The sequence below is a fragment of the Lacinutrix venerupis genome (genome assembly GCF_003663945.1).
Taxonomy (GTDB): Bacteria; Bacteroidota; Bacteroidia; order Flavobacteriales; family Flavobacteriaceae; genus Lacinutrix; species Lacinutrix venerupis.
The window spans coordinates 115343-173013 of record NZ_RCCH01000002.1 but is presented as its reverse complement, the minus strand read 5'-3'; the positions used below and the strand labels follow the sequence as shown (position 1 = coordinate 173013).

The 57671-nt window shown below is 31.3% G+C and carries 50 protein-coding genes, 1 tRNA gene, 1 pseudogene and 1 riboswitch (2 of these 53 running past the window's edge); of the genes and pseudogenes, 35 read left to right on the top strand and 17 right to left on the bottom strand.

All coding sequences use genetic code 11. The features are described from left to right. The 4 genes from porL to CLV86_RS03530 all read left to right on the top strand — a co-directional run. Positions 1-372, top strand: the 3' portion of a protein-coding gene (porL, locus tag CLV86_RS03545) for a type IX secretion system motor protein PorL/GldL (protein WP_076733973.1). The gene continues 267 nt to the left of window position 1, outside the view; 372 of the gene's 639 nt are visible here — the last part of the coding sequence; its start codon lies off the left edge, out of view; it ends in the stop codon at positions 370-372. Positions 373-420: 48 nt separating this feature from the next. Next, positions 421-1983, top strand: coding sequence for a type IX secretion system motor protein PorM/GldM (porM, locus tag CLV86_RS03540; RefSeq protein WP_076733972.1), 1563 nt, complete (start codon positions 421-423; stop codon positions 1981-1983). A gap of 39 nt (positions 1984-2022) precedes the next feature. Next, entirely contained in the window at positions 2023-2919 is an 897-nt protein-coding gene (gene porN / locus CLV86_RS03535) for a type IX secretion system ring subunit PorN/GldN (protein WP_121049719.1), read from the top strand. A 137-nt stretch (positions 2920-3056) separates the two neighbouring features. Further along, positions 3057-4100, top strand: coding sequence for an NAD(P)/FAD-dependent oxidoreductase (locus tag CLV86_RS03530; protein WP_121049716.1), 1044 nt, complete (start codon positions 3057-3059; stop codon positions 4098-4100). A 5-nt stretch (positions 4101-4105) separates the two neighbouring features. On the opposite strand, the gene CLV86_RS03525 is transcribed toward CLV86_RS03530, so the two are convergent. Then, positions 4106-4492: a DUF983 domain-containing protein gene (locus tag CLV86_RS03525; RefSeq protein WP_076733969.1), complete on the bottom strand. Its 387-nt coding sequence runs from the start codon at positions 4490-4492 to the stop codon at positions 4106-4108. Between the two features lie 86 nt (positions 4493-4578). On the opposite strand from CLV86_RS03525, the gene CLV86_RS03520 reads away from it, so the two are divergent. The 8 genes from CLV86_RS03520 (at position 4579) to CLV86_RS03485 (ending at position 15001) form a co-directional block, all read left to right on the top strand. Beyond that, entirely contained in the window at positions 4579-6486 is a 1908-nt protein-coding gene (locus CLV86_RS03520) for an ABC-F family ATP-binding cassette domain-containing protein (protein ID WP_121049713.1), read from the top strand. An 81-nt stretch (positions 6487-6567) separates the two neighbouring features. After that, positions 6568-7698, top strand: a complete 1131-nt coding sequence (locus tag CLV86_RS03515; RefSeq protein ID WP_121049710.1) for an efflux RND transporter periplasmic adaptor subunit — start codon at positions 6568-6570, stop codon at positions 7696-7698. Positions 7699-7703: 5 nt separating this feature from the next. Then, entirely contained in the window at positions 7704-10901 is a 3198-nt protein-coding gene (locus tag CLV86_RS03510) for an efflux RND transporter permease subunit (RefSeq protein WP_121049707.1), read from the top strand. Then, positions 10891-12207: a TolC family protein gene (locus CLV86_RS03505; RefSeq protein ID WP_076733965.1), complete on the top strand. Its 1317-nt coding sequence runs from the start codon at positions 10891-10893 to the stop codon at positions 12205-12207. Before CLV86_RS03510 ends, CLV86_RS03505 begins: the two co-directional genes overlap by 11 nt. 133 nt (positions 12208-12340) lie before the next feature. Beyond that, a complete protein-coding gene (locus CLV86_RS03500) occupies positions 12341-13159 on the top strand; it encodes a leucine-rich repeat domain-containing protein (protein ID WP_121049704.1) in 819 nt (272 codons plus the stop codon). Positions 13160-13240: 81 nt separating this feature from the next. Next, a complete protein-coding gene (locus tag CLV86_RS03495) occupies positions 13241-13423 on the top strand; it encodes a CPXCG motif-containing cysteine-rich protein (RefSeq protein ID WP_076733963.1) in 183 nt (60 codons plus the stop codon). A gap of 118 nt (positions 13424-13541) precedes the next feature. Next, positions 13542-13614: transfer RNA gene (locus CLV86_RS03490), tRNA-Met, on the top strand. Between the two features lie 175 nt (positions 13615-13789). Next, a complete protein-coding gene (locus CLV86_RS03485; protein ID WP_121049701.1) occupies positions 13790-15001 on the top strand; it encodes a site-specific integrase in 1212 nt (403 codons plus the stop codon). Positions 15002-15086: 85 nt separating this feature from the next. Here CLV86_RS03485 and CLV86_RS03480 read toward each other — a convergent pair whose 3' ends face one another. Continuing rightward, complete coding sequence (locus CLV86_RS03480; RefSeq protein ID WP_121049698.1) at positions 15087-15470, bottom strand: DUF983 domain-containing protein; 384 nt, start codon at positions 15468-15470, stop codon at positions 15087-15089. A 127-nt stretch (positions 15471-15597) separates the two neighbouring features. Here CLV86_RS03480 and CLV86_RS03475 point away from each other — a divergent pair, with 127 nt between their 5' ends. Beyond that, complete coding sequence (locus CLV86_RS03475; RefSeq protein WP_121049695.1) at positions 15598-16476, top strand: AraC family transcriptional regulator; 879 nt, start codon at positions 15598-15600, stop codon at positions 16474-16476. On the opposite strand, the gene CLV86_RS03470 is transcribed toward CLV86_RS03475, so the two are convergent. The 7 genes from CLV86_RS03470 to CLV86_RS03440 all read right to left on the bottom strand — a co-directional run bounded on the left by CLV86_RS03470 (position 16473) and on the right by CLV86_RS03440 (position 22267). Then, positions 16473-17210 carry a hypothetical protein gene (locus tag CLV86_RS03470; protein WP_076733954.1) on the bottom strand — a complete coding sequence of 246 codons (738 nt, stop codon included), beginning with the start codon at positions 17208-17210 and terminating at the stop codon, positions 16473-16475. The two genes, CLV86_RS03475 and CLV86_RS03470, sit on opposite strands and share 4 nt — an antisense overlap. 156 nt (positions 17211-17366) lie before the next feature. Further along, entirely contained in the window at positions 17367-18173 is an 807-nt protein-coding gene (locus CLV86_RS03465; RefSeq protein ID WP_211330589.1) for a type 1 glutamine amidotransferase domain-containing protein, read from the bottom strand. Between the two features lie 16 nt (positions 18174-18189). Further along, the gene (locus CLV86_RS03460) at positions 18190-19350 is read right to left on the bottom strand and encodes an iron-containing alcohol dehydrogenase (protein WP_121049692.1); all 1161 of its coding nucleotides are present in this window, start codon (positions 19348-19350) and stop codon (positions 18190-18192) included. A 21-nt stretch (positions 19351-19371) separates the two neighbouring features. Next, entirely contained in the window at positions 19372-20367 is a 996-nt protein-coding gene (locus CLV86_RS03455) for an NADP-dependent oxidoreductase (protein WP_121049689.1), read from the bottom strand. Positions 20368-20375: 8 nt separating this feature from the next. Next, complete coding sequence (locus CLV86_RS03450) at positions 20376-21008, bottom strand: nitroreductase family protein (protein ID WP_121049686.1); 633 nt, start codon at positions 21006-21008, stop codon at positions 20376-20378. 7 nt (positions 21009-21015) lie between these two features. Beyond that, the gene (locus tag CLV86_RS03445; RefSeq protein ID WP_121049684.1) at positions 21016-21681 is read right to left on the bottom strand and encodes an NAD(P)H-binding protein; all 666 of its coding nucleotides are present in this window, start codon (positions 21679-21681) and stop codon (positions 21016-21018) included. 1 nt (position 21682) lies between these two features. Continuing rightward, positions 21683-22267, bottom strand: a complete 585-nt coding sequence (locus CLV86_RS03440; RefSeq protein ID WP_121049681.1) for a TetR/AcrR family transcriptional regulator — start codon at positions 22265-22267, stop codon at positions 21683-21685. Between the two features lie 162 nt (positions 22268-22429). Here CLV86_RS03440 and CLV86_RS03435 point away from each other — a divergent pair, with 162 nt between their 5' ends. After that, positions 22430-23518: an alkene reductase gene (locus CLV86_RS03435; RefSeq protein ID WP_121049678.1), complete on the top strand. Its 1089-nt coding sequence runs from the start codon at positions 22430-22432 to the stop codon at positions 23516-23518. A gap of 81 nt (positions 23519-23599) precedes the next feature. Here CLV86_RS03435 and CLV86_RS03430 read toward each other — a convergent pair whose 3' ends face one another. Beyond that, the gene (locus CLV86_RS03430) at positions 23600-24913 is read right to left on the bottom strand and encodes a Na+/H+ antiporter NhaC family protein (protein WP_121049675.1); all 1314 of its coding nucleotides are present in this window, start codon (positions 24911-24913) and stop codon (positions 23600-23602) included. A gap of 51 nt (positions 24914-24964) precedes the next feature. Next, positions 24965-25061, bottom strand: a riboswitch (SAM-I-IV-variant riboswitch). 134 nt (positions 25062-25195) lie between these two features. Between CLV86_RS03430 and CLV86_RS03425 the strand changes: the two genes are divergently transcribed. From CLV86_RS03425 to CLV86_RS03415, 3 genes are all read left to right on the top strand, one after another. Continuing rightward, positions 25196-25819, top strand: coding sequence for a TetR/AcrR family transcriptional regulator (locus CLV86_RS03425; protein ID WP_121049673.1), 624 nt, complete (start codon positions 25196-25198; stop codon positions 25817-25819). Between the two features lie 12 nt (positions 25820-25831). Further along, positions 25832-26317, top strand: coding sequence for an Mpo1 family 2-hydroxy fatty acid dioxygenase (locus CLV86_RS03420; protein WP_121049671.1), 486 nt, complete (start codon positions 25832-25834; stop codon positions 26315-26317). Between the two features lie 172 nt (positions 26318-26489). Then, positions 26490-27494 carry an LLM class flavin-dependent oxidoreductase gene (locus CLV86_RS03415; RefSeq protein ID WP_121049669.1) on the top strand — a complete coding sequence of 335 codons (1005 nt, stop codon included), beginning with the start codon at positions 26490-26492 and terminating at the stop codon, positions 27492-27494. On the opposite strand, the gene CLV86_RS03410 is transcribed toward CLV86_RS03415, so the two are convergent. The 6 genes from CLV86_RS03410 to CLV86_RS03385 form a co-directional block, all read right to left on the bottom strand. Continuing rightward, the gene (locus tag CLV86_RS03410) at positions 27491-28492 is read right to left on the bottom strand and encodes a PorP/SprF family type IX secretion system membrane protein (RefSeq protein ID WP_121049667.1); all 1002 of its coding nucleotides are present in this window, start codon (positions 28490-28492) and stop codon (positions 27491-27493) included. The two genes, CLV86_RS03415 and CLV86_RS03410, sit on opposite strands and share 4 nt — an antisense overlap. 21 nt (positions 28493-28513) lie before the next feature. Next, positions 28514-36724, bottom strand: a complete 8211-nt coding sequence (locus CLV86_RS03405) for a T9SS type B sorting domain-containing protein (RefSeq protein ID WP_121049665.1) — start codon at positions 36722-36724, stop codon at positions 28514-28516. 67 nt (positions 36725-36791) lie between these two features. Beyond that, positions 36792-39299: a PorP/SprF family type IX secretion system membrane protein gene (locus CLV86_RS03400; RefSeq protein WP_121049663.1), complete on the bottom strand. Its 2508-nt coding sequence runs from the start codon at positions 39297-39299 to the stop codon at positions 36792-36794. 1 nt (position 39300) lies between these two features. After that, positions 39301-40764 carry a T9SS type B sorting domain-containing protein gene (locus CLV86_RS03395; protein ID WP_121049658.1) on the bottom strand — a complete coding sequence of 488 codons (1464 nt, stop codon included), beginning with the start codon at positions 40762-40764 and terminating at the stop codon, positions 39301-39303. 73 nt (positions 40765-40837) lie between these two features. Then, positions 40838-42136, bottom strand: a complete 1299-nt coding sequence (locus CLV86_RS03390) for a hypothetical protein (protein ID WP_121049655.1) — start codon at positions 42134-42136, stop codon at positions 40838-40840. 185 nt (positions 42137-42321) lie between these two features. After that, positions 42322-42774 (bottom strand): hypothetical protein, encoded by a 453-nt coding sequence (locus CLV86_RS03385; RefSeq protein ID WP_076734430.1) that lies wholly within the window; start codon positions 42772-42774, stop codon positions 42322-42324. A gap of 430 nt (positions 42775-43204) precedes the next feature. Here CLV86_RS03385 and CLV86_RS14405 point away from each other — a divergent pair, with 430 nt between their 5' ends. From CLV86_RS14405 to CLV86_RS14345, 3 genes are all read left to right on the top strand, one after another. Continuing rightward, a complete protein-coding gene (locus CLV86_RS14405) occupies positions 43205-43330 on the top strand; it encodes a hypothetical protein (RefSeq protein WP_282956975.1) in 126 nt (41 codons plus the stop codon). A 112-nt stretch (positions 43331-43442) separates the two neighbouring features. Then, positions 43443-43877, top strand: coding sequence for an aspartate/glutamate racemase family protein (locus CLV86_RS14350; protein WP_249037446.1), 435 nt, complete (start codon positions 43443-43445; stop codon positions 43875-43877). Positions 43878-44022: 145 nt separating this feature from the next. Further along, entirely contained in the window at positions 44023-44187 is a 165-nt protein-coding gene (locus tag CLV86_RS14345; protein WP_249037445.1) for a hypothetical protein, read from the top strand. On the opposite strand, the gene CLV86_RS03375 is transcribed toward CLV86_RS14345, so the two are convergent. After that, positions 44184-44525, bottom strand: a complete 342-nt coding sequence (locus tag CLV86_RS03375; RefSeq protein WP_121049650.1) for a winged helix-turn-helix transcriptional regulator — start codon at positions 44523-44525, stop codon at positions 44184-44186. The genes CLV86_RS14345 and CLV86_RS03375 overlap by 4 nt on opposite strands. Positions 44526-44765: 240 nt before the next feature. Here CLV86_RS03375 and nfsB point away from each other — a divergent pair, with 240 nt between their 5' ends. The 15 genes and pseudogenes from nfsB to CLV86_RS03310 form a co-directional block, all read left to right on the top strand. Next, complete coding sequence (nfsB, locus tag CLV86_RS03370; protein WP_121050234.1) at positions 44766-45425, top strand: oxygen-insensitive NAD(P)H nitroreductase; 660 nt, start codon at positions 44766-44768, stop codon at positions 45423-45425. A gap of 26 nt (positions 45426-45451) precedes the next feature. Next, on the top strand, positions 45452-46294 hold the full coding sequence (locus CLV86_RS03365; RefSeq protein WP_121049647.1) for a DUF4437 domain-containing protein: 843 nt from the start codon (positions 45452-45454) through the stop codon (positions 46292-46294). Positions 46295-46395: 101 nt separating this feature from the next. Beyond that, positions 46396-47259: an AraC family transcriptional regulator gene (locus CLV86_RS03360; protein ID WP_121049644.1), complete on the top strand. Its 864-nt coding sequence runs from the start codon at positions 46396-46398 to the stop codon at positions 47257-47259. A gap of 128 nt (positions 47260-47387) precedes the next feature. After that, on the top strand, positions 47388-47525 hold the full coding sequence (locus CLV86_RS14340) for a hypothetical protein (protein WP_249037444.1): 138 nt from the start codon (positions 47388-47390) through the stop codon (positions 47523-47525). 51 nt (positions 47526-47576) lie between these two features. Further along, the gene (locus tag CLV86_RS03355; protein WP_249037443.1) at positions 47577-48353 is read left to right on the top strand and encodes a 2OG-Fe(II) oxygenase; all 777 of its coding nucleotides are present in this window, start codon (positions 47577-47579) and stop codon (positions 48351-48353) included. 317 nt (positions 48354-48670) lie between these two features. Next, positions 48671-49171 (top strand): GbsR/MarR family transcriptional regulator, encoded by a 501-nt coding sequence (locus tag CLV86_RS03345; RefSeq protein ID WP_394333221.1) that lies wholly within the window; start codon positions 48671-48673, stop codon positions 49169-49171. A gap of 11 nt (positions 49172-49182) precedes the next feature. Beyond that, positions 49183-50316: an efflux RND transporter periplasmic adaptor subunit gene (locus tag CLV86_RS03340; RefSeq protein WP_121049641.1), complete on the top strand. Its 1134-nt coding sequence runs from the start codon at positions 49183-49185 to the stop codon at positions 50314-50316. Positions 50317-50338: 22 nt separating this feature from the next. Continuing rightward, positions 50339-53476 (top strand): efflux RND transporter permease subunit, encoded by a 3138-nt coding sequence (locus CLV86_RS03335; RefSeq protein WP_121049638.1) that lies wholly within the window; start codon positions 50339-50341, stop codon positions 53474-53476. Positions 53477-53480: 4 nt separating this feature from the next. Then, on the top strand, positions 53481-54899 hold the full coding sequence (locus CLV86_RS03330) for an efflux transporter outer membrane subunit (protein ID WP_121050231.1): 1419 nt from the start codon (positions 53481-53483) through the stop codon (positions 54897-54899). Positions 54900-54975: 76 nt separating this feature from the next. Beyond that, positions 54976-55596, top strand: a complete 621-nt coding sequence (locus CLV86_RS03325) for a MarC family protein (protein WP_076733925.1) — start codon at positions 54976-54978, stop codon at positions 55594-55596. Positions 55597-55672: 76 nt separating this feature from the next. Then, positions 55673-56089, top strand: coding sequence for an NAD(P)H-dependent oxidoreductase (locus CLV86_RS03320; RefSeq protein ID WP_346226613.1), 417 nt, complete (start codon positions 55673-55675; stop codon positions 56087-56089). A 3-nt stretch (positions 56090-56092) separates the two neighbouring features. Further along, complete coding sequence (locus CLV86_RS14435; protein ID WP_346226611.1) at positions 56093-56269, top strand: hypothetical protein; 177 nt, start codon at positions 56093-56095, stop codon at positions 56267-56269. A gap of 3 nt (positions 56270-56272) precedes the next feature. Further along, positions 56273-57126 (top strand): annotated as a pseudogene (locus CLV86_RS03315) (monovalent cation:proton antiporter-2 (CPA2) family protein); the annotation flags it as partial. Between the two features lie 60 nt (positions 57127-57186). Continuing rightward, positions 57187-57528, top strand: a complete 342-nt coding sequence (locus CLV86_RS14335; RefSeq protein ID WP_249037449.1) for a helix-turn-helix domain-containing protein — start codon at positions 57187-57189, stop codon at positions 57526-57528. Between the two features lie 99 nt (positions 57529-57627). Beyond that, positions 57628-57671, top strand: partial view of a hypothetical protein gene (locus tag CLV86_RS03310; protein ID WP_121049635.1) — the start only. 154 nt of this gene lie beyond the right edge of the window; 44 of the gene's 198 nt are visible here — the first part of the coding sequence; it begins with the start codon at positions 57628-57630; its stop codon lies beyond the right edge, outside the window.

Sequence of the window (57671 nt, the reverse complement as noted above, 5' to 3'; positions counted from 1 at the left end):
GCTGAAGGTTTATTATCTAAAAAATTAGATAACTTATTAAAAGATGCAAAAATTGATGGAGAATTAATGGCTAGTTTAGGAAACAGCATTAAAAACTTCGAAGGAGCTGCTAAAGGAATTTCTCCAACTGTAGACGCTATGGCTGCACAAAAGAAATATGGAGAAGAAATGACTCTAGCTGCTGCACAGATGGAATCTTTAAACAGTTTATATAAAGTACAAATGGAGGCTGCAAGTCGTCAAGCTACAATTAACGAAGAGTCTGTAGAAAATGCTGCTAAATTAAAAGAGCAAATGCAATCTTTAGCATCTAACTTATCTTCTTTAAATGGAGTATATGGAGGAATGTTAACGGCAATGAACAAAAACTAATTAGTAATTAGTATAACTAATATTAATAATTAAAAAAACTAATTAGACATGGCAGGAGGAAAAGCATCTGCAAGGCAGAAAATGATTAACTTGATGTATTTAGTATTCATCGCAATGATGGCAATGAATATGTCAAAAGAAGTACTATCGGCATTTGGATTAATGGACGCTAAGTTCGAAGAATCTAACGAAGTAGCTACTGAGAAAAATACTGCTTTATTAGCAGATTTAGAAACTAAAGCTGAAGAAAAGAAAGAGGAATTTGCAGTACCTTATAATAAGGCAACTCAAGTAAATACAGTTTCAGATAAGTTTTTTAAATACATTGGTACTTTAAAAGCAGATATCCTTAGAGAAGGAAACTATTCTGTAGATCCAGAAACTGGAAAGTTACCATTTGAGGCAATGGATAAAACAGATATCCTTGACGAAATGTGGTTTACTGGAGACCGTGAAACTAAAAAAGGTCAAGAAGTTATTGCAAAAATTGAGCAATATAAAACTGATATTAAAAACATTCTTGGTACAGACGTTAAGTATCAAAAGGCTATTGAGCGTTTAGAGAAGCGTTTTTCTACAGCAGAGGTGAAAACAAAAGAAGGAGTAACTAAAAGTTGGTTAAACTATAACTTTCAAGGTTTCCCAGCAATTGCATCTTACACAAAGTTAACAGCAATGCAAAACGATGTTAAGATGACAGAGGCTAACATGTTTAACTTATTCTTAGGGAATAGTTTAGATGAAGCTGTTTCTTTAAAAAAATATCAAGCAATTGTATTAGCTGATAAGTCTGCATTCTTTGCAGGAGAAAAGTTTCAAGGTAAAGTTGTTTTAGGAAAATATGCAAACGTAACACCTACAAAATTAACCGTACAAGGAAAAGAAATAGATGTTTCTCAAGCTATTGACTCTACAGGAGCTGCTAAGTTAGATTTTAACGTAGGTAATGTTGGAGAACAAGAGATTAAAGGAACATTTACATTCTTAGAAGATGGTAAACCTTTAGAAATTCCTATCGTTGGTAACTATGTTGTTGTTCCAAGACCAAATTCAGCAACAATTTCAGCAGATAAAATGAATGTTGTTTATAGAGGTGTAACTAACCCAATGACAATTTCTTTTGCTGGAGTTCCAGATAATAAAGTTTCTGCAAGTGCACCAGGTTTATCTAAAGCTGGTAAAGCAGGTAAATATACAATGGTACCAACATCAGGAAGAGAAGTTACTATTAATGTTAGTGCAACTTTAGATGATGGTTCAAGAGCAAGCGATAAAGCTACATTTAGAATTAAAGATATTCCTAAGCCAACAGGAAAAATGGCTGGTATGTCTTCAGGAAAATTACCTAGAGCAAACGTTGCTGCAGGTACTGTAAAAGCAGAATTAGAAGATTTTGATTTTGATTTACCATTAACTGTAACTGGATTTAAAGTTAAAGTTCCAGGACAGCCAAGTATTACTGTAAGTGGTAGCAAAATGAATGGTCAAGCAAAAGCTGCAATTAACAAAGCAAGAAGAGGTGATGCTGTTACTATTTTTGAAATTAAATCTAGATCATCTGGACCAAAAATGAAGCCTGCATCTCCAATAGTTATAGAGTTAGCAAACTAATCAACTTTATAATTAAATTAATATAAAAAGAAGAAACAAATGAATTATAAATCTTTATTAGCAGTTGTATTTGGAGCATTAATCTCTACTAGTGCATTTGCTCAAGCTAACATTTTAAATGCTAAATCTCCAGCAGAGATTGGTGTGAGAACTGAAGAACAAAAAGCTTTAGACAACGATAAGCCTTTAGAATACGGTTATGTTGACGATAGAGATATTATGTTCGCAAAAATGACTTGGGAAAAAATTGTTTTAGACGAGCGTGTAAACTTTCCATTATACTATCCTGTAGATACAAATAATATTGGAAGTAACAGACGTTCTCTTTACGATGTTTTAACAAAGGCTATTGCTGAAGGTGAAATAGAAAACGTGTATAACGATTCTTATTTTTCAGCTAAGCGTACAGCTAAAGAAATGCGAGATATAACTACTAAAATTGATACTTTAGATTACGGTTACGATCAATTTAATGCAGAAGGTCGAGTAGATCCAGAGTATATTACAAAAACTGAGATTTCTTCTTATCATATTAGCGCATATCTTATAAAAGGATTATGGTATTTTGACAAGCGACAAGGTGAATTAAAATATCGTTTACTTGGTATAGCACCAGCAGCACCAGACGTAAATTTCTTGGATGCTGAGAATGCTAACAGCGAACCAAATCCATTGTTTTGGGTATTCTATCCAGATGCTAGAGATGTATTGCATGAAGCAAAATCTTTTAATGCTAAAAATAGTGCTGTACCATTTTCTTTCGATCACATTTTAAATGCACGTCGTTTTAATGGAGTAATCACTAGAGAAGAAAATGTATTTGGAGATCGTAAGGTCGTAGAGTATGTGCCTGAAAACGCATTAATGCAACTTTTAGAATCTGAAAGAATTAAAGAAAAAATTAGAAATTTCGAATTAGATATGTGGTCATACTAATTAGAAAAAGATAATATATTTTAAACGCTCACTTTTTTAAGTGAGCGTTTTTTATTGCACAAGATTTAATTTTGTTAAACGTGTTTATTGTGTTTGTTTCTATATAATTATAATACACTTTATTATATCTTCGTATTATGAAAGTAGATTATATTATAGTTGGTTGTGGATTAGCAGGGATTTCATTTTGTGAGCAATTATTAGCAAATAATAAAACATTTGTAGTATTTGATAATAACTCACAGCAATCATCTACTGTTGCAGGAGGTTTATATAATCCAGTAACATTGAAACGATTTACACCTGTTTGGCAAAGTAAAAAACAATTAGCTTTAGCTATACCAATGTATAATAGTATAGAAAAAAGACTAAATGTTAAATTAGATTATAAAGTTTCTGTAAGAAAACGTTTTACATCTTTAGAAGAGCAAAATAATTGGTTTGCAAAATCCGATCAAGAAGGATTGTCGGATTATATGTCTTTAAACATTTATAAAAATGAAAATAAATCTATAACGTCACAATATAATTTTGGAGAAGTACTAGAAACAGGAAGAATAGATACTTCACTTTTAATTTCAGAATATAAAAAGCAATTAAAAAATAAAGGACAATTATTTTGTGAAAGTATAGATTATAATGTTATTCAATTTAATAATAATTCAATATCATATAAAGATATATTAACAACTCACATTGTATTTGCAGAAGGCTTTGGTTTAAAACAAAATCCTTTTTTTAATAGCTTGCCATTACAAGGTAGTAAAGGAGAATTAATAACAATTAAGGCGCCAGAATTAAAACTTGATTTTGTGTTAAAATCTAGTGTTTTTATTATTCCTTTAGGAGGTAGTATCTACAGAATAGGTTCCACTTACGACCATACAGATAAAACTAATGCTATTACATCCCAAGCTAGAGAAGAGCTTTTAACCAAGTTAAAAACACTTATTAATTGCGATTTTGAAGTTATCAATCAAGTTGCAGGAATAAGACCTACTGTAAAAGATAGAAGACCATTGGTTGGAACGCATCCTAAATATAAAAATTTGCATGTTTTAAATGGTTTAGGGACAAGAGGAGTAATGATTGGGCCTTACGCAGCACAACAACTCTATAATCACATAGAGCAAAACTCTACTTTGGATAAAGACTTAGATATTGCTAGATTTAATTTGTAATCGAATTAATCTTTTTTAGCTAACGACTTATTGTATTTTATAAAGATATTAATCCAAATATTTCTAGACAATCTTACAATAATAGGATAAAATACTATTTGCGATGCTACAATTGAAATTATGGCAACATTAAGAGAGCAATTTAAAATAAGATAACTAATTACAAAAGCAGCAACAGCAAACGCAATACCAACTCCATAGCTAACATACATAGAACCATAAAAAAATGAAGGTTCAATTTTATATTTTGTGTTACAATTGCTACATTTTTCATGCATGCTAAAAAGTTGAGTTATAGCATAAGGATTTTTATTTGTGTACATAGATTCTTCATGGCATTTTGGACAAACACCAGTTATAATTGCGTAAATTTTAGATCCTTTATTAAACATATAATTTATGTATTTTTGCAAACATTAATTAGATATACAAAGTTAAACTATAGTGTTTAATTTAATGTAACATAAGTCACAAATCAATGCTAAATATCCATAATTTATCTATTTCATTTCAAGGAGAATACCTTTTTGAAGATATTACCTTTAAACTAGGTAACGGAGACCGTGTCGGGCTTATAGGGAAAAATGGTGCTGGTAAATCTACTATGCTAAAAATTTTAGCAAAAGAGTTAGAGCCAGATTCTGGGCAAATAGCTTGTGACAAGGAATTAAAAATTGGGTTTTTAAAACAAGATATAGATTTTGTTTTAGGACGTACAGTTTTAGAAGAGTCTTATCAAGCCTTTGTAGAGATTAAAGCTATTGAATCTCAAATGCAAGAGATTAATACTCAATTGGCAGAGCGCACAGATTATGAAAGTGATGGATATAATCAATTAATGATTGATTTAAATGAAATACAACACCAATATGAGATTCTTGGAGGTTATAGCTATCAAGGAGAAACAGAAAAAATTCTACAAGGTTTAGGTTTTAAACGAGAAGATTTTAATAAACTTACAGATACATTTTCTGGAGGTTGGAGAATGCGAATAGAATTAGCAAAATTATTACTTCAAAATAACGATGTATTATTACTCGATGAGCCAACAAACCACTTAGATATAGAATCTATTATTTGGTTAGAAGGTTTCTTAAAAAATTACACTGGTGCTGTAGCAATTGTTTCTCACGATAAAATGTTTTTAGATAATGTTACTAATAGAACAATAGAAATTTCTTTAGGACGTATTTATGATTATCCAAAACCATATACAAAATATTTAGTATTGCGTGAAGAGCTAAGAACTCAACAATTGGCATCTCAAAAAAATCAACAAAAACAGATTGAGCAAACCGAAAAATTAATCGAGAAATTTAGAGCTAAAGCATCTAAAGCAACCATGGCGCAATCTCTTATTAAAAAACTTGATAAAATAGATAGAATAGAAGTAGATGAAGATGATAATAGTGTAATGACTTTAAATTTTCCAGTATCAATAACACCTGGAAAAGTGGTAGTAGAAACAGAAGATATTTCTAAAAATTATGGAGAGAATCAGGTACTATCAAGCATCAATTTATTAATCGAGAGAGATGCAAAAACAGCATTTGTTGGGCAAAATGGACAAGGAAAATCTACATTAGCAAAAATTCTAGTAGGCGATATTAAGCATGAAGGTAAGCTAAAACTAGGTCATAATGTTCAAATTGGTTATTTCGCACAAAACCAAGCCGAATATCTTGATGGTAGCAAAACTGTTTTAGATACCATGATTGATGCAGCTAATGAAACTAATAGAAGTAAAGTTCGAGACATTTTAGGTTCGTTTTTATTTAGAGGAGACGAAGTAGAAAAATATGTGCGTGTATTATCTGGTGGAGAACGTAATAGATTAGCACTTGCAAAATTAATGCTTCAGCCATTTAATGTGCTTATAATGGATGAGCCTACAAATCACTTAGATATTAAATCTAAAAACGTATTAAAAGAAGCACTTCAACGATTTGAAGGAACATTAATTTTAGTATCACACGATAGAGACTTTCTTCAAGGCCTAACCTCTACTGTCTATGAGTTTAAAGATGAAAAAATAAAAAAGTATTTAGGAGATATTGATTATTATTTAGAAAAGAGACAAGTTGATAATTTAAGAGAAGTAGAAAAACGAACCGTTTCTAAAGATGCTCCAAAAGAAAAGAACAATCAATCTTACGAAGAGCAGAAAAAAGTAAAGTCACTTAATAATAAATTAAGTAATACCGAGTCTAAAATTAGCCAATTAGAAAAAGAAATAAAAGAAGCCGATGTCGAGTTAGCAGTTAATTACGATGAAACAGTTTCTAAACCTAACTTTTTTGAAAACTACCAGGCTAAAAAAGATGAGCTTAATAAACTCATGGAAAAATGGGAAGATATCACGCTTCAGTTAGAAGATTATAATTAATTCTTTTTAGGTTTTTTTTAACATTTGAGGTTTAAACTATAGTTTAATTTTGCAGTCTTACTTAAATTAAAACTATACCAAATGCGTAAAATTATATTATCGGTTATTGGCGTTTTGCTAATAATTGCTTCATTTTTATTTGCTCAAAAATTAATTGCCGATAAAAACAAACCAAAACCAGTTCAAGCTAAAGTCGTAAAAACAGTATTTACAGATACTGTACAAAATACAACCATACCAATTGTTATTGCTGCAAATGGTAATCTTGAAGCTAAACGTAGATTAGAACTTTACTCAGAAGTTCAAGGTATATTTAAAAGAGGTAACAAACTTTTTAAACCTGGGCAAGAATATAGAGCAGGACAAACTCTAATAAAAATTGATGCTGCAGAATATTATGCAAGCGTGCAATCGTCAAAAAGTAATTTGTACAATTCTATTTCTGCAATTATGCCAGACTTACGTTTAGATTTTCCAGATATTTATGATAAATGGCAAAATTATTTAAACGGATTCGATTTAAATAAAACTACTCCAAAGTTACCAGAAATGACTTCCGATAAAGAAAATTATTTCATAACAGGACAAAGTATAGTTTCAAATTACTATAACGTTAAAAATTTAGAACAGCGTTTGGCTAAGTATTCTATTACTGCTCCTTTTTCTGGAACTTTAACAGAGGCTTTAGTAACCGAAGGAACCTTAATTAGAAGTGGTCAAAAACTAGGAGAATTTATAGATACTTCTATATACGAAATGGAAGTAGCTATTAGTAAAACTTATGCCAGTTTATTAAAAGTTGGAGAATCTGTAACATTAAATAATTTAGATAAAACTGAAACATATACTGGTACAGTATCTCGTGTAAATGCGAGTATAGATCCTACAACACAAACCATTACTACATATATTGAAGTTAAGCATGAAAACTTAAAAGAAGGTATGTATTTAGAAGCTAATTTAAATGCAAAAAAAGAAAGTGATGCTATAGAAATTGATAGAAACTTGTTATTAGAAAGCGAGCAGATATTTGTTGTAAAAGATAGCTTGTTAGATGTAATAGATGTAAAGCCTGTATATTTTTCAGATACAAAAGTGGTTTTAAAAAATGTGCCTAATGGTACTGTAATTCTTAAAAAAGCTGTACCTGGTGCATACTCAGGAATGTTGGTAAAGCCTTTTAAAGAAACAAGTAATACAAACAATAAGTAGTAAACATGAGAAATCTTATAGCATACTTTATAAAGTATCATGTAGCTGTTAATATTTTTATTCTCGCTTTCGGAATTTTTGGTTACTTAGGTGTAACCTCTATAAAATCATCTTTTTTTCCTTTAACAGAATCTAAAATTATTAATGTTAATGTAACTTATCCAGGAGCTTCACCTCAAGAGATAGAAGAAGGTGTTGTGCTTAAAATAGAAGACAATTTAAAAGGATTAAAAGGTATAGATAGAGTTACATCTGTATCAAAAGAAAATAGTGGAACTATAACTGTTGAGATAGAAAAAGGAGAAAACATCGACTTTATGCTGTTGGAAGTTAAAAATGCAGTAGATAGAGTTCCATCTTTTCCTACAGGTATGGAGCCATTAATTGTTGCTAAACAAGAGGCTGTAAGAGAAACTATTTCATTTGCTTTAAGTGGAGATAATGTGCATTTAGCAACCTTAAAACAAATTGGAAGACAGATAGAGAACGATTTAAGAGCAATTGATGGTATTTCTCAAATAGCCATATCTGGCTATCCAGAAGAAGAAATTGAAATTGCTGTAAACGAAACAAGTCTATTAGCTTATAATTTAACGTTTTCAGAGGTGTCTCAAGCAGTTAGTACAGCAAATATTTTAACTACGGGAGGTACTATAAAAACAGATGCTGAAGAGTATTTAATTCGTGCAAATAACCGTTCTTATTATGGAGACGAACTGTCAAATATTGTTGTAAGAGCATCTGCAGATGGAAAAGTAGTAAGGTTAAAAGATGTTGCTATAATTCGTGATCGTTTTTCCGAAACTCCAAATGCAACCTATTTCAATCAAAAATTATCTGTAAATATTTCAATAACAAGTACAAATAATGAAGATTTAATTTCTTCTGCCGATAATGTAAAAGATTACATAGAAACATATAATCAAAAACATAATAATGTACAGTTAAGTGTTGTTAGAGATTTATCAACAACCTTAAACCAGCGTACAGATTTACTAACAGAAAATGCTATTGTCGGTATGCTATTAGTTTTGTTGTTTTTATCTATCTTCTTAAATACGCGTTTAGCGTTTTGGGTTGCTTTTGGCTTGCCAATCTCATTCTTAGGGATGTTTATTTTTGCAGCTCAGTTTGATGTAACTATTAATGTGTTATCGCTTTTTGGTATGATTATAGTCATCGGTATTTTAGTTGATGATGGTATAGTAATAGCCGAAAATATTTACCAACATTACGAAAAAGGAAAAACACCAATTAAAGCAGCTATAGATGGAACAATGGAAGTAATTCCACCAGTAGTTTCTGCAATTATTACAACACTTTTAGCCTTTTCACTATTTTTGTTTTTAGATAGTAGAATTGGAGAGTTTTTTAGTGAGGTAGCAGTAATTGTAATACTAACCTTAGTAGTTTCTTTAGTAGAAGCTTTAATTATATTACCAGCACATTTAGCACACTCTAAGGCATTAAAACCAAAAGTTGTAGAAGAAAATCCTTCAAAAATAAAGCAGTTTTTCTCTAAAATGCGTGTTATTAATAAGGCAGGAGATAACTTCATGAACTTTTTAAGAGATAAATTTTATACACCTACAATTACATTTGTATTAAATTTTAAATTACTCTCTTTAGGTATCTTTTTAGCCTTACTAATTTTAACTTTTGGAGCTATTGGAGGAGGAATAATTGGAGTAACAATGTTTCCATCTATTGCAAGTGATCGTGTTTCTATTGAATTAGACATGCCAAACGGAACAAATGAAAAAGTTACCGACTCTATTATTTCAATGATTGAAGAAAAATCTTTTATAGTAAATCAAGAACTAACAGAAAAGTATTTAAAAGGAACAGGTAAGCAACTTTTTGAAAACACAATTTTAACAATAAATAGTAGCTCTAGTGCTAGTTTACGTATTAATATGTTGCCAGGAGAAGAGCGTCCAGACGCTATAAAATCTTCATTAGTAGCAAATAGATTAAGAGAACTGGTTGGTCCAGTAATAGGTACAGAACGATTAATTTTTGGTTCGGGAGGTAATTTTGGAGGTAGTCCAGTTTCAGTATCACTTTTAGGTAATAATATAGAAGAACTAAAAGCGGCAAAGGTTGAGTTAAAACAAGTTTTATCTACAAATCCTTTATTAAAAGATATTGAAGATAATGATCCAGCCGGAATTAAAGAAATACGTATAGAATTAAAAGAAAGTGCTTACTTGTTAGGTTTAAATTTAAGTACAGTTATGGCTCAAGTGCGATCTGGTTTCTTTGGTACTCAAGCACAACGTTTTCAAAGAGGACAAGACGAAATTAGAGTTTGGGTACGATACGACAGAAGTAATAGAGCATCTATAAACGATTTAGACGATATGCGTATTGTAACACCAAACGGAGAGCGCGTAACATTAAAAGATATTGCGACTTATACAATAGAAAGAGGTGATGTAGCAATTAATCATTTAGAAGGACAACGAGAAATACAAGTCTCTGCCGATTTAAAAGACCCTAATACAAGTACAACTGATATTTTAGCAGATTTAAAAAACATAACAATGGTGGATTTAAAATCTAAATACCCAACCATTTCTGCTTCTTTTGAAGGGCAAAATAGAGAAAAAGAGAAATTAAACAGTTCTTTAGCAAAAGCAGGAATTCCTATTTTATTTCTTATTTATGTTGTAATTGCATTTACGTTTAGAAGCTATAGCCAACCATTATTACTTATGCTTTTAGTGCCATTTAGTTTAACTGCGGTTGCTTGGGGACATTGGCTTCTAGGCTTCTCAGTAAACATTTTATCACTTTTAGGAATTATAGCCTTAATTGGTATTATGGTTAACGATGGTTTAGTATTTATAGGAAAATTTAATACCAATTTGCGAGAAGGCTTGGAGTTTGATAAAGCACTTTTAGATGCTGGAAAATCTCGTTTTAGAGCTATTTTCTTAACATCATTAACCACTGTTGCAGGTTTAGCTCCATTATTATTAGAAAAAAGTAGGCAAGCACAATTTTTAAAACCAATGGCAATTTCAATATCATTTGGTATTGCATATGCTACAGTGCTAACACTTTTAGTATTACCATTATTTCTTTCGTTTAGTAACTCAATTAAACAAAAAGGAAAATGGTTAATAACTGGAAAAAATGTAACAAAAGAAGAAGTAGAAAGAGCTATTAAAGAACAAAAAGAAGAGAATGAACATTAAAAATATTTGGTTTTTAGTAATTTTAAGTTGTGTTTCTTTAACTAAGGCACAAACCATATTAACGCAAAACGAAGCCGTTAAATTAGCTTTAGAAAATAATTATGATATTCAAATAGCTAATAACGCAGTTGAAGTTGCAGAGAATAATTCTAATATTTTAAATACTGGTTTCTTGCCAACTGTTGTTGGTAATGCCGGAGCAACATATAATTTAGATAATAATGAATCTACTTTTTCAGACGGTAGAGTAACTACTTTAAATGGAGCAGAAAGTTCTCGTTATAATGCTTCTATAGACTTAAATTATACCATTTTTGATGGCTTAGGCAGACGCTATAATTATAAAAGTTTAAAAGAAGAATATCAATTATCCGAGTTACAGGCTAGAGAAACAATAGAGAGTACAATAATTCAATTGTTCTCAGTGTATTATAATGTAGCACAATTATCAGAAAATGTTTCAGCATTAGAAGAAACTTTAAAAGTTTCAAAAGACCGTTTAGTTAGAGCAGAATATCAATTTGAATATGGGCAAAATACCAAACTAGGTGTCCTAAACGCAGAGGTAGATATTGTAAACGATAGTATTAATATTATTAATGCTGTTCAAGATTTAAAAAACGGAAAGCGAGATTTAAATGTTGTCTTAGGTAATGTACTTCAAAATGAATTTAAAGTAGAAACCGAAATTAATTTTGCATTAGAATTCCAAAAGGATAGTTTGTTTGAAAAAGCAAAAACAAGAAATATAGCATTGCTTCAAACGGAAAAGAATATAGCTATAAGTCAATTAGGTATAAAATCTGGTCAATCTGCTTATCTTCCAACAATTGGTTTAGTAGGAAGTTACGGCTGGAATAAAAGTGAAAATAACGCAGTATCTTTTGTTGCTGGATCTGTAAATACAGGTCTCTCTGCTGGCCTAAATTTAACTTGGAATATTTTTGATGGAGGCAGTACAATTACACGTGTTAGAAATGCAAAAGTAAATTTAGAAACACAAAAACTTCAAAAAGAAAATATCTTAATTAGTATTACGCGCGATTTTAATAATGTTTGGGCTGAATATAAAAATAAACTTGAAATTTATAATTTACAAGAGAACAATATAAATACAGCTCAAAGTAATTTCGATCGTACTCAAGAAAAATTTAAAATAGGACAAGTAAATTCTATAGAGTTTAGGCAGGCTCAGCTTAATTTATTAAATGCGGAATTAAGCAGAAACCAAGCAAAATATGCTGCAAAATTGGCAGAATTAGATTTGTTACAATTAAGCGGAGAATTACTTAATACAGAGTTTTAAAAGAGTAAAATGGTATTTGGTCGTGAATTTTTATTTTTAAATTAATTAAAGATTACCGTTTATCGAAAAAATTTGCAATTAATGGTGATTTAGTTTAAATTTGGTATATATTAATCCCAATAGACTAACCACCATGAAAAATCTTCAACTTACTTTAATTTTTCTGTTTGCTTCATTATTAAGTTTTGCTGGAATTTCAAATAAAGAAAAGGAAGCTTTAATTGCTTTGCATACTTCAACAAATGGAGAGCAATGGACTAAGAAATGGGATTTAAATGCAGATGTTAGTACTTGGTATGGTGTAAAAATAGAGTCAGATAAAGTTGTTGGTTTATATTTACAATTCAATAATTTAAATGGTACTATTCCTCAAGAAATTGGTAATCTTACAGCATTACAGAGTATAAATTTTGGTCTAAATAAACTTTCAGGAGAATTACCAAATTCTCTATCAAATTTAAAAAACTTAAAGTCTCTAGAGTTATTTTTAAATAATTTTAAAGGAAACATTCCTTCTTTTTTAGGAGCTTTAAATAATTTAGAAGTTTTAGCATTATATAGCAATAGTTTTACAGGAGAAATTCCTTCAGAATTAGCCAAACTAGTTAATTTAAAAACATTGCAATTAGGAAGTAATTTTTTAACAGGAATAATTCCTAGCCAATTAGGTCAATTACATGAACTTGAAACATTAAGTTTAATAGACAATAATTTAGAAGGCGATATTCCTTTAGAATTAACCGATTTAAAAAACCTAAAAGAGCTAATACTTTCAGATAATAAATTAACAGGAAACTTACCATTACAATTTAGCAAATTAAATAAGTTAGGAACATTAATGGTTAGCGATAATAATATGAATGTAGAGTATGCTACGGTTGTAGAAGATAGAGCTAGTGTTAAAAGCGCTATTATTACGTTTAATGATACTTACGTAGTAGAAAGAGACTAATTTCCTTATATAGATAAAAATCTTAATTTAAAGAGCTAACATAATTGTTAGCTCTTTTTTATTTTTGTAATAAATTTTAAAATGATTGAGCATTATTTTCAATGTCCTTATTGTTGGGAAACCATCTCAATGCTTTTAGATAGTAGTGTTAGAACACAAACTTATGTAGAAGATTGCGAGGTATGCTGTAATCCAATTCAATTAACACCACACTTTGAAGAGTCGCAACTTGTTGGTTTTGAAGCAATAAATATTGAACAATAAATTTTATTAAATAAATGCTTGTTATATATAAAAATGGTTGTATATTTGCAGTCCTAAATAATTGGTCGGCATTATGAACCGAAAGTTAAAAGCTAAGAAATTATTTAAGATATTAAATCGCGGGATAGAGCAGTAGGTAGCTCGTCGGGCTCATAACCCGAAGGTCACTGGTTCGAGTCCAGTTCCCGCTACTAAGTAAGAGTAATCAGAAATGGTTACTCTTTTTTTATGCAGTAAACTCAGCTGTTTGGCAATTATTTTAGATTCTTACTAAGGTACAGATTACCTTCATTTAACTAAAAAAAGGCACACAAAAAGGCACACCCTTATTTAAAAAAAGTACCCCAAAATTTAAAACAGAACATTATGAAATATAATAAGTTAAGTGTTTTGTTTTTAATTGACAAAACCAAAATAAATAAACAGGAGAAGTGTCCTATAAAGTGTAGGATTACTTATTTGAAAAAACGAAGAGTATTCTCTACAGGCTTATTTACTGTTGTAGATTGTTGGAACAGTAAAAAACAAAAAGCAATACCTCTCAATAAAGAAAATGAAAACATTAATACTCAAATGAGCCTGATTAAGCAAAAAGTTAATCAGGCTTTTTTGTTGCTACAAGTTAACAATGAGAGTTTTGATGTAGAGGACATCTATTTGCAGTATGTAGGAAAGAATGTAAAGGCTAATAAAACGCTTTTAGAGGTGTTTGAATTGCATAACAATAGAATGAAGAAACTAATAGGTGTTGAGTACTCAAAGTCTACTTATAACAAGTTTACAGAGGCTAGAAACCATGTTTCAAATTTTATAAGGTTTCAATACAAGAAAGGAGATATACTTCTAGAATCTATCAATCAAAACTTTTTAGATGATTTTGATTTCTACTTAAAATCTGAAAAGAAACAAAAGCAAATTACTATTAATAAGAGTATTCAACGTGTTAGAAAGATTATTAAACTAGCACTAGCAAAAGGCTATTTGAAGAAAGACCCATTTATACTTTACAAACCTAAAAAATATGAAAGTAAAGTAGTTTACCTAAATCAAAAAGAATTAGATAAACTTGAAAATCACACTTTTAGACAAGCTAGATTGAATCAAGTTAAAGATATGTTCATTTTCTGTTGTTATACTGGATTGGCATATCAAGAAATGTTAACTTTAAAGGAAGAACATTTAATAAAAGGGTTTGATGGAGGAATCTGGATTGAAATGATGAGACAAAAAACTAAATCTAAAGTTTCAATCCCTTTGTTACCTACAGCTTCTAAAATACTAGATAAGTATAGACCTGAAGGAAGATTACTTCCTGTGATTAGCAATCAAAAGTTTAATTCTTACCTAAAAGAAATAGCTGAGTTGGTTGAGATTGATAAAAGATTAACTCATCACATAGCTAGGAAGACTTTTGCTACTACAGTTTTGCTTTATAATGATATTCCTATTGAAACAGTTTCTGAGTTATTAGGGCATTCAAGTATCTCTATAACACAAAGGCACTATGCTAAAGTAGTTCAGCACAAAGTAAGTAGTCAAATGAGTAAGTTAAGTAAGAAATTGAAGAAAAAAGGATAATAAATTAACTGTGTTGTAATACATTTATGGCACAGTTAAATATTATACATGGATTTTGATAACAGCCTTTTTTATGTTTTAAATATTAAAGTGCTTTAGTTTTATCAAAATGCATAAATATGTTAATCCAAACATTTCTAGATAGCCTTAAAATAATTGGTAAACAGAGTATCATAAATATAATTAAAACAACATAAGATGTATATAAAGAGAGTTTTAAAAGTATATAAGTAATAAATAAACACACTGCCCCAAAAATAAGGCCAATAGGGTAGCTAACATACATGGCTCCAAAAAAGAATGAAGGTTCAATTTTATATTTTGTATTGCAATGGCTACAACGCTCTTGCATTGTTAAGGTGCTAGTAACATTATAGGGATTTTTTACTGTATACATACTTTCATTTTGACAAACAGGACAACTTCCTGTAAAAATGCTGTTAATTTTTGTGCCTTTTAAAAACTTCATAATCAATAAATTTAAAAGTAAAATGCTTTATTAGTAAATTTTATTTTACAAAATTAAGATTATTTGCTTTTTGTAATGTTGTTTAAATGATGCGACTATTTGTATATTTAAGACATATTTTTGAGTTATGAAAAATTTACCAGTTTTAAGTATAAACCAGTTCGAGCAACAAGAGAGCTTAGTCGATTTTTATAGTAACGATTTAAGTATGCATTTAAAAAAAAATGCAAAAATTGTACATAAACCACATAGTCATGATTTTTATTTATGCGTGTGTTTTACTGCTGGAGAAGGAACTCACGAAATAGATTTTAATAGTTATAATATAGCAAAAGGAAGTGTGTTTTTTTTACGTCCAGGACAAACGCATCGTTGGCATTTTTCAAGTCCCGCAAAAGGATTTATTTTTTTTCATACTGCCGATTTTTTTCATTTTCAATTTACCAATACTAATTTAAGTCAGTTTCCTTTTTACTTTTCATTAGAAAATATGCCTAAATTGCAACTTGATGATTTTCAGCTGAATAATGTGGTAAAACATTTTGATGTTATTAATAAAGAATATTACGGTCAATTAGCCTTTAAAAAGCAAAAATTAGCGAGCTTAATCAACTTAACTTATATAGATTTATCAAGATATTATACAGCAAACGTTTCAAAAAAAGATGTAGCTTCATCATCTTATTTAAGTATTTTAAATGCCTTAGAGAGAGAAATAGAATTACATTATAAAACAGAAAAAACAGTTAAATTTTATGCAGATGCATTAAATATTACAACTAAGCATTTAAATAGAGTTACAAGAGCGACAATAAATAAAACCACTTCAGAATTTATTTTAGACCGTGTAATTTTAGAAGCAAAACGATTAATAGTTCATTCTAATAATTCTTTGTCTTTAACTGCAGAAGTATTAGGTTATTTTGATTATGCTCATTTTTCAAAACTATTTAAGACTAAAGTTGGGATTACAGCTATAGCATTTAAAAAAAAACACACATATTAAAAGTATTTTTTGTCAATAATTTTTTTGTCTTCAGCATTTGTTTCTGAAATAAATTTCATGAATAAATAAATAGATAAATAATGACAAATAAGAATAAGTACTGTAAATGTTTTGCTATAGAAAAAATACTCGTTAATAGGAGATAAACTAATACTAAATAAAGATGCTATGCCAGACGCAAAAATTAAACCAGTATTTTCATAGTTGTTATTTAGGAATATTCTTGCAAATATTATAACATATATAAACAGACAAGTAGCACAAATTAGAACATAAATTATATTATGATTTGGGATGTAGCTTATTATTAAACTTACTACAGAATAAATTACATATCCAACTAATAAGCAGCCTATTATTACTGATAAAGTAATTAATTTTTTTAAATCAATTTTATGTAAATACTTCCTTAATATTATACAGTATAGTAATAAATAAAATCCTGTTAGTGAACTTATTACTGTAAAATAATCTTGAAATGAGTAAAACGAGAGATAATTAGCAATAATTTGCGAGAGTAAAGTAATTATAAAAAGCACATTTGCGTTTTTTTTAGTTAAGCTAATGTATTTTAATAAAATAGTTACAACTACTATTGGAGAGATGTATATAAGTTCTGCTCTCTCCTTTAAAATACTAAAAACAATGCATGTTATAAATGTTGCAAAAAACAATACATCAAAAATGTTTGCTTTTTTTAAAATTGATAAAGCGTTTATGTTTTTGTCAGTCATTTATGTAATTTTATTCCATATACCTTATTCCGTTTTCCGTACATTAAATTTAATAAATTTAATAACAACACGTTTAATTATAAATGATTTATTACTGCAAAAAAAAAGTTGCTCGCATACGAACAACTTTTTTATTAAAATTAAGTTTTTAAAATACTACTTTAAACGCTCTAATAATTTTTCTGCAACTAACTCAGACGATGCTGGATTTTGACCAGTAATTAAATTACCATCTTGAACAGCGTAAGCTGCCCAATCTTCTTTTTTAGAGTAGATTCCACCATTTTCATTTAACATGTCTTCTACTAAAAAAGGAACAACGTCTGTTAAACCAACTGCAGCTTCTTCAGAGTTAGTAAATCCTGTTACTTTTTTACCTTTTACTAATGGTTCTCCATCTTTTCCTTTAACACCTTTTAATGCAGCAGGAGCATGGCATACAAATGCTACAGGCTTCTCTTGACTGTTAAATTTTTCAATTAAAGCAATTGACGTTTCATCGTTTGCTAAATCCCATAATGGACCATGACCACCTGGATAAAATACAGCATCAAAATCGTCTACATTCATATCTGCTAACTTGTGTGTATTCGCAATTAACGCTTTAGCTTCTTCGTCTTTATTGTAACGTTCAGTATCTTCTGTTGCAGCGTCTGGCGAATCGCTACTTGGATCTATTGGAGCAGCACCACCATTTGGTGTTGCAATAGTAATTTTTGCGCCTTTATCTAATAATGTGTAATATGGATTTGCAAATTCTTCAACCCAAAATCCTGTTTTCTTTCCTGTATCTCCTAATTTATCGTGAGAAGTTAATACAAATAATACGTTCATTTCTTTTTCTTTTTTGGTTTCTGTTTTTTCTTCTAAAACGCTTTTAGAAGGTGTTTCTTTTGTTTGATCTTTACAACTTGAGGCTGTAATAATGGTTAGCGCTAAGGCTACCGTTTTTATTATTTTCATTTAAATAATTATAAAATTAGTAAGCCATTTTAACTATTTTCTCTACTTTATCTGGTGATAAACTTTGGTGTTCACCTAATCCTGTCCAACCACGATTTGTAAAACGTTCAGAGATTTTTTCTGCGGTTCCTTCGTAATCTTCTGTGTAGTCTGATAGTTTCGTATCAATACCTAATTCATGGAAAAAAGCAACTGTTTTTTCAATTGCAGCATAGGCTTTATCATCTGTGCTACCTTCAGTTATATTCCAAACACGTTCAGCATATTGTGCTAATTTTTCCTTTTTAGATTCAAAATTAAACTTGTAATGGCTTGGTGCAATTACTGCTAAAGTACGTGCGTGATCAATACCAAATAAAGCAGTTAACTCATGACCAATAGCGTGTACAGCCCAATCGGTCGGTACACCTTTTTGTATTAAACCATTTAATGCCATTGTACAACTCCACATAAAGTTTGAAGCTGCTTTATAATCTGTTGGGTCTTTTAAAACCGTTGGTGCAACTTCAATTAACGTTTGTAAAATGCTTTCTGCAAAACGGTCTTGTAATAAAGCGCCAATTGGATACGTCATGTATTGTTCTAAAACGTGTGTAAACGCATCAGTTAATCCGTTTGCTAATTGACGTTCTGGAATAGACGTTATCACTTGCGGATCTAATATTGAAAACACAGGAAATAAACCTGGTCCACCCATGGCAAGCTTTTCTTTAGTTTCTTCACGTGTAATTACTGCTCCAGAATTCATTTCTGATCCTGTTGCAGGTAAGGTTAACACAGTACCAAAAGGCATGCCTTTTTCGGTTCTGATATTTTTAGTTAAAATATCCCAAGGTGTATCGCCATCGTACACAGCAGCTGCAGATAAAAATTTAGTTCCATCAATTACAGAGCCACCACCAACTGCTAGTAAATAAGTAATGTTTTCATCTTTAATTACTTTTAAAGCTTCCATTAAAGTTGCGTATTCTGGATTTGCAGGAATACCTCCAAACTCAGTGACATCAACGTCTGCTAAAGCGGTTTTTACTTGGTCGTAAATTCCGTTTTTCTTAATACTTCCTCCTCCATAAAGTAATAATACTTTAGCATCTGCTGGAATTTCTTCTTTTACTTTTTGTATGGTATCCTTTCCAAAAATAATTTTGGTTGGGTTTTTAAATTCAAAATTGTTCATCTTCTTTTTCTTTTTTGGTTATTATATTTTTACAATCATTTTCCCTTTGTTTTTACCTTCAAATAAATCGATAAAAGCTTGAGGAATATTATCGAAACCATCAACGATAGTTTCTGTATAGGTTAATTTTTCTTCGGCTAACCAACCTGCTAATTTTTGAATGGCTTCCGGGAATTTTTCAGCATAATTACTTACTATAAAACCTTGCATTAACGCACTGTTTTTTACTAAAAATGGTTGAACACTTAAACTAGTAGGTAATTCAGTTTCGTTATAAACCGAAATGGCACCACAAATAATAATTCGTGCAAATTGATTTATACTGAATAAAACAGCATCTGAAATTGGTCCGCCAACATTATCAAAATACACATCCACACCATTTGGTGCAGCTTCTGCAATGGCAGCTTTCATGTCTTTAGTGGTGTTGTAATTTATACCTTCATCAAAACCGAATTTACTTTTTAGCATCTCGATTTTTTCATCTGTACCAGCAATACCAATAACACGTAAGCCTAGTATTTTTGCTATTTGTCCAACAACACTACCAACTGCTCCTGCAGCTCCTGAGACTACAATAGTTTCGCCTTCTTTAGGTTTTCCTATTTCGGTTAGACCTAAATAGGCTGTTAAACCTGTCATTCCTAAAACACCTAAATAAGTACTCAAAGGTGCTTTTTCTGGATCTACTTTATTTAAACCTTCACCATTAGACACTTGTTGTGTTGACCAATTTAACATACCAGAAACGTAATCTCCAACTTGGAATTTTTCGTTTTTAGATTCTAAAACTTTAGCCACAACACCAGAGTGAACAGGTTCGTTTAATTTAAAAGGCGGAACGTAAGATTTTGCATCGCTCATGCGTCCTCTTAAATATGGGTCAACCGAAACATAGGCTGCTTCTAATAAAATCTCTCCATCTGAAATGGTTAGTGATTTATCTTCTTCTACAAATTCAAAATTTGAAAGTGTAGGTTTTCCTTCGGGTCTACTTTTTAATTTTATCGTTTTCATATGTTTTTTTATTCAATTACGGTTACCATCTTGTCCATAGGTTTTCTAACCTTTTCAAGATTTACTAACCAATCTTCATCTTCTTTTCTATAACCAACTGGTAATAACACAGCACTACGTAATCCTTTTGCGCGTAGTCCTAGAATTTGATCTACAGCTTCTGCATCAAAACCTTCCATTGGTGTTGTGTCTACACCTTCGTAAGCAGCAGCAACTATAGCATGAGCAAAAGCAATGTACGCTTGTTTTGCAGCATGGTTAAAGTTTTCTTCTGCATCTTTTTGAGGATATGAGTTTAATAATTGTTGGCGATAGTTTTCCCAACCTTCGTTTTTAAAGCCACGAACATCATTAGTTAAATCGAACATATAATTAATGCGCTCTTTTGTGTAAGTATCCCAAGCGGCAAAAATGAATAGGTGCGAACAGTCTGTAATTACAGATTGATTCCAGCCAACTTCTCTTATTTTTTCTTTAATGTCTTTATTTTTAATTACTATGATCTCAAAAGGCTGTAAACCTGATGATGTTGGAGCTAAGCGTGCAGCTTCTAAAATACGTTCTATTTTATCTTCGGAAACTTTCTCACCATTCATGGCTTTTGCTGCGTATCTCCAATTTAATTTGTCTAATAATTTCATAGTTTTTTTAGTTGTTTTTTGTGATTCGTTTTATATCGTTTGAAGTAATAATGACTTCAGAATAATTTTTGCTATTTGCCAGATTAATCATGGCTTTTGCCATACGTTTTGGATTTGTTATTTTGTATTTCTTTAATTTCCCGAAGAATAAAGGCTGAATAACTCTAAATATAGCTTTTCCAATGTCTTCTAAAGTGCGACTTTCTTTACGATTTCCACCAATTAATGACGGTTGAAAAATGAACGTTTTTTTAATGTCTTGCTTTAACACATCGCGTTCCATTTCGCCTTTTGTTTTATTGTAAAACACGCTACTTTTTGCATCTGCACCTAATGCTGAAATGACTACAAAAGTCTCAATACCATTAGCTTTAGCTAATTTTGCTGCTGAAACAGGAATACCGTAATCTATTTTTTTATACAAGTCCTTATCTGGTGTTTTTGCTTTGGTGGTACCAATACAACAGAAGACTTGGTCTCCAGTAAAATCGTTTTTAAATTGTTCGATTTCTAATAAATCACCTATAAATTGAGTGACTTTACTAGGTAAACCTTCAATTTTAGAACGCGAAAATAACTTGATGCTTTTATAGCGTTCATCACCTATAAGTTGGTTTAATAATAAACCACCTGTTAATCCTGATGCACCTAATATAATTGCTTTTTTTTTCATGTTATTGACATACTTTTATACTGCTCCAAGCAGATTGATAAGCTTCTTCTAAATGCGTTTTGTCTAATGTAAAAACACCTCGTTTTTGAATAATCATTAAAAACGATAACGGATTTATAGCATAGGCATATAGTAAATAGTCAGACAACGGTTTTATAATGCCTTCTTTTCTGCCACGTTCCCAAAGGTCGAGTAGAGGTTGCAAGTGCTTAATACCTTCTTGTCTGCTTTCTTCATCTATCATTGGTGTATTATCACATTGCGCTAAAAACATAGCATTTTCGCACTCTTTAAGTTTAAAATCTGCAATGCGATTCCAAATGAGTTTAAAACCTTCTTCAACAGACATTGTTTCATTATACGTTTCAAAAGCGTAGCTTGTATATTGAGCTTTAACTTCTATGTAAGTTTGATTAACAAGGTCTTGTTTATTTTCAAAATACAAGTATATAGTAGCAGGTGAGACCTTAGCCATTTTTGCTATTTTACTCATTGGAGTCGCATGAAAACCGTTGTTGTTTACCAACTCGATTGTCGCTTTTACCAATGCGTTTCGTTTGTCTATACTTTTTTGAAGTTTTGCCATTTCTGTTTAAATTCTGATGCAAAGATATGTAAAAATGAACGTTCATTCTTTTTTTTAACAAAGGTTTATACTTTAAAAGAAAATTACGTTAAACTTTTGAAAATTAGTCGTTAAAAACAATCCTGTATTATAGTTTTGTAAAAAAAGAAACCAAAAATTACTATGAGCAAACAACACCTTTTAACACCTTATAAAAAAAATATATCATTAAATAATAGAGTTGTTATGGCACCAATGACGCGTAGTCGTGCAGATAATGACGGTAAAGTACCAACTAACGATTTACATGGTTTGTATTACGAGCAACGTGCATCGGCTGGATTAATAATTACCGAAGGCTCTCAAGTTTCTAAACAAGCTGTTGGATATATAAACACACCAGGAATCCACACAGAAGCACAAGTAGAAGGTTGGAAAAAAGTAACCAAACGTGTACACGATAAAGGCGGAAAAATTTTCATTCAATTATGGCATGTAGGCCGTATGTCTCATCCAGATTTTCACGATGGTGACCTGCCAGTTTCGGCTTCAGCCATAAATCCTAACGCTAAATCGTTTACACCAGATGGCTTCAAGGAAACTGTGACACCAAAAGCAATGACTATTGAAGAGATTAAACAAACGATTAAAGATTTTCAAGATGCTGCAGCAAATGCAGTAAAAGCTGGTTTTGATGGTGTAGAAATACATTCGTCTAACGGTTATTTGTTTCAGCAATTTTTTAATGGCTGTTCAAATGAAAGAACCGATGAATATGGAGGTTCTATTGAAAATAGAGCACGTTTCTTTTTTGAAGTTTTAGATGCTATAAAAGAAGTGATTCCTCAGGAAAAAATTGGCGCACGATTTAATCCGTCGTTACATGGTATGTCTGGAATTACGGTAGATGAAGAAACTATTCCTACGTTTGAATACATCATTAAAAAATTAAACGATTACAATTTAGCCTATATTCACTTATCAGAACCTTTTACAGATGTCTCTGAAGTGCCTTTTGCTGTCACAGAAATAGCAAAACATTTTAGACCTTTGTACAACGGAACATTAATGATTAATACCGATTTTGATCAGGACAAAGGAAACCAAGTTTTAGAAGCTGGTGATGCCGATTTAGTAGCCTACGGAAAGCCATTTATTTCTAATCCAGATTTAGTGGAGCGTTTTGAAAATAATATTGAATTAGCAGATTGGGATAAAGATACATTTTACACCACAGGACCTGAAGGTTACACAGATTACCCGAAGGCATAACACCAATAAATGATAAATATAAAAAGCGTCTAAATTAATTTTTAGGCGCTTTTTTAATGATTATAAAATTTTGGTTTACAGCTAATTAGTACTTCTTTGCGAACGTAAAGATTTAAATGTTATAAATAATATCGTGTAAATAAATAATAGTAATAAGTACCAAGTATTAGATACTAAATCTAAGTAATCTATTTTACCATTCGAAAAGCTTAAAATCATTAAAACTTGTGCGCCATACGGCAAAATACCTTGTACAATACAAGCAAAAATATCTAAAATTGAAGCTGTTTTTTTATTATCTAATCCATACTCATCGTTAATAGTTTTAGCAATTGGACCAGCAATAATTATTGATACTGTATTATTTGCAATTGCCATGTTTATCGCACCAACTAAAGAAGCAATTCCTAACTGTGCAGAGGTTTTGTTTTTAATCAGTTTTTTAATATTGTTTAATATGTAATCTATTCCTCCATTTTTAGAGACTAAAGCAGCTAGACCACCTGTTAATAGCGATAGTAAAAATATTTCGGTCATGCTTGTAAAACCTGTGTATGCTATTTTGGTAGATTCAATTAACGTGAAATCTCCATAAACAATTCCTAAAAGCCCACCAGCAATAACACCTAAAAGTAAAGTTACAAATACATTAATTCCTATAATAGATAGTATAATAACTAATAAATAAGGCAATATTTTAATTACAGAATAGCTGTAAACTGTTGTGTCTTCAACGTTAGTTTCTAAACCTAAACCTTGAATAATTAGTATCGCAATAGTAAATAATGCGGCTGGTAATGCTATTTTAATGTTCTGCTTAAATTTATCACTCATTTTACAACCTAAAGATTGTGTTGCAGCAATGGTAGTGTCTGATATTACAGATAAGTTATCACCAAACATACTTCCTCCTAAAAGCGCACCACAAAGTATGGCTAAATCAACACTACTTTTATCTGCAAAACCAATAACAATAGGAGCTAAAGCTACAATTGCGCCAACCGATGTTCCTGTTGAAACCGATAAAAATGCAGCAATGACGAACACACCAAAGTAAATGTATTGTATGGCTATAAAATCTAATCCTAAATTAACAATAGCATCAACGCTTCCTGTGGCTTTGGTGATGGTAGCAAATGCTCCAGCTAATAAATAGATTAAACACATGGTTAAAATCTTATCATCTCCACAACCTTTTAAAAGCGTTTCAATTTTAGAATTAATAGATTGTCTAAACATTAAAAATGCAACAATAATTCCTGCTATAACCGCAATTGGAGCAGGAAGCGCATAAAAGTCGTTTTGATAAATTCCAACACCTAAAAACGTAAATACAAATACGAATAGCGGAATTAAAGCTGAGAATTTTGGAGTAATTTGTTGTGGACTTGCCATTTTTCTTTTTCATTTTAAAAAAGGAAATAGCAATCAAAATAATAAGAAAGATGAGTTAACATTTGTTCCAATTAATTGGCTTATCTATTTAGCACCTTGCTTGTTATTGCAGGTTGCTATCTCCTTTTAGAGATTCTTGATAATTAATTTTAAGTCTGCAAAAGTAGGGCAGAAAGTAATACATAATTATTAAAAAGTGTTAATTTTTAAATCTATTCTTCAAAGAATTAGTAAGCGCTTACTAATTTTATTTATATATTAGTAAAATAAAACTAATTTATATTGAAAGAAAAAAGCAAATTAAAAGCAATTTCATTATTTAACAGCAACGGTATTGCTAATGTTTCTATGAAACAAATTGCTGATGCACTTAATATTAGCGCTGGAAATTTAAGTTATCATTATAAAAACAAAGCTGTACTATTGGCTTCAATTTATGAAGATATGTATACTGAAACTTTAGATTATATTCTTCCAAAAAACACATATATAACTTTATTTCATTTTGAAGAAATGATGCTAAGGTTTTCTAATTTACAGCAACGCTATTCGTTTTTCTTTAATGATGTAGTTCATATTATAAAAACCTATCCAAAAATCGCAAAACAGTATGAGAAATCTAGCTTGACACGATTTAAGGAGGCGAGAAAGTTAATGGAATATTATATTGAAACACAACGGTTAAAACCAGAAGATAATATAATAGATTATAATAAAACTATACATACCATTTGGATGACAAGCACCTTTTGGCAAGCACAAAAACTTGCTATACAATCTCCAAATTATACTATAAATCAATGCCCATCTATCGATATGCTTTGGCAATTGTTATTACCATATTTAACCGAAAAAGGTAGAGACGAATACCTACAATTAAAACAATTTGTAACTAGAACTAACTAAATTATAACCCTTATGAGAACTATAGATTCATTATTGTCAGAATATGCAGAAAGTCACCAAAAGAAGCTAAATATAGCTATACATTACATTTGTGTGCCACTTATCTTTTTTAGTTTAATAGGTTTGTTAGCAGCAATACCAATGTCTAATAGTATTACTAACGCTTTGCCTGTAAGTGTTTTACCATATGCACATTTTGGTACAGTTGTTATTGTATTAGGTCTAATTTATTATTTTCGACTTTCAACAGTATTATTTATAGGTATGCTAATATTTTCTGCGATAGTTTTATTTTTAATAAATCTAATAGCTAGTTTAAATTTTGCGCCATTATGGTTAATAATGCTTGTTATTTTTGTTGTAGCATGGATTGGACAATTTATAGGACATAATCACGAAGGAAAAAAGCCATCATTTATAAAAGATTTACAGTTTTTAATGATTGGTCCAGCTTGGACAATGAGTCATTTATTTGATGCTTTAGGTGTAAAATATTAGCCTCGATTTTAATAATTTGTAGGAGTTTATAATTAAAATTATTACTCTCATTTATTATTATGCTTAGCGTTTAATTAACAATTTATTAGATTTATAGTTTAAGACGTTCTGTAACTTTGTAATGTTAATATGAAGAAGAAAATCCTTGTATTAGGATTAAGTATTACAAGTTATGAAAACATCACACACACTATATTCTATATTAGATCTTGCATTAGTCTCGCAAAACCATACATTAAAACAAACTTTTAATAATGTATTAAAGCTTGCTCAAGAAGCAGAAAAATATGGTTATACACGTTTTTGGTTAGCAGAACATCACAACTCCGAAAATATTGCAAGTAGTGCAACATCAATATTAATTGGTTATGTAGCACAAGGTACAAATACATTACGTATTGGTTCTGGAGGTATTATGTTACCTAATCATTCGCCATTAATAATTGCGGAACAATTTGGCACATTAGGTTCGTTATATCCAGATAGAATAGATCTTGGATTAGGTCGTGCACCAGGAACCGATAGAGAAACAGCTCAAGCCATACGGTCTGATTTTATGCAGGCAGCACATTCGTTTCCAAATGAATTAGATAAAATACAACGTTTTTTTTCTAAAGATAATGCGCCTTCTAAAGTTCGTGCTACTGTTGCCGAAGGTGTAAATGTGCCTGTTTATATTTTAGGTTCTAGTACAGATAGTGCGCACTTGGCAGCAAAAAAAGGATTGTCTTATGCTTTTGCAAGTCATTTTGCTACTACACATTTATGGGATGCTTTAAATATTTATCGTAAAGAGTTTAAACCTTCACAAGAATTACAAAAACCTTACGTAATGGCAGGTGTAAATATTATTATTGCCGATACAGACGAAGAGGCACAGCGTTTATCTACATCATTAATACGATTAATTGTAGGAATATTAACTGGTAAACGTGATTATGTACAGCCACCAACAGCTTTAACAGATGATTTAAAGGAAGTTTTAAATCATCCGCAAGTTCAACAGATGTTAAAATATTCTTTTATTGGTAGTAAGTCTACTGTAAAATCTCAAGTAAAAACGTTTATGGAACAATCTCAAGTAGATGAATTAATAGCTGTTTCTCATATTTATGATATTGATGCTAGAATAAAGTCTTATAAAATGTTTTCTGAAATAATGAAAGAGCTTAATTAATTCTTTTTATTTAAACCAGCGCCTCTGTACTTTCTCCAACTTGTGCCTTTAGTACAAGGACAATCGCTAATACCTTGTAGAAAATCTATTCCAATGGTAATAGAATGTGTGCCAGAATTAAAACCAGACAAATCGTTAATTGTTACTTGGTATGAATAGGCAAAATAAAAACCGCTTTTCATTACACCTGCCATAGGTCCAATGTTTAATGGTTTTCCAATTTGATCGTTTAAAAAACGATAAGATCCGCCAACCCAATAATAATCTTCTTTACGATTAAATTTTCTATATTTTACATTAATATCTGTACTAGAACGGCCATCGTTATTATATCTTTGATAAAATATAGATGGTTCTATTTCAGTATTCTTTCGTGTTTGAATTATGTAACCAGTATAAGCTTGGAAATTTAATAGTTTACTTGGTTCAATTCCTGTAAAAGCATCAATATCTTTTTCTAAAATATTATTTGCATTTAAGCTTAAATAAAACATTTTATAGCGATAAAGAGCGCCAACATCAAAATTATTATTGTTTATAGCTCTATCGTCTACAATACTTGGATCTACAATTGGCATCTCTTCTATACCTTCAAAATTTTCTATATCTATTCTAAAACTATTAATATTGTAAGATAAACCAAACGATAAATATTGACGTGATTTATAATCTAATACTAAATGTTGAGCAAACGAAAATTTAGCTCCTTTTTGGCGCGTATTTCCGTTTTTGTCATTATACAATGAAATACCAACACCAGAGCGGTTAGCGATTCTAAAATCTGCATATAGAGCTTGATTGTCTGGTGCGTTTTTAATGCCAACCCATTGTGTTAATCCGTTAGCTCTAATTCTTAAATTATCTCCAATTCCTGCATAGGTTGGTGAAATAACAAAATCATTATCTGCTAAATATTGTGTCCAAACGGGTAAATTAAGTTCTTGTCCAAAACTATTAGAAACGATAAAAAGAACGATATATAATGTGATTTTTTTCATGATAATAAATTTTAAGTTCTTTTATCTGTATAGTGTAAAATGTCCTACGTATTCTTTCTTTAAGAGTTCGCTATTTGGTCTTACTACATACCAATAGTCACCTGTTGGTAATTCTGTGCCATTATAGCGTCCATCCCAATAATGTCCAACTCGGTAGGTTGCTACTTTTCGACCATAACGATCGAAAATATCGAAGGTTAAATCTGGAAAATCATCTACACAACCTGGAGCCCAAGTATCTGCAGTACCATCACCATTTGGAGAAAAGTAATTAGGTATACAAGGTCCAATTATATCTATATTTATTGAAGCTTGAGCTTGGCATCCTGAAGTGTCTGTAACAATAACGGTGTATGTGCCAACTTGTGTAACAGAAAATTCGTTTGTAGTACCGTAATTTTGGTTATTAAACGTATAGCTGTAAGTTCCAATACCACCGGTAGTTTGCGCAATAATTTCACCAGGAGCATCACCTTCAATTAAATTTAAAGCAAGAGGTTGAAAGTTTTCAATAGTGAAAAATTCGGTGTATTGTATGCAACCGTTTTCATGCGTAACCTCTATATAATGTTCTGCTCCAGACGCATAATCTACATTGGTAAATACATTACTTGTTTGGGAGCCAATACCATCTAAAGAATAAGACAATACGCTTGTATCTGTAATACTTTCATCTACATATACTGTAACAATATTTGTAAGTGAGTTGTTGTCACATAAATATTCAAGAGTTATTATTGGATCTAACTTAACAGCTTCAGGGAACGTAATATTCCATTCGGATTCACAACCTAAATCATCTATAACATACACAACATGATCACCTCCGTTTAAATTTGTAAAATCAAAAACAGTCTGCGTAGCTGTCCCAACAGTGTATGTTCCATTAATATCGTCTAAAGCCACACTATAAGGTAAACTGCCACCAGAGATTTCTATACTAAAAGCACCATTTGCTTCACCTTCACAAGTTTCTTCAAACATAGAATCTGGTACAATTTGTAGAATTACAGGAATAGGATCTGTAATTGTAAATGTATCTGTATAGAAGCAACCTAAAATATCTTGAGCAATAAATTGATATGTTCCTGGTGCTAAATTTTCAAAAACATTAGTATCGAAAAATTGATCTAATTGAGGCGAAATGGCATATTTAATAATACCTGTTCCACCAGAAGCGTTAATTGTTAAAATGCCATCATTGCTTCCGCTACAAGTAATTTCGTTTACTTCAAAATCTACTTGTAATGGGTTGGTAGGCTCTGTTATTGTTACTGTTTCAGATGTTGTTAAACAGTTGTCACTAATAACATTTACAGTATATGTTCCTGCGGTTAATCCTGTAAAAGATGCAGGACTGTCTGTTGTTGTTGTAATGTTATTAGAAGCATCTTCTAGCTCGTAAGTGTAATTTCCTAAACCACCTTGAGCAGTTGCTACAATACTTCCGTTGCTATCACCAGCACAATTAATTGTAGGATTATCGCTTTGTAAGTTAATTACTAAATCTGGTAGTGTATCTATAGTAATTTCATTAGAAACATTAGCAATACAACCGTTGGCATCTCTTACATAATATTGGTATGTTCCTGGAGTAACAGCTATTGTTGTAGAGTTTGTAAATGTTCCTAAAATGTTAGCAAAATTACTAGTGTCACTATAAGTATAAATTCCTGTTCCACCATTTGCCGATAAAGTAAGCTCGTAAGTTATAGGACAAGTTTGTGTACTAGAGTTAATTAAACTTGCTGTAATAGGTGTAGGTTCATTTATTGTAATTGTTGGTGAGTTTAATTCACAATTATAACCATCTGTAATGGTTATAGAATATGTGCCAGCACCTAAGTTATTAAAAACATTACTGTTTTGTGGTCCAGAAATACTCGTTGTAGGTGAATCTGTATTTAAAGTATATGTGTAATTAGAACCTTGTCCGCCAGTAACATTACTTACGGTAATACTTGCGTTTTGATCTCCATAACAATCAACAGTATTAGCACTTGCTGTAAATGTTGCGTTTATAGGATTTGGTGTATTTAATGTTATGCTTTCTGAAACAATACAACCTTCATTATCTCTTACATTAACAGTATATGTTCCTGCAGCTAAGTTTTCGAAAGCGCCATTAGAACTATATGGAACGGTTGCGTCTCCTGTTAATTCATATTCTAAATTTCCCCAACCACCAGAAGCAACAGCAGTTATTGTTCCAATATTATTATCGCAAGTAACATTAGAAGTTTCTGTAACAGTAAGTGTTAATGCTTCAGAAGGTGAGCTAATAACAACTGTTGAGGTTGCAGAGCAAAATGGATTTTCGGTTTCTATAATTTCTACTGAAAAAGTTCCTGCTTGCATACCTGAAACAGTAAGTGGATTTGTTGAGGTGTTAGCATTAACTACACCAGTAACTGATGTTCCAGAACTATCAAAAACATTATAAGTATAAGCTCCAGTGTAGCCACTAACGTTAATGTTAAAAGTTCCCGAATTGTCTCCAAAACAAGTTACCGAAGTTGGTGACGTTGTAAATGTTGGAGCAGTAGCAGCAGCTAATGAAACAGTAACATCTTCTGTACATGATGTAACGTTATCTGTAACTGTTACCACATAAATACCAGATGGTACTCCAGAAAATATGTTTCCACTTAAACTTATTGATGATGGATTTGGATTAATACTATAACTAAATAATCCAGAACCATTTAAAGCATCTATTGTAATTTCTCCATCATTATCATTACAAGTTGGTAATGCAGTTACATTTGGAGTAATTGTAATTGGAGCAGGAATATTTACAGTTACCGTATTGCCACAACCATTAGCATCTTGAACTTCTATAGTATATGTTCCTGAGTATAAATTTGAAATTGTAAACGGAGCATTTTGAGATTGAAATGCACCACCATTAAAACTATAGCTATATGGAGCAATACCAGGATTATCTAAGGCAACATCAATTTCAAAATTTCCTTCATCTGTAGTACATAAATTGTCTACCACAGCAGAAATAACAGGAGTGTCATCCATTGGTAAAACTACCACTGGACTTGAAATAATACAGCCATAAGCATCTATTACATGAACGTAATAATTACCAGCATCTTCATTAAATGTACTTGCTGTTACCCAAGCAGGATCTGTAGCTGTTGGAGCAGTAGCAGTTGTTGTTATTTGGTATTGATAAGGTGCTGTTCCGTTTTGTGCCACAGCACTTATAACTCCAGAATTAGGGTTACAATTTGCATTTTGATCTACTGAAGTGGTTAAGCTTAATAAAAATGCAGATTCTGTAATATTAAAAGGAACTGTAACTATGCCACAACCAGCGTTTGTTCCTGAAGTTTCTGTTATTGAAACAAAGTAGTTACCAAAAGGTAACGGACCTAAATTTGTTTCAGTAAAAGAACCGTTTGCAGTTACAGTTCCTGTTCCTGAAACACCTGTGGTTTGTAATGATAATGAATTAAAAATTTCGAAAGAAATTGCAGTATCTACACTATAAATGCTATTTACAGTAAAAGAAACATTTCCATCTGCACTACCAGTACATGTAATATTGTTAGCGCTTACCGCATCAACTGTAAGTGTTGAGTTTGTTGGTATTGGAGTAGTTGCAGGCTCATAATAACTACACATTGTCGATTCATCATAAACTATAAACGTATAGGTTACTCCAGAGGTTAAACCTGTAAATGTTGCCGATTGACTACCAGGACTGTCTTCTGGTAACCACGTACCAGTAGGATAAACAGTACTTGGGCCTTCGTAAATACTAAAATGAAATGGTCCTGTACTACTTAATGTAGAGCCAATACTAACTTCTGCCTCACCTCCAATTGTACAATCTACATTTGTAGTTATATCTATATCTAAATCTGTTGGAGGAGAAGCGACTAATACATCTTGTTGTAAAATAGAACAACCATTAGCATCTACTATATTAATTTCATATAAGCCAAAGTCTACAACATCAAAACTTACAGAGGTAGATCCTGTATTATTTAATTCAGAATTTGAGTATCCATTTGTTCCTGTTACAAAGTAATTATAAGGTGCGGTTCCACCGGTTACTGAAGTAACAATTACCGATCCTTGAGAAACACCAGTACTTGTACACGTAATATCTACAGTATCGTAAGTCATTACAATAGGATCTGGTTCACTAATAGTAATGGTTTCTGTTCCTGTACAAGAATTAGCGTCTGTAATTGTTATTGTATAAGTTCCGGCAGTTAATCCAGATGTTTGAGTTCCATAGTTTACACCAGTAGTGTCATTATTAACGTTAATTGTAAATGGAGCTGTACCAACAGTATCGTCGATAGTTATATCTATAGATGCGTTAGAATTTCCATTACAAATAACACTTTGTGATTCTACTACAGCACTTAATGCAGGAGGAGTAATAGGAGTTATAGTAATTTCATTAGATTCTGCAATACAGTTATTAGCATCTGTTATTTGAAATTGATATGTTCCTGGTGTTGAAGTTGCGTAATTAAATGTTGGTGGAGTAGTACCTAAATCTGTGTATGTTCCACCATCTATAGAAACAGCATAGGTGTATGGAGTAGTACCAGTAATAGTTCCAGAAATTTCGGCATCTGGTGTTGCAGTACAATCTAAATTTGAAGTTAATACCACATTTACAGTTGGTGTTACAATTGGATCTATTGTTATAGATTCATTATAAATACAATCGTTTTCATCTCTAACTTGAAAAGTATAAGTATCTGGAGCTAATCCAGAAAATATTGTAGCTGTTTGGTATGCTGTTGCACTAGATGTTGGAGCAATAATTTGATATTCTAAAACACCAGTTCCTCCCGTAGCTGTTAAAGTAACGTCTGCAGTGTTAGTTGGACAAGTTATGGGAGATACATTAAAAGTTAAATCTGTTGGAGGATTTAAAGGATCTATAGTTATATCATTACTTGTTTGTGTACAGTTGCTGGCATCTTGAACCGTAATAGTATAAGTACCGGCTGTTAAATTTGAAAACGTACTGCCTAATTGAAAATTAACACCATCTATACTATATTGATAAGGAGCGTTACCACCTGAAACTTGAGTTACACTAATTGTTCCATTAGTAGAACAAGTATAATCTGTAGTTAATGTTGCTGTTACGTTTATTGGGTCGCTTTCTTGAATAGTAACTGTTTGCGGATCTGTATTACAAACTGAAGCTCCAACAGTATATAATAGAACGACATCGTAATTTCCTACAGCTAAACTAGTAAAAACTGGAGAGTTAAAAAATGTAACACCACCATCAATACTATATTCTATAGTGTTTCCATTAGCGTTTGTTACGTTAACTTCAATGCTTCCATTATCTAATCCTGCACAAGTAATATCGTTAGTTGTTACGTTAAAATTGGGTTCTGGAATAACATCTATTGAAATTGTGGTACTAGCGCTACAGTTGTTAGAATCAACGACTGTAATATCGTAGTCTCCAGCAGTTGTAACTACTATTTCAGGAACCGTTTGAAAATCTGTAGTACTGTTTACAAAGTAAAAATAAGGAGGTGTACCTCCTTGAGGATAAACAGTTATTTCACCATCGGTACATGTTAGCGGACTTGTAATCGCTGCTGTTGTTGTTAATAGTGGTGGCTCAGTAATTGTTATATCTTCAGTATAAGTACAACCATTTTCAGTTTCAACTGTAACTGTATAATCGCCAGGATTTAAGTTTTCAAAAGAATACGTGTTATCTACTATTGGACCAACACTATTTATTGAGGTTGCATTTTGAAATAATTCAAAAGAATATTGAGGATCTACATCATTTGCAGCTAAATAAATGCTACCTAATTCTCCATGACATAAAGGTTGAGTAACAATTGATGAAACTGTAAAATTTCGATCTCGAATTTGTACATCTAACACACTAAAAATACATGGGTTTGTATCGACACCAATTTGTCTAATATAAACATTATAAAATCCTGCTGTGTTGATAGTAAAAATATTACTAGTTTGAAATGTAACGTTATCTAAACTGTACTCATATCCAGAAGGAACATTGTTTACAGTAATACTTCCTGGTGTAGTACAAATTATATCTGTTGCAACTACTGTTGGCTCAAGTAAGTTTTGGTAAACATTAAAATGAAATTGCACAAAGCAACCACCTTGATAGTTAATTGTTAATCTAAATTGTCCAGCAGTATTAGCTATATAGTCTGATCCTGTTGCTACTTGATTCCATACACATGCATTATCTTCATTTGCACAATCTGGATTTGAAACGGCAGCACAACTAGATTCGTCTAATTGTTCCCAAATTATTGACGTTGCTCCAGCAATATTAGTTTGTATGTCTCTAAAATCTCCTGCGCCACATAAAAATATATTTGGTAATAATTCACCATCGTTAGGGCAGGTAACAACCTCATCGGCATATGGAATTACAGGATTATCTATTTCGCCACCATAAAGCTCAACATTAAATTGTTGCTCTATAGATTGACATGGCGCAATAGCAGTATTATATACGTAATAAGTTCCTGTTTCTGTAATTGTTATAGATTGATTTGTGCCAATTACAGGTGATCCTGTAGAACTTGTAGACCATGAGTACGAATCGTAACCATCTGCGGCAGTGATTTCTAAACTAGAACCACAAAGAATTTCGTCTTGAATAAATTGGCAATCTAAATCGGTTAAGAAATTTGTTGCTTGTGGAGTAAGTAGACATCCTGTATTGCTACTTAAACTTGGGTCGTCTGTAATTTCAAACGTTGGATTAAAAAAACCATTGTAGCTCGCAAATGCTTGATTGTTTATAATATTTGAACAAGCATCTGCTAACTCATTACAGTTATCAACCACTTGAACCTCAATTCTAATTTCGTAAACAGGATCGTTTTCCTCAACTAAATAATCTTCAATATTAAAAATAATTTCTCTTGTAGTAGGATTGTAACTAGCAACAGTTACACCTGGCGGAAGTACTAAATCTGTAGGATAATTAAAAATTATATTTACAGGTAGAACATCTCTAATTTGAAAGTTTGTGGCATTATCATTTCCTGTATTTTGAAAACCAATAACATAGTTTAAAGAGTCTCCTAAATCTACTATTTGTCCGCCAATGTTATTACCAGCATCATCCTCTACAATTTTTGTTAAAACAATATTTGGTTCGATTATTTCTACAGCAAAGGCGAAAAAATATTGAAAATAAGTATCTCCAGCAGTTTCAAGTCTAACTGTTGCTGATGTAGCATCATTTGCAATAACAGAATTTCCAGGATTTGGAATAGCCATAACTCCGGTGTCGAAACCTAAAGTATTTGTACTGTTTGGTACTCTATTGTTTACCGGTGTTGCATCGAGTTGAGTAACTGAACTATTAAAAAAGTTGTTTACAGGACGATCTGCTGCAGATAAATTTATACCATTAAGTAGCATTTGATCACCTAAAATAGGACTATCTCCTTCTAATGTAGCAAACGCAAAATTAGCTCTTACTGGAGCCGGAGCTGGTACTGTTCTAAATCCATCTATTAAAATATCTGCAGTTGGATTTTGTGATGCACTAATGGCACTAAAACCATCGAAACTTGTAATTGATTTTCCTGGTAAAGTAGGATCTTCATAAACCACAAAAAGAGACCAACCTGCCGATTGACCAGTACCATTGTATGGGTTAAAGGTTGATGTTTCTCCAGTGCCAGAAGATACGTTAGCAACAGTGTAAGTTCCTAAATCGGCACCAGAACCAAAAGCGGTAACAATATCTGTAACATCTGCATAACATGCATAAGAAAAACTGTTTCCTCCATCTACAGAATTGCCATTAGCATCGAATATAACAGTACCTTGGATGTCATTATAACCACCACTTGGGCCTTTAAATTTTACATTTGTAATAGGCTCGTTTCCAGGATTTACTGCACCCCAATAAAGTCCTGCATATTTAATTAAATAGCAGTTTGGATTAGGAATGTTTAAATCTGCACTAGAGGAGCTAAAGGTTGTGTTGTCGCTATCAATGTCGATATAATTCATATCAACATTATGATTGTAAACATTATTGTTATTAAAGGCATTATTATTTGGGCCAAGAATGTTGTTACCTATTAATATAATATCTCCTTTTAAATCTTCATCGAATCTAGGTGTAAATGGTTCAAAATTTTGTCCAAAGGATTTGAGGCTAAGGAAAAGTAGTGAAACAATAAATACTGCTTTAACATAAGTAGGGATTTTCATGTTTTTTCTGTTTTTGGAACAATTTTATTTTTATCTATTAGGCATTGCTAAAAACAAAATATTATTATTAGTTTTCTATTTTCACGATTGACATTTGTTGGTTATATAAGTTAGTCCCTTTAGCGTTTAAGGATTGATTAGCGTCTTGAATATTATCGAATTTTTTATGATAGATGTAATATTTACTAGAATTTACATCGTAGAAAAAATTCACGTTTTTTTCTCCAGACTGTACTACTTTAGTTAAAAAGTCATCACGTTTACTAACGTCACTATGTACAGCGATTACGAGGTAATATCCGCTTTCTTCTTTATTTATGTTTTTAAGAATTTGGATATTATCACTTTGTTTTGTTCCAAAATCGAAATCATCTTGAGTAAGTTGTTCTTGACTTGAAACGGTATTGTTTTTAATGTTTTGTAATGCAGCTCTATCTTGTACGTAGCGCTCATCATCATTATCGAACGAAGCTCGTTTAATTCGTCTTCTACGTTCGTATTCTGTAGATACATTAATATCTTTTAATTCGGTATTTAATTGGTTTTTTGCTTGTATTGCTTTGTTTTGTTCTTGTTCTAATCTCTCTATAGTTTTTTTATAGTATAGGTTTACATTTTCTAATGTTATAATGTTTTCTTCTTGATTTTCATTGTATAAATCTTTTAGTTTTTTAATTTCTTCATTTCGATTTTTAATAACAGTTTCTAACGCATCTTTAATTCTATTTAAATTGTTGTTTTCTTCTGTAATGCTTTTAAATGGCTTTGGTTTAACAGTAAGACCTTGTTCGCTTAAATCGTTTTCTTCCTTTAAATCTTTTAAATCTTGATCTTTAATTTTTACAATTTCATCAAACTGTTTTAGTAATTGATTTTGTGTGGTTTTTGATGCTTCTGCTTGTTGTGTTATTGCTAGCATTTCTTTTCCTAACTTCTCTGTTGGGTTTAAAATAGCATCATCTAAAACTTCAGTTTCTTTTGTAGCTTGTGTTTCAGCTTTTACTTGCTGTTCTGCTAATAGTTTAGCTTGAGCATTTGCTTCGGCTTTAGCTTGTTGTTCTGCTAATAGTTTAACTTGAGCATCGGCTTCAGCTTTAGCTTGTTGTTCAGCTAATAATTTAGCTTGTTCCTCAGCTTCGGCTTTAGCTTGTTGTTCTGCTAATAGTTTAGCTTGAGCATCTGCTTCGGCTTTAGCTTGTTGTTCTGCTAATAGTTTAGCTTGTGCATCGGCTTCAGCTTTAGCTTGTTGTTCTGCTAATAATTTAGCTTGAGCATCTGCTTCGGCTTTAGCTTGTTGTTCAGCTAATAGTTTAGCTTGAGCATCTGCTTCAGCTTTAGCTTGTTGTTCTGCTAATAATTTAGCTTGTGCATCGGCTTCAGCTTTAACTTGTTGTTCTGCTAATAATTTAGCTTGTGCATCTGCTTCAGCTTTAGCTTGTTGTTCAGCTAATAATTTAGCTTGAGCATCTGCTTCAGTTTTTGCTTTTTGTTCTGCTAGTAGTTTAGCTTGCGCATCAGTTTCAGCTTTTGTTTTTTGTTCTGCAACAACTTTTGCATTATTAGCTTTCCTTTTTCTTGCAGCAGTTCTTCTACGTTTATTATTGTTTCCTGAAATTAAACTGCTTACTTCGTCGCCACTACTATATTCATATCTTTCGGTGTTTTTAAATCTATAAGCTATAGATATTTCGTGAGATGAACCAAAATCTGTTAAATCACCAAAAGGCTTTTCGAAGTTATACTCGATAGCAATTTGTGGAGAAATATTTAAACCAAGTCCGCCAGAAGCTCCATAAACAGTATTGTAACCAATTTGTGCCCAAATACCTTTTGGAACCGTAAGCATTGCGATACCTGAAATAATAGTTTCGTCTTTTCTAAATTCTGATTTTACTAAACCAGAAAATTTACTTTCGTCAAAAAAACCACGTGAAGATAAATAACCAGTATACATAATATGTCCTTGAATGGCTTGCTCTGGATTATCTTCTATAAGAGCAGATGAGTTAAAATTATATGATACTATATTGTTTAATGAAACTCCAAAATCAAAAAATCCAGTTCCGTAATTAATTGCTGGATTTACGGTAAGTATAAAGTTTTCTGGAATGTTTTCTAATGAAGGATCAATAAAATTGGTTACAACTTCACCATCGTTTAAACCACTTTTATATGCACCTATGTTTAAACCAAATGTAAGGTTGCTATCTCTTTGTAATCTAGCATTGTATGCAAAATTTAAAATACCTCCAAAGGTAGTAAGTACTCCATAATTTTGTTGAAAAACGCCTAAACCAGCACCTATATTTTCTCCAAAACGACCGGAGTAACTAGCTAAATAGGTTAGTGGTGCGTTTTCAAATTGTGTCCATTCTCTTTTGTTAGATATGCTTATATATTTATTTTGTTCTCTAACAAAACTAAATGTTGGGTTTATTGTGAATCTATTAAATGTTAATGAGTTTCTTATAGGAATATTAAGTGCAACAACACCATCATCTACTACTTCTTCTTGAGAAATTAATAGCTGTATAGAACAGATACATAATACTAAAACGAGAAATAGTGTTTTCATATTATTTGATGATTGTTATTGAGCCTTTTTTAACCTCATTATCTTGTGTTGTTATTATGTAATAAAACACTTGATTTACGTTTGTAAGTTTTAAATCGTTTTCTGGCCAATTGTTTAAATAGTCTTTTGTTTGTAATACTATTTTACCACGATTGTCCATTATTAAAACTTCGGTATTTGTTCCTGTTACATATTTTGTAGGTAAGGTCCAGGTGTCGTTTATTGTATCTCCATTAGGACTAATAAGGTTAGGGATTTTTTCTACATCTGGAAATGGATCAAAAGCTTCATTAATTGTAAATGTAAATGATCTAGAGCCTTCGCAACCTGAAGTTTCTGTGATAATTACTGTGTAGTTTCCAAAATTTGATGCATTAAAACTATTTCCTGTCGCTTCTGGAATTAATGTGTTGTCTAAAAACCATTCGAATGCTGGACTCGTTGCTGTAGAAGTAATTGTAATGTTTAGTGTTTCTCCTTCTTCAATTGTATTGGTTTCTTCTACATTAATAGAGGCTTCAAAAAGTTCGCTTATTAAATCTATAACTCCCGAAACCGAGCAATCGCCTAAATCTACTTGTACGGCATAGATACCAGATTCTGTAGTTTCATACATTTGATTTGTTGCTTCTGGAATACTAACACCATCTTTAAACCATTGGTAACTATTTCCATTTATAGCACTCAAAACAGTAGGACCTTGATCTGGACAAAATGGATTGCCTAAGCTAGATGAAATTCCTGCAGTTGTTTCTCCAGAAGTTACTTCGGTTATAGTTACTCTGTTTGAAAATGAATTAGAGGTACATGAGCCATAATCTGTTTCTACAAAATATGTGCCTTCTTGGTTAACAGAAAGTGTTGCGCCATTAGATACAAATACAGATGTGGTTGGGCTAGTTTCTTTATACCAACTATATGTTAATGAAGGATAGTTTAATGGTGAATTATTATTTCCTGTTCCTGGATTATCTATAGATAATAAATAACTACCGCCAGCACAATAAGCACCAGTTGATACTAAATTATTAATAGTAAATGGAGCATCTTGAATTTTATAGTAAGCAGCAAAAGAAGCAGATCCAGAACTTGTAGCTACTGGTGCTGTACTTTTTATTCTAATTCTATAATTTTCGCCAGCTGTTGTAGTTGGTATTGAAAAATTTAATGTTGCTGGAGATGTTGTTACACTTCCTGCAGTAGAGGTGTATATTGTTGTTGCATTAGAAAAATCACCATTTTCGTTAGATAATTCTATTAAAAATTGATTGGAAGCATTTAAACCAGTTTCAGGAGAAAAAACAAATGTAGTAGAGAAATTATTAAATTCTGTATTTGCGCATGCTTGAGTGAAACCTAAATTAGGAGTTCCTATTACTATTTGTGAGTTTATTTTTTCTTGGGAAGTAAGAATAAAAAAACATAGTAATAAATACAGTTGTTGTTTTGTTTTGTTGGTATACATTTTTGTAGCTTTCTATCCTATAGGCAATTATGTTGTTTTTTAGCGAAATTTTAGTTTAGGATTTTATGGTGTTTTAATCGTCTCTAGAAGCTACAATTTGATTTATTCTTAATCTGTAATCTGGATTTTTTGCATTGTTTGAATCTATAAAAGTTTCAGAATCTGGCCCTTTAGAGTATACATTATTAAACGCTCTGCTTCCGTACCAATTTTCTAAATCTTCGTTGTTGCTTTTGTTTTTAATAAATATATTTCCATTACAGTTGTTAAAATACGTTCTTGAGAATACGATTTTATCTAAATTATCACTGTTAATATTTATTTTGTTATCTAGTATTACAGCAGGATTAAATCCGGATATTACACTTTTATCAATTTTGAAAGTTGCTGTTTCTCCTATAAAAATGGCTTCGTTTACCAAGCCAACTTTTATATCGTATTCTAAGTCGTTACTTATATTGTATAGAGTTAAATTTTTAGCATCTACTACCGTTTGGCATTTAGAGAAGTCTGTATTTGGTACTTCATCATGATTTAATACATACAGTGCTCTAGAGGTTTCAGGTCCTGAAACATATGGAGATTTTACAGCTAAAGAGTTTGTAAGATTGCATTGCGATCCATAATTTATTTCATAATCATTATAATTAGATTTATATGATACAAATTGATTTAATGTTAACGAGCCGCCTAAAATTTTAAACGAGCTACCTTGACAATAACTTACCATTACATTATTTAGTTTAGTTGTTCTACCAACACCTGCTAAAGTAAGTGCACTTAAATAACCATACTCTTTTGTTCTTTTACCTGCATATTCAATTCTAACAAAATTTAAAATTCCAGAATCACTATCAAGGTTGTCTCCTCCATAACTAATGTGTTTAGCGTCTAATGTTTCTAAGCCATATGCTATTTTTGCATTATTATCTATTATATTGGTTTGTGCATCTCCAAGAATTATTAATCCTCCCCAATCTCCAGGTTTTTTAACGCTTCTATTAGAAGTAAACACAATAGGATCTGTGCTTTTTCCGTCTGCAATTATTTTAGAACCATTAGTAATAGTTAAAGAGCCTTTTGTTTTAAAATCTCCTAAAATTACTGTGCCAGGTTCAATTGTTAATGTCGTGCTATCTGTAACAAAAACATCTCCAACTAAAAGGTAAGTATCACTCTTATATAATTTTGTGTCATTGGCTATATTTCCAGTAAGTATTTTAGTTGCTTTATTGTAAACAACTTTATTTGGTTTAAACTCGGTCCAAGATTTTAACCAGTTTTCATAACCAGTTATTCCTTTTTCTTGCTGAGCAAAAAGAGTGCCTAATGTTGTAAACAAAAGTAAGATGAGTAAGTAGTTTTTTTTCATCACGGTTAAATTTTTTATTATAGATTATTGGGGATAATATATAGTTCAATTTTAATTAAAATAAGTATGAAACACAAATAATATCGATAAAATGCATGAAATTTAAATATGTATATGTATTTTCTTACAGAATCATATGTTATTCATATTTTGTATATGTATTAAGATGAAAAATGTTTTGGCTATTAATCGACTTTAAAATCATTATAAGTATGTAGCGATTTTAAAGTTTCTTCATAAAATAAAATTGCTGCTATTAAGTCTTTAGAATCTGAATATGGTAAAATTGATTTTTGAAACTGAATTGTACTATCAAAATATTCAACTGAAGCTTTTTCATTAGCTTCTAATGCTTTTTTATTTTCCTTAGTTTCAGGAATTCCTAAACTTGACATTGTTACATTTGGTTTGGTAGCAAAGGCAATATTTGGTAAAATATTTACAATAACTTCAATGCGTTCTGTATACAAAGTAAGTAAGTCTCCTTTGGGAATTTTTTTAAGCTCTTCAAGAGAATGATATTTACTAATACTAACTTTACCAGTAATAAGTTTAATTTTTGCTTTTTCTTTTTGTGCATAACCGATACTTAATATCATAAAAAAAATAGCGGTAAAAAGGATGTTTCTTGTTTTCATTGTAATGTCCATTTTAACATATAATTATGACAAAACTATATAAAATATTACACAAAACTATCCTGTTTTTAAATTTTTTTATCGAACAAGTGTTAATTTTATCGGTTTAAATGCATTCTAATTAGATAAAATGCAAAATATAACGTTGTAAAACGTGACATTGAATACGGTGTGTATGTTAGTATTAAATTGGAGAAGCTAAGGTTTGTAGCAATAATAAAAAACTTGTTTATCAAATTTTTTTAAATTACTTGTAGAGGTGAAAAAATATTTACTGTATAAACACCTCTAGAATTCAATTACTTAATTTTGTGTTAAATTAAGAGTTTTACAAAGGCAATTATTGTCAGGTTTGTTTTAAAAATATAAGTTTGCCAACCCAAAAATATATTTTTTTTAAAGTGTTAGATATAACGATTTAATAGCGCCTATGGTTAAAGCTATACAGCAGCAAAATAATGAAATGGAATTGTTAAAAGCTGAAAACAAAGCTTTAAAACAAAAACAGCAAGCTATTGAAAATGAGGTTTTAGAAATAAAAAAAACTATTGCTTAATAAAGATTAATTAGTTTCAAATTTTTAAAAATTTATAATAACATTAAGAAGCATTTTCAATTAAACATCATTAATTTGATCTCTTATTTTTTCAATAACTAAAGAGCGTATTATGACAAATAAAATGATTGGTATAGTTGGTGGTGTAGGTAGTTACGCAGGAATCGACTTAATAAAAAAAGTGTACGATTTAACCGAAGCAACTTCAGATCAAGAGCATTTACCTGTATCTATGCTATCTGTTCCTCATAAAATTATAGATAGAACTAAATATCTTTTAGGCGAAACGCAAACCAATCCTGGTATTGCAATTGCCGAAATTATAGCCTCTTTAATAGCAAGCGGTTCTACCATTATTGGTATTCCTTGTAATACAGCTCACGCCAAACCTATTTTAAGTTTAATTGAAAAAAAGTATTCCAGAATCTTGCGTTTTAGTGAATTTAATAGAGGAAGTTGGTCTTCATATTTCTACAAGGCATCCAGAAATTACCAAAGTCGGAGTTTTAGGAACTACAGGAACCATTTTAGCAAAAGTGTATCCTGAAGTATTATCTAAATATAATATTTAAGTCATTCAACCTTCAGAGGATATCCAAGACCTTTTTGTACATCCTTCAATTTACGATACATCTTACGGTATCAAAGCATTTTCTAATCCTGTAAACGAAAAAGCAAAAGAAAACCTAAGCATGGCAGCAACCTATTTGTCTAGAAAAGGAGCACAAGCAGTAATTTTAGGCTGTACCGAAATTCCGCTAGCCATTCAATACGATAAAATTGAAGATAGTTTAATTATTGATGCAACTACAGTATTAGCAAGAGCATTAATTAGAGAGTCTAAAAAAATGAATTAAAAATTTTTATTTTTATCAGAAACAGCATAAACTCCCCAATCAGCAATAGATTGCACAACAGGAATTAACGTTTTGCCAAAGTCGGTTAATGAATATTCAACTTTTAAAGGCGGTTTAGAGGTGTAAACCTTTCTTTTAACAATGCCATCTTCTTCTAAAGTTTTTAATTGTAAACTTAGTGTACGCTCTGTAACCGTTGGCATTTCTTTTCTTAACTCGTTGTATCTAAGTGTTTTGTTAATTAAATGAAACATAATTACCGTTTTCCATTTTCCGCCAATAATTCCCATGGTTAAACTTGCGCAGCAAGGATATTCTTTTCCATTAAACGTATACATAACGATTTTTTTAGTATTTAATCATTAGCAAAGATAAAACACTATACTATTTTATGCAACTATACTTTTTATAGTAAATTTAACATTTTCCTAAATGTGTTGATATTGTTGCGTTTACACCATTTTAAAGAGTAATAAATTATACTATCATTTTTGACCGTTATTGTTAGTAATACATACTACAGTTACTTTTGCACTATACTTTTTATGGTAAAATCAACTCAAAAAAAACACATACAAATGAATTTAAAAGAAATTTTAAACAGGAGATACACAACTAAGGAATACGATGCAACCAAAAAAATATCTGAAACAGATATGGCTGAAATCAAAAACCTATTAAGAATGAGTCCTTCTAGCGTAAACCTACAACCTTGGCACTTTATAGTTGCAGAAACTACCGAAGGTAAAGCACGCATTGCAAAAGGAACACAAGGTTTTTTCAGTTTTAACGAACCTAAAGTAACTAATGCTTCAGCTGTAGTTTTATTCTGTGTAAAAACAGATGCGGATGATGCATATTACCAACATGTTGCAGATACCGAAGATAAAGACGGAAGATTCCCAAATGAAGATATAAAAAACGGATTCTTAGGTGCTGTAAAAGCTTTTGCAGGTATTCATAAATACGATTTAAAAGACCAACAACATTGGATGGAAAAGCAAGTGTATCTTAACATTGGTAGCTTTTTATTAGGAGTTGCAACTTTAGGAATCGATGCAACACCAATGGAAGGTATTGATGTAAAAGCTTTAGATGAAGAATTCCTTTTAAGAGAAAAAGGATACACATCTTTAGTTGCTGTGTCTTTAGGATATCATGCTGAGTCAGATTTCAATTCAACTGAAAAAACACCAAAATCTAGGTTGCCAGAAAGTGAAATTTTCACTGTAATATAAATACGACTATTTTTAAATATATAGACATGAAAAAAAATATCCTAATCGCAGTAGCATTAGTTGCTGGTATTTTTGCAAACGCACAAACACCAACAACAGACGATATTAAGTCTGTAAACGAAGTAGTAACCGCAGACAACGTAGAATGGGGCTGGTTAAATCCGTTACGAGGCGATAAAAGTCCAGCAGCAGGAAAACTTTGGGGAGACAGAACCAAAAACGAACCAGCGGGTTTCTTAGTAAAATTCAAAAAAGGATTTTCATCACCACCACACATTCACAACATTACATATCGTGGTGTAGTCATTAAAGGCTTATTACATAATGATGATGATGAAAATGCCGAGAAACAATGGCTTCCAGCAGGTTCTTATTGGCAACAACCAGCAGGCGTAGCGCATATTACTGCTGCAGATGATAACGAAAATATAGCGTTTTTAGACATTCAAGAAGGCCCGTATTTGGTAAAACCAACATCAGAAGCCTTTGATAATGGTGAAAGAGCTGTAAATGTTGACAAAACAAATTTGGTTTGGTTAAATGCTAACGACATCCATTGGGATGCTTCAAAAAGTAACGTACAAACCGTTTTTTTATGGGGAAGTCACGAAAAGAATCAATTACGTGCATCGTTAATAAAATTACCAGCTGGATTTAAAGGAAAAATCAAAAACTTAAGCCCTAATTTTAGAGCTGTGGTTATTTCTGGAGGAATTTCACATCAGTTTACTAAAAAAGAAGATAAAAAGGAATTAAATGCACCATCTTATTTTGGAGCTGAGGAAAATTCAACGTCAATCATTTCAGCAGAAAAAGAAACGGTTATTTATATTAGAAGTAACGGAAACTACAAAGTGACTTCAAGATAAGTTGATTAATAGTTGAATCCCTAATTATTGATTAATAGCAGGAAAAAGTCACAGTTTTGTGGCTTTTTCTATTTTATATATTTTGTAACTTTATAAAAAAGATGGCTAGAACGATTATTGAAAACATTGTGATTGCGCAATATAAAAACCAAACTTTTTTTGAGTTTTGCCAGTACACAACCATTCGTTTTTTTGAAATCGTCTATTTCGAAGAAGGTTCAGGAACCATAAAAATTAATGGTAAAACAGTAAATTATACTGCCAATAGCATTTTTATGTTTATTCCAGATGATATTTATATCCTAAATCCAGAAACAGAAACTTCTACAATAGCAATTAAGTTTTTAAAGAGCTTTTTCAGAAATACAAGTTCGCAAAATGAAATATTACCTGTTAACGATTGGTTTCGTAAAATTGAAGAAATCTTAAATAGTGAAAGTCATGAACTTCGCGAAATGCAGTTTGAAACCGAAGCAGATCGTTCGCATTTAGTCGCTTTAGTAAACATGGTAGCAACTGAATATCTGAATAAGCAATCCTTCGACATCTTCATCATTCAAAATTCATTATCCGTTATTTTACATCTTATTGCTCGAAATATTCAATTTATAAATACTTCCGATTCTGTAAAAGAAGTGAAATCGTCTAAAATTCAGCAAATTATAAATTATATTCATTCTAATATTTGTAATTCGGAATTGTTATCTACTAAAAGTTTAGCAGAAGAATTTCATATGGCAGATAATTACATCAGTGAATATTTTAAAAAACATACCGATGTGTCTTTTAAAAAGTACATCATCAACTACAAATTAAAATTGGTAGAAACCAGATTAAAATATACCGATTTGCAATATTCCGAAATTGCTACCGAACTCGGTTTTACAGATTCTAGTCATTTAAACAAAACGTTTCAAATCTATAAAGGCACCAGTTTAAGTGCTTTTAGAGCCAATTTAGCCTAATTTTTTACTAAAACCTCTTTTTTTACTAATACCACTTTGTTTTCTACCAAAGCCGAACATCCGTTTGTGCGTAATTTTGTTATAGATAAAAAATACAATAGCAGTAGCTATACTTAAAACATATAATTATGAAAACAATAGAACATACAAATGCACTTGCAGAAGCTCGTGCTCTAGAAGTACCATCAAGAGAATTATCCTTAAGACGCGATCCATCTGTTTCTCAATTTTGGAATGAAAACCGTAAATTATTAGAAGCTGCTTGAGCAGAATGGGAAATAGAAAACAAAGACGATTTACTAGTTCCTTACGAAACTTTGCTAGACCCACGTTTACGTAAAGCTATTAAAGATGCTTGGGAAAATCCTGAAAAAGAATCTTCTGTTGCCGATTTATGGAAAGAAGTTATACCTGGTGTTTATGTAGCGCAGTTTTTTGATGTAGATCGCTTAGCGGATTTTCGTAATTATTTAGAAGCTGTTGCAAACTCAAGAGTACCAAAACGTGCGCCTTATGGCATACAATTAAACCGATATGGAATGATGCTAGATCCTCGTTCTGAAGGGCATTTGGCAGCACCTAATTTTCAGGCATTTTATAATGATATGATGGACCGTTTTATGCGTCCGATAGCGCGCTTGTTATTGGGAACTTACGGTTATGACAATCAAACTTTTGGGTTTTCAATACAGTACAATCCAGATAAAGACAAGGATTTACACGCACATACCGATGCCTCTGCAGCTACCTTGAATATCAACATTAACTTACCAGATGAAAAGTTTACAGGATCTGAGGTTGATTTTTATGATAAAACTACAGGAAAAACCGTGCAAGCTATTTTTGAGCCAGGAAAAGCCATCATCCATAGAGGTAATGTGCCACACGCAACACACCCAATTACAAGCGGACAACGTAGTAATTTAGTAGTTTGGCTATATGGTGACCGTATGCAAATACCACGTGGCAGTACAAGTAGTTATGGAAATAGTAATAGTGATGACACCATTAAAAATGTTGCTTTAGAAAGTGTTACCGCTCGCCAACGTTGGAGTTTACCTAATGGTCCTAAAGATACCGTTGCACCATTTTAATTACAGCAAGCGTAGTTTATTATATTAGCCATATCTGAAGCAAATAAAAATGAATCAGGTAAGTATTTTGATAATGATAAAGGTAGCTTTAGTAATGCACATCCTGATGCTTATAATGAAGATAAAATTATAGATTTATTGAGGATAACTAAATCGTTGTTGAGTAGTATTTAATACCATAAAATATTGATCAAAAAACATTAACAACATTTTAACTTCGATTGGTTCGGTTTGTTCCGAACTTAAATATATATTTGCATAGAAATTTTATTAGACTATTAATTTTTTGTTGAAAACAACTAAAATAATTAAGACTGATGGACAATATATGTAATGAAAAAATGCGCTTAGTAGAAAAGCTTGGAGTGCATTTAGAAACCAGGGAGCAACTTGCTCCTGTTGCTGCAAGAATTTTAGCATATATAATTCTTACAGGAAAAAAAGGAACCACTTTTGAAGAGATGGTTATTGTATTGTGCGCGAGTAAGAGCACAATTTCTACACACCTTAATCATTTACAAGATTTAAACAAAATAGAGTACTTTACTAAAACTGGTGATAGAAAGAAATATTTTATTATTAATAAAGATTCTGTAATTCAACATATAAATAATTTAATTAAAGAGTGGCAAGAAGTAAGAGAGCTACATGCAGAAATTAAAAATTATAAAAACACAATAAACTTAAATAAAATTGAAAATGATAACGAAAAATTCGATTTAAGTTTTCATGACGATTACATCAAATTTATAGAAGAAGCCTCCGCTTCCATAAATGAGTTAAGAGAAAAATTAGTAAACACAAAATTTGAGATTTAAAACCAAAAAAAATGAAAAATAGAATATTAAATAGCATATCACTACTAAGTATTTTCTTAGTTATTGTAAGTTGTGGAAATAACGAAAAAGCCCAGCCTGCAGCAACAGCAGCTGCTCCTGCACCTTTTCCTGTTACGCAGCTAGAAACAAAAACCGTTACTGGTTTTACAGAATACCCAACAACTATAGAAGGTAAAGTAAACAGTGATGTTAGAGCAAAAACCTCTGGATATATAGAAAAAGTATATGTAGACGAAGGACAAAAAGTGCGTAAAGGACAAGTGCTTTTTAAATTAGAAACGCAATCTTTAAGTCAAGATGCAGGCGCAGCAAAAGCACAAGTAAATGTAGCACAAGTTGAGGTTGATAAACTAATTCCTTTAGTAGAAAAAAATATTATTAGTCCAGTACAATTAGAAACTGCTAAAGCTAATTTAGCTCAAGCAAAAGCTAATTATAGTGGTGTAACAGCAAATATTGGTTATGCGACAATTAAAAGTCCAATAGATGGTTTTGTAGGTGCCATTAATTTTAGAGAAGGTGCTTTAATTAGCCCAAATGATGCAATACCATTAACAACAGTTAGTCAAATAGACGAAGTATACGCCTTTTTTAGTTTTAACGAAGCACAATATATAGATCATTTACAGCGCTCAGAAGGTCAAAACAAAGCAGAGCGTATAAAAAACTCACCAGACTTAACTTTAGTTTTAGCTAATGGTAAAGAATATTCTGAAAAAGGACGTATTCAAACTAGTACAGGACAAATTAATCAAAGTACAGGTACGATTCAAATTAGAGCTGCCTTTAAAAATCCTAACGAAATTTTAACCAATGGAAACAGTGGTAAAATTAAGTTCCCAATTGAATATAAAGACGCTATCGTTGTACCACAAACTGCAACTTTTGAGCAGCAAGGTAATGTTATGATTTACAAGTTAGGAGAAAATAATAAAGTTGAAACTTCAATTTTAAAAATTAAAGGTACAGTAGATAACTTATATGTTGTCGAGTCTGGTTTAAAACCTAGCGACAAAATTGTAGTTTCTGGTATTGGGAAACTAAAAAGCGGTATGGCCATTGCGCCTCAAGAGACCTCTTTTGAAGAAGCAATTAAACCAGTTGCCACTTTATTTAGAAATTAAATAACCACCAAACATATATATCATGTTAAAAACATTTATTGAAAGACCAGTACTTTCAACAGTAATCTCTATTATCATAGTTATGCTAGGTGTTATTAGTATAACTACCTTGCCAATAGAGGAATATCCAGATATTGCACCGCCAACAATTAAAGTAACAGCAAGTTACACAGGTGCGAATGCAGAAACAGTTTTAGAGAGTGTAATTGTACCAATCGAAGAGCAAATTAATGGTGTAGAAGGTATGACGTATATTACCTCTACAGCATCAAACACTGGTACAGCCGAAATTACAGTATATTTTGATCAAGAAACAGATGCAGATATTGCTGCTGTAAATGTTCAAAACCGTGTAGCTAGAGCCACACCATTATTACCATCAGAGGTAACACAAACAGGAGTTGTAACGCAAAAGCAAGAAACTAGTGCGCTAATGTTTATCTCCATGTATTCTGAAAGTGAAAATTACGATGCAACCTTCATTCAAAATTATTTAAAAATTAACGTTATTCCAGCAATGCAACGTATTAGTGGTGTTGGAGATGTTAGTGTATTCTCGCAACAAGATTATGCAATGCGTATTTGGTTAAATCCAGAAAAATTAGCGTCTTATAATTTAATACCTTCAGATATTTCTGCAGCTTTAGCTGAGCAAAACTTAGAAGCAGCAGCTGGATCTTTAGGAGAAAATAATGGAGAATCATTTTCATACACACTAACATATAGTGGTCGTTTTAAAGACGAAGCACAATACAGCGATATTGTTATTAAAGCCTTAGGGAACGGAGAGTTTTTACGTTTAAAAGATGTTGCAACCATCGAGTTAGATGCACAATCTTACGCATCTAATGCCATGAGTAAAGGTCATCCAGCAGTTTTTATGGGAATTTTCCAGACTAAAGGTTCTAACGCACAAGAAATTATTGAAAACATAAAATCAACTTTAGAACAAGTTAAAGCAGATCTTCCAGAAGGTTTAGATATTTTTGTACCATACGATACAAGTTTATTTTTAAATGCCTCCATAGATAAAGTAATTAGCACTTTATTAGAAGCCTTTTTACTGGTATTTTTAGTAGTATTTATATTCTTACAAGATTTCCGTTCTACATTAATTCCTGCAATTGCAGTACCAGTATCTATTATTGGTACCTTCTTTTTCTTGAATGTTTTTGGGTATTCTATTAACTTATTAACATTGTTTGCCTTAGTACTGGCTATTGGTATTGTAGTAGATGATGCTATTGTTGTTGTAGAAGCCGTCCATGCTAAAATGGATGATGGTGAGCATAACCCTAAAAAAGCAACTATAACAGCAATGAGTGAAATCTCTGGTGCCATTATTTCTATTACATTAGTTATGGCAGCAGTATTTATTCCTGTAACTTTTGTAACAGGACCAACAGGAGTATTTTACGAGCAATTTGGTGTAACCTTAATTATAGCCATTTTAATTTCGGCAGTAAATGCCTTAACTTTAAGTCCAGCATTGTGTGCTTTATTATTAAAAGAACATAAAGAAGACGAAGAGTTAAAAGGAAAAGGACCCTTAAAACGTTTTTATACATTATTCAATCGTGGTTTTAATGCTACAGTTAATAAATATGGTAAATCACTTCAGTTTTTATACAAAAGAAAATTTGTATCGGTTTTATTATTAATTATTGCTGTTGTCGGAATTTATTGGGCTTCAACTACAACGCCAACAGGTTTTGTGCCAGATGAAGATAGAGGAATTGTGTTTGCTAATATCGAATTACCTCCAGGAGCATCATTAGATAGAACAGATGCAGTTGCAAGAAAATTATACGCTCAAATAGAAGGTATAGAAGGTATAGAGGCTGTTAACTTTATTAAAGGTAGAAGTTTAATTAGTGGAGCAGGTACAAACTTTGGTTTTGGTATTATAAAACTTGATAATTGGGAAGACCGTGAAGATCCTTCATTATCTTCTCAAGCAATCACAGGAAAATTATTTGGTGTAGCCGCAGGAATACCAGATGCTAATATTATATTCTTTTCTCCTCCAAGTATTCGAGGATTTGGTAACTCATCAGGTTTTGAGATTAACTTATTAGATAAGTTTGGAGGTGAGTTTACAGATCTAGATAAAGCTAATAAAGATTTTTCAATGGCTTTAATGAGTCATCCAGAAATTAAATATGCAACATCATCTTTTAGTACTAGCTATCCACAGTATGAAATGGAAGTTAATGTACCATTAGCTAAAGAAAAAGGCGTGTCTGTAAGTAGTATATTTTCAACTTTACAAGGCTATATTGGTGGAATTTACGCATCAGATTTTTCTAGATTTGGAAAACAATTTAGAGTGTACATTCAAGCTTTACCAGAAGATAGAGCAGATAAAGATGCTTTAAATAGCATGTATGTAAGAACGGATTCTGGCGAGATGACGCCAATTACACAGTTTGTAACCTTAGAACGTGTGTATGGACCACAATCGGTAACGCGTTTTAACTTATTTAATTCTACCATGATTTCTGGTGCTACAAACGAAGGTTTTAGTACAGGTGATGCTATTAGAGTTATTGAAGAAGAAGTTGCAAAATTACCAAGTAATTATACAGTTGCATATTCTGGTTTAACACGTGAAGAAGTAAATGCAGGAAACCAAACAACGTTTATATTTATACTAAGTATTCTGTTTGTATATTTCTTATTAAGTGCACAATACGAAAGTTATTTACTACCATTTGCAGTAATATTTTCATTGCCATTTGGTGTCTTTGGTGCCTATATAAGTACCAAGTTTTTAGGATTAGAAAATAACATATATTTTCAAATTGCCTTAATCATGCTTATTGGTCTATTGGCTAAAAATGCCATACTTATTGTCGAGTTCGCATTAGCCAGACGAAAAAATGGAGAAAGTATTGTAGATGCAGCAATCCATGGAGCCAAATTGCGTTTACGTCCAATTTTAATGACCTCGTTCGCGTTTATTTTAGGATTAATGCCATTAGCATTAGCTAAAGGTGTTGGGTCAGAAGGAAACAACTCGATTGGTACAGGAGCAGCAGGAGGAATGTTGATTGGTACTATTTTAGGAGTATTTGTTATTCCAATCTTATTTATATTATTCCAATGGTTACAAGAAAAAGTTTCAGGTAAACCAGCAGTACAAACTATTGAAGATTAAAACAATGAAATCAATAATAAAACATAGAAATTTAAGTAAAGGTGCATTAATACTAGTTGTAGCATTAACATTGCAAAGTTGTTTTGTAGCTCAAGATTATGTGAGACCAGATTTAAATACTGAAACCGAAGCACTTTACAGAACCGATAATTTGCCAACAGATAGCGTATCTATTGCAGATGTGTCTTGGAAAAAATTATTTACAGACCAGTATCTTCAACAATATATAGAAGAAGGTTTACAAAATAATATGGATGTACGTATTGCTTTGCAGCAAATTTTAGCTGCCCAAGCTTATGTAAAACAAGGTAAAGCAGGTTATTTACCATCTGTTAGTGTTGGAGCAAATGCAACACACCAAGAGCTGTCAGAAAATAGTCAATTTGGATCTCTATTTAATGGAGCAATTGATACGTACGATATTACAGCAAACTTATCTTGGGAAGCTGATGTTTGGGGAAAGATAAGAAGTAATAAAAGAGCAACACAAGCTGCATATTTACAAAGTGTAGCTGGGCATCAGGCAGTTAAAACACAATTAATTTCTAGCATTGCTAATACCTATTATAATTTATTAGCTTTAGATGCGCAATTAGAAATAACAAAACAGACTATTCAAACTAGAGAAAGTGGAGTTACAACTATTAAAGCATTAAAAGATGCAGGACAAGTTACACAAGTTGCGGTAGATCAAAATATAGCACAATACAATAGTGCAAGAGCATTACAAGTAGATATTGAAACAGCTATTTTTAAAACTGAAAATACGCTAAGTATATTATTAGGTAAAACACCGCAACACTTTGAAAGAAGTAGTTTAGATATTCAAAAAATAGAACAAGAACTTGTACTTGGAGTACCTACAACGTTGTTAAGTAATAGGCCAGATGTTATGGCTGCCGAGTATGATTTAATACAATCTTTCGAGCTAACAAATGTAGCTAAAAGTAGTCTATATCCTTCATTAAAATTAACAGCATCTGGTGGATTAGAAAGTTTAGAGTTGGATAAATTATTAAATGCTAATTCTTTATTTGCTACTTTAATTGGAGGTATAACACAACCAATTTTTAATCAGCGAGCTTTAAAAACTCAAAAAGAAGTTGCTATTGCACAGCAAGAGCAGGCATTATTAACATTTAAAAAGACCTTGTTAGTTGCAGGAGGAGAAGTATCTAATGCACTTTTTAGCTATGAGTCTGAAGTTAAGAAATTCGAGTTTAGAAAAAATGAAGTAGAAGCTTTACGTACAGCCGAAGCCAATTCTAACGAGTTACTTAAAAACGGTTACGCAAACTACTTAGACTTATTAACAGCAAGAGAAAGTGCTTTAAGTGCAGAGCTTAATGTTATAGATAGTAAACTGCAACAATTAGTTTCGGTTGTAGATTTATATGAAGCATTAGGTGGAGGATGGAGATAATAATATATTTACAAATCTACTTATAGAGTTGTATATTTATTCAAATTTTATTTCTCATGATTAATAGCTTAAGTGTATGGATAACTTAATTGCATTTTCAATTGCTGTATTTACAGCCTTTTTTGCCATAACCAATCCAATATCAAACATGACGGTTTTTTTATCGTTAACAGAAGGTGCAGATAAGAAAACAAAACATGATATAAATAGACGTTCAAACATAATTGCCTTTGTAATTGTTGCAGTTTTTGTACTATTAGGAAAATATATTTTCGAATTATTTAATATTAGTATTCCAGCTTTTAAAATTACAGGTGGTATATTAATATTTTTTATAGGGTTCGATATGCTTCAGTCTAAACGTTCCAATGTAAAGAGTCTTAAGCATGTTCATATCGATGAGAATATTGCAGTTTCGCCTTTAGCAATTCCTATCTTAGCAGGACCAGGAACCATTGTTACAGCTATGAATTTTGTGGCAAATGTAGAAACTATACATATAATTCTAGTTATTCTTATCTTTGGTTTAATGAGTTTATTAACTTATTTTACGTTTAGATTAAGCGATCTTATTGTTAAAATTGTGGGCAATAATGTTATTTCTGTAATAGGAAAAATTATGGGATTAATTATTGCAATTATTGGTACTGGTATGATTATTACAGGTATTAAAATTGCTTTTAATTTAGTAGCATAACAACCGTCAAACTTGAATAATAAAAGTTGTAATTTAATGAGTTAATATTTTTTTCATTTATAACTACTTTAATAATATGAAAAAAATATTAGTGCTTTTTGCACATCCTAAATTCGAAAAATCTAGAGTAAATCAAACTTTAATTAATCATATTCAAGACAAAGAAAATGTGACTATTCATGATTTGTATGAACAATATCCGGATTTTCATATTGATGTAAATGCAGAAAAAGAGTTATTAAATAATCACGATATAATTATTTGGCATCATCCATTTTATTGGTATAGCTGTCCGCCACTAATGAAACAGTGGATTGATATGGTTTTAGAGTTTAATTGGGCTTATGGTCCAAAAGGTAAAGCTCTGTATAAAAAAACCTGTTTAAATGTTATAACAACAGGAGGTTCTAAAGAAGTGTATTGCTCAGAAGGCTATAACAGTTTCACAATAAGACAATTTTTGAGACCGTTTGAACAAACTGCCATTTTGTGAGGTATGGATTATTTTCCACCTTTTGCAGTAATGGGAACACATAATTTAAGCGATCAAGCTTTAAATGATTATAAAAATTACTACGGAAAATTAATAGATGTTTTACAGTCTAATTTATCGCTTAAAGATATCGAAAGCAAATCATTTATAAACGATATTCCACAATTAAATAGCTTATAAACTATGACAGGAAGTATACTTTTTGAAGCAATAGTTTTTTGGCAGGAGCTATTATTTGTGTATCTATAGCTAAGCGATTAGGCTTAAGTTCTGTTATAGGATATTTACTTGCAGGTGTTTTAATAGGCCCATATATTTTAGGTTTTATTGGAGAAGAAGGTGAGGATATTTTACATTTTGCAGAATTTGGCGTAGTTGTTATGTTGTTTTTAATAGGATTAGAAATTGAGCCAAAAAACTTCTGGAATATGCGTAAAGCTATTCTTGGAATGGGAAGTATTCAAGTTGGTGGTACTATGTTGTTATCCTACATTTTGTTTACTTTATTAGGTTTCGATTGGAAGGTGTCCCTAGTAATATCAATGGCTGTTGCATTGTCATCTACCGCAATTGCTTTGCAAACGATAAAGGAAAAAGGAATGATGGAAACAACCTTTGGGTCATCATCGTTTTCCATTTTATTGTTTCAAGATATCATTGTAATTTTTATGCTTGGTTTTATTCCTTTATTAGCTAATACAGAGAATGGTGATTCTTCAAAAATTCATTCTGAACAAACCAGTTTATTAGAAAGTTTGCCTATGGGTTTTCAAACCTTAGCCATAATACTATCTGTAGTTTTAATTATTATAGCAGGTCGTTATTTAATAGTGCCCATGTTAAGAAAAGTGGCAAAAACTGGAGTTAGAGAGTTACTTATTGCAGCAGCACTGTTAATTGTTTTGGGTATTTCATTTTTAATGGAATTTGTTGGTATAAGTCCAGCATTAGGTGCGTTTTTAGGAGGTGTTGTGTTGTCTAATAGTGAATTTAAACATGAACTTGAAAGTACATTAGAACCTTTTAAAAATAATCTATACGAATCATTACATGCTATTATATTTTCTAAGTTAGAGCATTTAAAGCAAAACGAAACATTGCACTTAAGGTATGAAAGAAAAGTTGTAATTTTTTTAAATTTCAAATCATTATTAGAAGCTAATTTTAGTACAAATAGAAATGCCGATTTTTATGCCAAAAAATTAAATATTACATATAAGCATCTTAATGAAATTTGTAAAGAAATATTAAATGTTACTGCAAAGCAATTTATAGATGCTTTTGTTATACTTGAAGCCAAAAGGTTACTAATTAATTCTGAAATTAAAAGCACAGAATTAGCTTATAAACTCGGTTTTCAAGAACCTACAAATTTTGTAAAATACTTTAAGAAGCATACTAAATTTACCCCAAATAGCTTTAAAAAAGAATATATTTAGAGTTTAAGGTTCGATATTTACCATTTTTATTATCATATTCATCTTTAAATAATTTACTTACTAATTTAATTTTGTTGTTATAATTTAAAACTTAACAACATGTCAGATGTAAGAACATGCCCAACTTGTGGAGCAAAAGCGAA

What these genes read in the sequence shown, in the direction of transcription:
- CLV86_RS03400 (WP_121049663.1), bottom strand. Translation starts at nt 39,299, where the DNA reads ATGAAAACACTATTTCTCGTTTTAGTATTATGTATCTGTTCTATACAG.
- CLV86_RS03365 (WP_121049647.1), top strand. Translation starts at nt 45,452, where the DNA reads ATGAAAAAAAATATCCTAATCGCAGTAGCATTAGTTGCTGGTATTTTT.
- CLV86_RS03415 (WP_121049669.1), top strand. Translation starts at nt 26,490, where the DNA reads ATGAAAACATCACACACACTATATTCTATATTAGATCTTGCATTAGTC.
- CLV86_RS03410 (WP_121049667.1), bottom strand. Translation starts at nt 28,492, where the DNA reads ATGAAAAAAATCACATTATATATCGTTCTTTTTATCGTTTCTAATAGT.
- CLV86_RS03465 (WP_211330589.1), bottom strand. Translation starts at nt 18,173, where the DNA reads ATGAAAATAATAAAAACGGTAGCCTTAGCGCTAACCATTATTACAGCC.
- CLV86_RS03345 (WP_394333221.1), top strand. Translation starts at nt 48,671, where the DNA reads ATGGACAATATATGTAATGAAAAAATGCGCTTAGTAGAAAAGCTTGGA.
- CLV86_RS03435 (WP_121049678.1), top strand. Translation starts at nt 22,430, where the DNA reads ATGAGCAAACAACACCTTTTAACACCTTATAAAAAAAATATATCATTA.
- porN (WP_121049719.1), top strand. Translation starts at nt 2,023, where the DNA reads ATGAATTATAAATCTTTATTAGCAGTTGTATTTGGAGCATTAATCTCT.
- CLV86_RS03480 (WP_121049698.1), bottom strand. Translation starts at nt 15,470, where the DNA reads ATGAAGTTTTTAAAAGGCACAAAAATTAACAGCATTTTTACAGGAAGT.
- porM (WP_076733972.1), top strand. Translation starts at nt 421, where the DNA reads ATGGCAGGAGGAAAAGCATCTGCAAGGCAGAAAATGATTAACTTGATG.
- CLV86_RS03430 (WP_121049675.1), bottom strand. Translation starts at nt 24,913, where the DNA reads ATGGCAAGTCCACAACAAATTACTCCAAAATTCTCAGCTTTAATTCCG.
- CLV86_RS03450 (WP_121049686.1), bottom strand. Translation starts at nt 21,008, where the DNA reads ATGAAATTATTAGACAAATTAAATTGGAGATACGCAGCAAAAGCCATG.
- CLV86_RS03500 (WP_121049704.1), top strand. Translation starts at nt 12,341, where the DNA reads ATGAAAAATCTTCAACTTACTTTAATTTTTCTGTTTGCTTCATTATTA.
- CLV86_RS14350 (WP_249037446.1), top strand. Translation starts at nt 43,443, where the DNA reads ATGACAAATAAAATGATTGGTATAGTTGGTGGTGTAGGTAGTTACGCA.
- CLV86_RS03460 (WP_121049692.1), bottom strand. Translation starts at nt 19,350, where the DNA reads ATGAACAATTTTGAATTTAAAAACCCAACCAAAATTATTTTTGGAAAG.
- CLV86_RS03445 (WP_121049684.1), bottom strand. Translation starts at nt 21,681, where the DNA reads ATGAAAAAAAAAGCAATTATATTAGGTGCATCAGGATTAACAGGTGGT.
- CLV86_RS03420 (WP_121049671.1), top strand. Translation starts at nt 25,832, where the DNA reads ATGAGAACTATAGATTCATTATTGTCAGAATATGCAGAAAGTCACCAA.
- CLV86_RS03385 (WP_076734430.1), bottom strand. Translation starts at nt 42,774, where the DNA reads ATGAAAACAAGAAACATCCTTTTTACCGCTATTTTTTTTATGATATTA.
- CLV86_RS03455 (WP_121049689.1), bottom strand. Translation starts at nt 20,367, where the DNA reads ATGAAAACGATAAAATTAAAAAGTAGACCCGAAGGAAAACCTACACTT.
- CLV86_RS03390 (WP_121049655.1), bottom strand. Translation starts at nt 42,136, where the DNA reads ATGAAAAAAAACTACTTACTCATCTTACTTTTGTTTACAACATTAGGC.
- CLV86_RS03395 (WP_121049658.1), bottom strand. Translation starts at nt 40,764, where the DNA reads ATGTATACCAACAAAACAAAACAACAACTGTATTTATTACTATGTTTT.
- CLV86_RS14405 (WP_282956975.1), top strand. Translation starts at nt 43,205, where the DNA reads ATGGTTAAAGCTATACAGCAGCAAAATAATGAAATGGAATTGTTAAAA.
- CLV86_RS03505 (WP_076733965.1), top strand. Translation starts at nt 10,891, where the DNA reads ATGAACATTAAAAATATTTGGTTTTTAGTAATTTTAAGTTGTGTTTCT.
- CLV86_RS03360 (WP_121049644.1), top strand. Translation starts at nt 46,396, where the DNA reads ATGGCTAGAACGATTATTGAAAACATTGTGATTGCGCAATATAAAAAC.
- CLV86_RS03330 (WP_121050231.1), top strand. Translation starts at nt 53,481, where the DNA reads ATGAAATCAATAATAAAACATAGAAATTTAAGTAAAGGTGCATTAATA.
- CLV86_RS03325 (WP_076733925.1), top strand. Translation starts at nt 54,976, where the DNA reads ATGGATAACTTAATTGCATTTTCAATTGCTGTATTTACAGCCTTTTTT.
- CLV86_RS03520 (WP_121049713.1), top strand. Translation starts at nt 4,579, where the DNA reads ATGCTAAATATCCATAATTTATCTATTTCATTTCAAGGAGAATACCTT.
- CLV86_RS03440 (WP_121049681.1), bottom strand. Translation starts at nt 22,267, where the DNA reads ATGGCAAAACTTCAAAAAAGTATAGACAAACGAAACGCATTGGTAAAA.
- CLV86_RS14340 (WP_249037444.1), top strand. Translation starts at nt 47,388, where the DNA reads ATGAAAACAATAGAACATACAAATGCACTTGCAGAAGCTCGTGCTCTA.
- CLV86_RS03515 (WP_121049710.1), top strand. Translation starts at nt 6,568, where the DNA reads ATGCGTAAAATTATATTATCGGTTATTGGCGTTTTGCTAATAATTGCT.
- CLV86_RS03470 (WP_076733954.1), bottom strand. Translation starts at nt 17,210, where the DNA reads ATGACTGACAAAAACATAAACGCTTTATCAATTTTAAAAAAAGCAAAC.
- CLV86_RS03375 (WP_121049650.1), bottom strand. Translation starts at nt 44,525, where the DNA reads ATGTATACGTTTAATGGAAAAGAATATCCTTGCTGCGCAAGTTTAACC.
- CLV86_RS14345 (WP_249037445.1), top strand. Translation starts at nt 44,023, where the DNA reads ATGGCAGCAACCTATTTGTCTAGAAAAGGAGCACAAGCAGTAATTTTA.
- CLV86_RS03340 (WP_121049641.1), top strand. Translation starts at nt 49,183, where the DNA reads ATGAAAAATAGAATATTAAATAGCATATCACTACTAAGTATTTTCTTA.
- CLV86_RS03405 (WP_121049665.1), bottom strand. Translation starts at nt 36,724, where the DNA reads ATGAAAATCCCTACTTATGTTAAAGCAGTATTTATTGTTTCACTACTT.
- CLV86_RS03525 (WP_076733969.1), bottom strand. Translation starts at nt 4,492, where the DNA reads ATGTTTAATAAAGGATCTAAAATTTACGCAATTATAACTGGTGTTTGT.
- nfsB (WP_121050234.1), top strand. Translation starts at nt 44,766, where the DNA reads ATGAATTTAAAAGAAATTTTAAACAGGAGATACACAACTAAGGAATAC.
- CLV86_RS03475 (WP_121049695.1), top strand. Translation starts at nt 15,598, where the DNA reads ATGAAAAATTTACCAGTTTTAAGTATAAACCAGTTCGAGCAACAAGAG.
- CLV86_RS14435 (WP_346226611.1), top strand. Translation starts at nt 56,093, where the DNA reads ATGGATTATTTTCCACCTTTTGCAGTAATGGGAACACATAATTTAAGC.
- CLV86_RS03485 (WP_121049701.1), top strand. Translation starts at nt 13,790, where the DNA reads ATGAAATATAATAAGTTAAGTGTTTTGTTTTTAATTGACAAAACCAAA.
- CLV86_RS03335 (WP_121049638.1), top strand. Translation starts at nt 50,339, where the DNA reads ATGTTAAAAACATTTATTGAAAGACCAGTACTTTCAACAGTAATCTCT.
- CLV86_RS03495 (WP_076733963.1), top strand. Translation starts at nt 13,241, where the DNA reads ATGATTGAGCATTATTTTCAATGTCCTTATTGTTGGGAAACCATCTCA.
- CLV86_RS03320 (WP_346226613.1), top strand. Translation starts at nt 55,673, where the DNA reads ATGAAAAAAATATTAGTGCTTTTTGCACATCCTAAATTCGAAAAATCT.
- CLV86_RS03530 (WP_121049716.1), top strand. Translation starts at nt 3,057, where the DNA reads ATGAAAGTAGATTATATTATAGTTGGTTGTGGATTAGCAGGGATTTCA.
- CLV86_RS03510 (WP_121049707.1), top strand. Translation starts at nt 7,704, where the DNA reads ATGAGAAATCTTATAGCATACTTTATAAAGTATCATGTAGCTGTTAAT.